Annotated in this window: 36 protein-coding genes (2 of these 36 cut by a window edge); 25 read left to right on the plus strand and 11 right to left on the minus strand. The window is 43.3% G+C overall.

Going from position 1 to position 57,671, the window contains the following annotated elements; all coding sequences use genetic code 11:
• A protein-coding gene (locus tag NBH01_RS01915) for a DUF5000 domain-containing lipoprotein (protein WP_217719654.1) crosses the window boundary here: on the plus strand, positions 1-642 show its 3' portion. Its footprint begins 567 nt before the window's first position; the window shows 642 of its 1,209 coding nt (coding positions 568-1,209); its start codon lies off the left edge, out of view; the stop codon is at positions 640-642.
• 20 nt (positions 643-662) lie between these two features.
• Positions 663-1,955, plus strand: coding sequence for a DUF4998 domain-containing protein (locus NBH01_RS01920; protein WP_062695862.1), 1,293 nt, complete (start codon positions 663-665; stop codon positions 1,953-1,955).
• 144 nt (positions 1,956-2,099) lie between these two features.
• Here the strand turns inward: NBH01_RS01920 and NBH01_RS01925 are convergent, their stop codons facing one another.
• Positions 2,100-3,827: a right-handed parallel beta-helix repeat-containing protein gene (locus NBH01_RS01925; protein WP_225678775.1), complete on the minus strand. Its 1,728-nt coding sequence runs from the start codon at positions 3,825-3,827 to the stop codon at positions 2,100-2,102.
• A gap of 199 nt (positions 3,828-4,026) precedes the next feature.
• On the opposite strand from NBH01_RS01925, the gene NBH01_RS01930 reads away from it, so the two are divergent.
• The 3 genes from NBH01_RS01930 to NBH01_RS01940 are packed head-to-tail and all read left to right on the plus strand — an operon-like array spanning position 4,027 to position 7,698.
• The gene (locus NBH01_RS01930; RefSeq protein WP_055219082.1) at positions 4,027-4,698 is read left to right on the plus strand and encodes an SGNH/GDSL hydrolase family protein; all 672 of its coding nucleotides are present in this window, start codon (positions 4,027-4,029) and stop codon (positions 4,696-4,698) included.
• Positions 4,699-4,729: 31 nt separating this feature from the next.
• The gene (locus tag NBH01_RS01935) at positions 4,730-5,635 is read left to right on the plus strand and encodes a glycerophosphodiester phosphodiesterase family protein (protein ID WP_113748006.1); all 906 of its coding nucleotides are present in this window, start codon (positions 4,730-4,732) and stop codon (positions 5,633-5,635) included.
• Positions 5,636-5,673: 38 nt separating this feature from the next.
• Positions 5,674-7,698 carry a glycoside hydrolase family 97 protein gene (locus NBH01_RS01940; RefSeq protein WP_225678776.1) on the plus strand — a complete coding sequence of 675 codons (2,025 nt, stop codon included), beginning with the start codon at positions 5,674-5,676 and terminating at the stop codon, positions 7,696-7,698.
• A 133-nt stretch (positions 7,699-7,831) separates the two neighbouring features.
• Here the strand turns inward: NBH01_RS01940 and nadA are convergent, their stop codons facing one another.
• The gene (nadA, locus tag NBH01_RS01945) at positions 7,832-8,770 is read right to left on the minus strand and encodes a quinolinate synthase NadA (protein ID WP_118337355.1); all 939 of its coding nucleotides are present in this window, start codon (positions 8,768-8,770) and stop codon (positions 7,832-7,834) included.
• Between the two features lie 490 nt (positions 8,771-9,260).
• On the opposite strand from nadA, the gene NBH01_RS01950 reads away from it, so the two are divergent.
• Entirely contained in the window at positions 9,261-9,788 is a 528-nt protein-coding gene (locus NBH01_RS01950; RefSeq protein ID WP_008762785.1) for an RNA methyltransferase, read from the plus strand.
• 340 nt (positions 9,789-10,128) lie between these two features.
• Here the strand turns inward: NBH01_RS01950 and NBH01_RS01955 are convergent, their stop codons facing one another.
• Positions 10,129-10,704, minus strand: a complete 576-nt coding sequence (locus NBH01_RS01955) for a DUF4294 domain-containing protein (RefSeq protein ID WP_032841330.1) — start codon at positions 10,702-10,704, stop codon at positions 10,129-10,131.
• Between the two features lie 145 nt (positions 10,705-10,849).
• On the opposite strand from NBH01_RS01955, the gene NBH01_RS01960 reads away from it, so the two are divergent.
• From NBH01_RS01960 to NBH01_RS01975, 4 genes are all read left to right on the plus strand, one after another.
• Positions 10,850-12,898, plus strand: a complete 2,049-nt coding sequence (locus NBH01_RS01960) for a helix-hairpin-helix domain-containing protein (RefSeq protein WP_225678777.1) — start codon at positions 10,850-10,852, stop codon at positions 12,896-12,898.
• Positions 12,899-13,011: 113 nt separating this feature from the next.
• On the plus strand, positions 13,012-13,785 hold the full coding sequence (locus NBH01_RS01965; RefSeq protein ID WP_225678779.1) for a radical SAM protein: 774 nt from the start codon (positions 13,012-13,014) through the stop codon (positions 13,783-13,785).
• 43 nt (positions 13,786-13,828) lie between these two features.
• On the plus strand, positions 13,829-15,379 hold the full coding sequence (locus NBH01_RS01970; protein ID WP_373151184.1) for a sulfatase-like hydrolase/transferase: 1,551 nt from the start codon (positions 13,829-13,831) through the stop codon (positions 15,377-15,379).
• A 210-nt stretch (positions 15,380-15,589) separates the two neighbouring features.
• Positions 15,590-19,474, plus strand: a complete 3,885-nt coding sequence (locus NBH01_RS01975; protein ID WP_250699952.1) for a TIM-barrel domain-containing protein — start codon at positions 15,590-15,592, stop codon at positions 19,472-19,474.
• Between the two features lie 381 nt (positions 19,475-19,855).
• Here the strand turns inward: NBH01_RS01975 and NBH01_RS01980 are convergent, their stop codons facing one another.
• The 3 genes from NBH01_RS01980 to NBH01_RS01990 all read right to left on the minus strand — a co-directional run bounded on the left by NBH01_RS01980 (position 19,856) and on the right by NBH01_RS01990 (position 27,976).
• Complete coding sequence (locus tag NBH01_RS01980; protein WP_011108686.1) at positions 19,856-21,289, minus strand: sialate O-acetylesterase; 1,434 nt, start codon at positions 21,287-21,289, stop codon at positions 19,856-19,858.
• 182 nt (positions 21,290-21,471) lie between these two features.
• Positions 21,472-25,404, minus strand: a complete 3,933-nt coding sequence (locus tag NBH01_RS01985; protein WP_011108687.1) for a hybrid sensor histidine kinase/response regulator transcription factor — start codon at positions 25,402-25,404, stop codon at positions 21,472-21,474.
• Positions 25,405-25,528: 124 nt separating this feature from the next.
• Positions 25,529-27,976 (minus strand): glycoside hydrolase family 95 protein, encoded by a 2,448-nt coding sequence (locus NBH01_RS01990; protein WP_225678782.1) that lies wholly within the window; start codon positions 27,974-27,976, stop codon positions 25,529-25,531.
• Between the two features lie 674 nt (positions 27,977-28,650).
• Here NBH01_RS01990 and NBH01_RS01995 point away from each other — a divergent pair.
• From NBH01_RS01995 to NBH01_RS02025, 7 genes are all read left to right on the plus strand, one after another.
• Positions 28,651-31,971: a SusC/RagA family TonB-linked outer membrane protein gene (locus tag NBH01_RS01995; protein ID WP_061473344.1), complete on the plus strand. Its 3,321-nt coding sequence runs from the start codon at positions 28,651-28,653 to the stop codon at positions 31,969-31,971.
• A 16-nt stretch (positions 31,972-31,987) separates the two neighbouring features.
• The gene (locus NBH01_RS02000) at positions 31,988-33,853 is read left to right on the plus strand and encodes a RagB/SusD family nutrient uptake outer membrane protein (protein WP_011108690.1); all 1,866 of its coding nucleotides are present in this window, start codon (positions 31,988-31,990) and stop codon (positions 33,851-33,853) included.
• A gap of 27 nt (positions 33,854-33,880) precedes the next feature.
• A complete protein-coding gene (locus NBH01_RS02005; protein ID WP_011108691.1) occupies positions 33,881-35,752 on the plus strand; it encodes a DUF5006 domain-containing protein in 1,872 nt (623 codons plus the stop codon).
• An 82-nt stretch (positions 35,753-35,834) separates the two neighbouring features.
• Positions 35,835-37,403, plus strand: a complete 1,569-nt coding sequence (locus NBH01_RS02010; RefSeq protein WP_221647055.1) for a sulfatase family protein — start codon at positions 35,835-35,837, stop codon at positions 37,401-37,403.
• A 17-nt stretch (positions 37,404-37,420) separates the two neighbouring features.
• Positions 37,421-39,745: a glycoside hydrolase family 20 protein gene (locus tag NBH01_RS02015; RefSeq protein WP_011108693.1), complete on the plus strand. Its 2,325-nt coding sequence runs from the start codon at positions 37,421-37,423 to the stop codon at positions 39,743-39,745.
• Between the two features lie 5 nt (positions 39,746-39,750).
• Entirely contained in the window at positions 39,751-42,816 is a 3,066-nt protein-coding gene (locus tag NBH01_RS02020; RefSeq protein WP_048694946.1) for a glycoside hydrolase family 2 TIM barrel-domain containing protein, read from the plus strand.
• A 34-nt stretch (positions 42,817-42,850) separates the two neighbouring features.
• Positions 42,851-43,981 (plus strand): acyltransferase family protein, encoded by a 1,131-nt coding sequence (locus tag NBH01_RS02025; protein ID WP_250699953.1) that lies wholly within the window; start codon positions 42,851-42,853, stop codon positions 43,979-43,981.
• 93 nt (positions 43,982-44,074) lie between these two features.
• Here the strand turns inward: NBH01_RS02025 and NBH01_RS02030 are convergent, their stop codons facing one another.
• A complete protein-coding gene (locus NBH01_RS02030; protein WP_225678784.1) occupies positions 44,075-45,754 on the minus strand; it encodes a SulP family inorganic anion transporter in 1,680 nt (559 codons plus the stop codon).
• Between the two features lie 244 nt (positions 45,755-45,998).
• Here NBH01_RS02030 and rbr point away from each other — a divergent pair, with 244 nt between their 5' ends.
• Positions 45,999-46,577 carry a rubrerythrin gene (rbr, locus tag NBH01_RS02035; RefSeq protein WP_008762794.1) on the plus strand — a complete coding sequence of 193 codons (579 nt, stop codon included), beginning with the start codon at positions 45,999-46,001 and terminating at the stop codon, positions 46,575-46,577.
• An 81-nt stretch (positions 46,578-46,658) separates the two neighbouring features.
• Here rbr and NBH01_RS02040 read toward each other — a convergent pair whose 3' ends face one another.
• Both NBH01_RS02040 and nadB read right to left on the minus strand, forming a co-directional pair.
• The gene (locus tag NBH01_RS02040; RefSeq protein WP_008767421.1) at positions 46,659-46,931 is read right to left on the minus strand and encodes a DUF4884 domain-containing protein; all 273 of its coding nucleotides are present in this window, start codon (positions 46,929-46,931) and stop codon (positions 46,659-46,661) included.
• A 2-nt stretch (positions 46,932-46,933) separates the two neighbouring features.
• Positions 46,934-48,505, minus strand: a complete 1,572-nt coding sequence (gene nadB, locus NBH01_RS02045; RefSeq protein WP_011108697.1) for an L-aspartate oxidase — start codon at positions 48,503-48,505, stop codon at positions 46,934-46,936.
• Positions 48,506-48,612: 107 nt separating this feature from the next.
• Between nadB and NBH01_RS02050 the strand changes: the two genes are divergently transcribed.
• The 7 genes from NBH01_RS02050 to NBH01_RS02080 all read left to right on the plus strand — a co-directional run bounded on the left by NBH01_RS02050 (position 48,613) and on the right by NBH01_RS02080 (position 55,732).
• Complete coding sequence (locus NBH01_RS02050) at positions 48,613-49,008, plus strand: PH domain-containing protein (protein ID WP_008762797.1); 396 nt, start codon at positions 48,613-48,615, stop codon at positions 49,006-49,008.
• A gap of 11 nt (positions 49,009-49,019) precedes the next feature.
• The gene (lpdA, locus tag NBH01_RS02055; RefSeq protein WP_225678785.1) at positions 49,020-50,363 is read left to right on the plus strand and encodes a dihydrolipoyl dehydrogenase; all 1,344 of its coding nucleotides are present in this window, start codon (positions 49,020-49,022) and stop codon (positions 50,361-50,363) included.
• A gap of 89 nt (positions 50,364-50,452) precedes the next feature.
• On the plus strand, positions 50,453-51,859 hold the full coding sequence (gene dacB / locus NBH01_RS02060) for a D-alanyl-D-alanine carboxypeptidase/D-alanyl-D-alanine endopeptidase (protein WP_225678786.1): 1,407 nt from the start codon (positions 50,453-50,455) through the stop codon (positions 51,857-51,859).
• 146 nt (positions 51,860-52,005) lie between these two features.
• Positions 52,006-53,187 (plus strand): hypothetical protein, encoded by a 1,182-nt coding sequence (locus NBH01_RS02065; RefSeq protein ID WP_225678787.1) that lies wholly within the window; start codon positions 52,006-52,008, stop codon positions 53,185-53,187.
• A 20-nt stretch (positions 53,188-53,207) separates the two neighbouring features.
• Positions 53,208-54,500 carry a hypothetical protein gene (locus NBH01_RS02070; RefSeq protein WP_225678788.1) on the plus strand — a complete coding sequence of 431 codons (1,293 nt, stop codon included), beginning with the start codon at positions 53,208-53,210 and terminating at the stop codon, positions 54,498-54,500.
• On the plus strand, positions 54,497-55,087 hold the full coding sequence (locus tag NBH01_RS02075) for an RNA polymerase sigma factor (RefSeq protein WP_225678789.1): 591 nt from the start codon (positions 54,497-54,499) through the stop codon (positions 55,085-55,087). The genes NBH01_RS02070 and NBH01_RS02075 overlap by 4 nt, the downstream gene beginning before the upstream one ends.
• Entirely contained in the window at positions 55,088-55,732 is a 645-nt protein-coding gene (locus NBH01_RS02080; protein ID WP_225018347.1) for a hypothetical protein, read from the plus strand. It abuts the gene before it with no gap.
• Between the two features lie 24 nt (positions 55,733-55,756).
• Here NBH01_RS02080 and NBH01_RS02085 read toward each other — a convergent pair whose 3' ends face one another.
• Together NBH01_RS02085 and NBH01_RS02090 are read right to left on the minus strand one after the other, a co-directional pair.
• Positions 55,757-56,506, minus strand: a complete 750-nt coding sequence (locus tag NBH01_RS02085; RefSeq protein WP_008767430.1) for a TonB family protein — start codon at positions 56,504-56,506, stop codon at positions 55,757-55,759.
• A gap of 3 nt (positions 56,507-56,509) precedes the next feature.
• On the minus strand, positions 56,510-57,671 hold the 3' portion of the coding sequence (locus NBH01_RS02090) for a butyryl-CoA:acetate CoA transferase (RefSeq protein ID WP_225678790.1). 338 nt of this gene lie beyond the right edge of the window; 1,162 of the gene's 1,500 nt are visible here — the last part of the coding sequence; the start codon falls outside the window, past its right edge; it ends in the stop codon at positions 56,510-56,512.

A 57,671-nucleotide genomic window follows, 5' to 3' on the forward strand; every position in this document is an offset into this window, starting at 1 on the left:
GGGTTCTCTGCCGAACCACATGATTTTAAAGTCCGTGTCCGCGATCTATATGATAACCAGTCAGAGGAATACTTAACAACCTTGACACCACTATATGAAGAAAAATTGGATTTGACCAAATTCAAAACTTTCTATCTAGCCAATGATATAAAGATGGACAACGCAGGTCATACTTTGGAGTCTTTATTCAATGGAGATCATGGATTAAACAGTTGGAATTATGCTCACGGTTATGACTTTAATCCTTCCGAGTTTCCTGTATGGTTTACATTCGATATGGGTCAAACCGCTCAATTAAGCCGCTTCACCTCATGGCAACGCTCCATGGGAGGTAGTTATTACTATCGTGCAGGTGCTATCAAAGAATGGGAAGTATGGGGACGTTCTGATTTACCATCTTCGGACGGAAGTTGGGACGGATGGACCAAACTGGCAGATTGTGAAAGTATAAAACCTTCCGGATGGCCCGCCGGTTCAAATTCAGAAGAAGATATAACATATGCTAGTAAAGGAGAAGAATTTGAATTTCCGGCAGATATTCCTCCAGTAAGATACATTCGATTTAAAATACTTTCTACTCATGACGGTGCCGGATTGGTAGTTATGCAGCAACTTTGGTTCTACGGAACCCCGATACAATAACCTTTTAACAAAGCAAAAGTATGAAAAAAATAAATATATTGATTCTCTGTAGTATCCTGTGCTTTTTCTATTCGTGTAATGGCATGCTGGATGGTATTCAGCCTTATCTAGACGAGGGAGAAAAAATCTATGTAGGAAAACTTGATTCACTCAAAGCTTTTACTGGAAAAAATAGAATCAAAATAGAAGGGAAAATGATGTACGGTGTAAATCAGGTAAAATGTGTTATTAGTTACAAAGATCCTATTACATTGGAAGAAAAGTTTAAAGAGTTTCCAATAGAACGTACGGAACCACGAGAAACCTTCGAATTTATGTTAGAGAATTTAACAGAAGGACAATATGACTTCTCGATAGTCACCTATGATCCCAAAAACAACACATCTATCCCGACAGAGGTATCTGCTTATGCATATGGCGAACTATACCAACAAGCATTAACCAACCGGATTTTACATAGTATCTCTCCTGAACAAAAAGAAATTGTAAATGAAAGTGGACAATCAGAAAGAATATGGGCAGCCAAACTGAATTGGAATATATCAAGAGGAGACGGTTTAGTAGGCTGTAACCTTGAATATGAACGTCAGGACGGAACTTTAGGCTCGAAATATATTTCAGTTGACGAGACTACAACAGAACTCGACAATTTTAAAGCTGATGGAATACTCCGGTACAATAGTATATATAAACCGACAACAACTTCCTTGGACGAATTTGTTACAGAATATAAAGAAGTTACATTGCCTTCCCAAAGTTACATTGGCATTACAAAAGACCTAACCAGTCTTTATATTAAGAATGCCGGATATCCATTTAGAGGATATGATGTAAGCAATAAATGGGGAAAACCTTACGATTGGAAATGGAATGAAGTTATGGAAACTAAAAATGCCAATGGAGGTGCCGGCTTCACAGAATATAACGATGGAACAATTCAGTTCGAAACAACACAATGGAGTCAGGGATATTATGACAACGGAAAGATCTGGCAAACATTTACTTTACCAGAAGGAAAGTATGAAATGCGTATCGAAGTAAAAAACGCCGCAAATATAGGTTCTGGCAGTACCAATATCCATTTTGCTGTAGCTCAAGGCGAATCACTACCTGACAATGAAGAATTGGAAAAGTCAGACATTATCCTCTCTTACCTCAAATTTGAGTCAGAACATACTAATAAAACATCTGCCTTACCTATATTTGAACTAACAGAAGAAAAAACTATTACCGTAGGCTGGGTAGTATCTTTCTCAGATATCTGTAGAAATATAGAATTTAAGTCAGTAAGATTGTGGAGTGTAGCTGAATAAAGTTCTCCATTTTATTAAACTATTCATCAAATGTTATTCTTATAAAAATAAACCCTGGAAGTTTGTATTATAAATTTCCAGGGTTTACTATAATCAAATCTTTTACTATATATTTATCTATTTCTTTTAAAATTGAAATAGAATTCATTTAAATAGGTGGTGCAACTGTACCCGATTTTCTTTTATTGTAACTTCATTACAATTATACATCTGAATAAAATCAGACTCTTTATTTTTTTCAGTATCTAGAGAATAAATCAAATTATGACGTATCATCAAGCCATCAACAGCTTTCGCTCGAATGGCACATGAGCTATTTTTTCTCATATAAAAATAATTTTCTTCAATAGTAATATTTTTATGAACCGCCCCTTTATATTCTCTATTCTCCGGATCAATGCTAATAATCGGTTCTCCACAGTTTAAAAACGTATTTTGACGAATAGTCAAGTCGTGTACCGGTCCTGACTCATACCAACTTAATCCATCATTGGCTACAAATATTCCACTCATCTGCATGCCGTAGAATGTATTTCCTTCTATCAGAGACTTACGTCGTGTTGTGATAAGAATCCCTCTGGTTGGTACTCTTGCAAAGTAATTGTTTGTAATCCGCACTTCCGGTGTCCACGTCACGTTCTCAACAACCAGGTCTTTCTGTTGCATTACCTCCGAAGAGAATGGACTTGACAGAGTGAGTTCCATTTCTCTTGGTGTTACTAATTTTGCCTCTTTTACTTTACATTTCCCTACTACCAACAAAGAACGTGAATCAACAAGTTCTATATCGTCTCCTTTAAAAAAGGCTTCAAATCCAAAAGTCTGATCATGCATAAAACGAAGTTTTAAACGATTGTCCGACAAAAATTCTATTACTCGCAAATGTGTACCATGTATATTGATAGGATCATCGTGTGCACCTACAAAACGGGAATTCTTAATATCAATCATACCACGGCAACCAGAAACCTGAATAAAATCAGCAAATCCCGCATTAGTACGTCCTGAACCTGGACGAGGAGCAAAGTTACAACGATCAACAGTAATATTCTCACTGTATTGACAGACTACCCCGAAATTTCCTAAATAATAGAAGTTGATATTCTCCAACAGTATTCCCTTACTCCTGTTTACAAATCCACTCACTTCGTCACGGAAAGAGTCGCGCATCTGAAAAATAGTATGTAGTCCTACTTGTGGTTTTGCTTTATATTGCAGATATAACACATTTGGACGAAGTTCTACTGTACGAAGCAAATTCTCCATCGGACTCCACGAACGCCAAGTCATTTCACTTATACGGTCATACGACTGCGCTATTCCGTTCTTAAAAGACCAACCATCACCATACCACTCCAACTGTGCGTCTACAATCCGATATTGGGATGTGGGATGTACCTGAACAATCAAATAATCATTCCCCTCTTCCAATACTTCAACCTCCGTTTGAGTAGGATGTTTATAATCTATATTAAAATTTTTCAAAACAATACCTTCACATTTATCAAGTACGAAACTTGTCATTTCACCATTCATCAATAAAGTTGACCCACAACCATCAATAGTGATATTCTTTAATGTATTAAGATACAATCCGATATGTTTAGTCGGATCAGGATCATCCAACTCAGAAGTCGTATTTGATATATAATATAACATTTGTGATGATTTCGCACGGTCTAACTGATAAATTCCCGGTGAAAACTTTACAGTAACTGGCCTCCCTTTACAGTCAGCAGCTTTTTTTAAAGCTAACGCTATATTTTCAATATCTTTTCCCTGCTCCGGAAAAACCTCTATTATCCTAGACTGGGCAAAAATAGCCAACTGGATGAACCAAACGCTCATCATAAACAAAATGTACTTTTTCATGATATTGATCTTTAAATTTTACTTTTTTCACAAAGATAGAAATTATCTATACCTTATTATAAACATAAAGCAATCAAAAAATAGAATGTTTGCTGCAAATATTTCATTTTTTGATTGCTTTGTACACATATAATCTTTCTGCTATTACCTAATTTTGTATCCGAACCTATATAACATAACCCATTAAAAAAAGAAAATAATGAAACACACTTTTATTACATTTATTCTACTGTCACTTTGTATTTTCACTTATGCACAGAAAAAGATTGCACGTGAATATATCGAATGGTCTGATATTTGGATTCCCGGAGCTAATAAAACAGATCTTCCACATGTATTGCTCATCGGTAATTCCATCACACGCGGATATTATGGAAAAGTAGAAGCAGCATTGAAAGAAAAAGCATATGTAGGGCGACTCTCTAATTCGAAAAGTGTAGGTGATCCGGCTTTAATCGAAGAATTGACTGTAGTACTCAAAAATACTAAGTTCGACGTTATCCATTTCAATAATGGTTTGCACGGATTCGATTATACAGAAGAAGAGTATGATAAAAGTTTCACAAAATTAATCAAAATCATTCGTAAATACGCCCCTAAAGCCAAGTTGATTTGGGCAACCACCACTCCCGTCCGTACCGGAGAAGGAATGAAAGAGTTTGCCCCTATCACCGAACGGTTGAAAATACGTAATCAGATTGCCTTGAAACATATCAATTATGCTGGCATAGAAGTGAACGACTTATGGAAAGTAGTCATCGACCATCCCGAATATTATGCAGGCGGAGACGGGACACATCCGATCGACGCAGGGTATTCAGCTTTAGCAAATCAAGTGATCAAAGTTATAAAGAATGTATTAGTACATTAAACCTTATTCATTCTATTTTAATATGGCAATAATGAAAAATCAAAAATCAACTCTATTATTAATTATCTGTTGTTTATCAACCTGCATAGTAACGGCACAACAACACGTAGAAACAATTAAAAATACTTTCTTAAATCCAAAATCAAACAAAGTGTTAGTTGTTGCTCATCGGGGAAATTGGCGTAGCGCACCGGAAAATTCAACTGCTGCTATTGACAGCGCCATTGCTATGAAAGTAGATATTGTAGAAATTGACATTCAAAAAACAAAAGATGGACAACTGATTCTAATGCATGATAATACACTAGATCGTACTACCACTGGAAAAGGAGAAATTAAAAACTGGACTCTGGCAGATATAAAAAAGTTAAAATTGAAAGATAAGGATGGAAAAGTAACAAATTATGTTGTGCCCACTTTAGAAGAAGCTTTGTTAACAGCAAAAGGAAAAATCATGGTTAATTTGGACAAAGCATATGACATTTTTGACGATGTATATGCTATATTGGAAAAAACCGAAACCCAAAATCAAGTAATCATGAAAGGAGGACAGCCTATAGAAACTGTCAAACGAGAATTTGGTTCTTATTTGGATAAAGTTTTATATATGCCAGTAATAGATTTAGGTAACAAAGAAGCTGAGAAAATAATCACAGACTATTTGAAAGAATTACGTCCTGCTGCTTTCGAAATTATTTATTCAGACCCCAAAAATCCGCTTCCTCCAAAAATAAAACAATTCCTTTTTAAGAAAAGTTTGATTTGGTATAACACATTATGGGGATCACTTGCAGGAAATCATGATGATAATCTTGCACTGACCGATCCGGAAAAAAGCTACGGTTATCTGATCGAACAGCTAGGAGCCCGGATTTTACAAACAGATCAACCTGCTTATTTGCTCGATTATTTAAGAAAAAAAGGTTGGCACAATTAAATTAATAACATCTTTAATTCTCAATAAACCCCAATTATATGGATAAGAAAAAAATCAGTTATTTAATACTCCTTTGTTTATTCTCTTTAAGCTGCACGCTACAGGCAGAGAAATATGAAACGGTTTCTCCTAACGGAAAACTGAAGATTAAACTGAAAATAGACAAAGGTACCCAATACGAAGTATGGTACGATAATACACAACTTATACTTCCTTCTCCCATCGGATTACATCTGGCGGACGGCAAAGTAATCGGCAACGGAAGTGTAAAGTCGGCAAAGAAAAGAAAGGTGAATCAGACTATCGACGTCCTTGTTGGTAAAAACAAAGAATTACAGGATGCTTATAATGAACTCACCGTTTCTTTCAACGACAGCTGCGACCTTGTAGTACGTGCTTATGATGAAGGAGTGGCCTATCATTTCGTCACCCGTCTCAACGGAGAAATTACAATCATCAGTGAAGATGCTATTTTCAACTTTGCTTCCACCCCAACCATCTATTATCCGGAATGCGATGCTAATTATTCCGGCGAAACGGATCAATCCGGACGTACTCATCAGGTGCATCAAGGATATAGAAACTTTGAAAGACTCTATAAAGTCTACAAAGGTCCGTTGGAAATTCCTTACGAACGTTTTGCCGTTTCTCCGGTATTATACGAATATCCTGATTCTCCCTATAAAGTGGTCGTAACGGAATCAAATACCTATGATTATCCGGCTCTGTATATGGAATCCAACGGCTACAACTCCATGCGCGGAAAATGGGCTAATTACCCGAAAGAAACAATAGACTCCGATCCGTCCAATCCTTACTACTGGTATTCCAATCATTTGGTTGTTACCAGAGAGAATTACATCGCAAAGACTGATGGAAAGCGTAGTTTTCCGTGGCGTGTCATCATCGTTTCGGAAGATGATAAATCATTATTGAACAACGAACTGGTATACAAACTGGCCGATCCTTGCCGTCTGACCGATACTTCCTGGATCCAACCGGGAAAGAGTGCATGGGAATGGTGGCACAAAGCCGTTTTGGAAGGTGTTGACTTCCCCAGTGGAAACAAGCAGCTTTCTCTCCAGTTATATAAATACTACGTAGACTGGGCTTCAAAAAATCATATCGAATATATGACCTTGGATGCCGGATGGTCCGAAGATTACATTAAAGAACTATGCTCATACGCCAAAGAAAGGAATGTGAAGATTATCGTCTGGACATGGGCTAGTTGTGCCAGAGAGAATCCAAGTGACTGGATCGCTAAAATGCACAGCTATGGTGTATCCGGAGCAAAGATCGACTTTTTCGAACGGAATGACCAGATAGCCATGCGATGGGGAAAAGAATTTGCAGAACGTCTGGCCGAAAAGCAAATGGTAGCTATTTTCCACGGTTGCCCGGTTCCTACCGGATTGCATCGCACGTACCCTAATATACTGAACTATGAAGCAGTAAGAGGAGCGGAATGTAACTTCTGGGAAAAGACGTTAACTCCCGAATATCACACTCGTTTTCCTTTCATCCGCCTGTTGGCAGGACCGGCAGATTATACTCCGGGATCCATGAGAAGTGTCACTCAGGATGAATTCAGACCGATGGATATAGATAATACTCCGCCTATGAGCATGGGAACACGTTCGCATGAATTGTCCATGTTTGTCATTTACGACCAATGGATGGCTTATTTATGTGACTCACCCACCGAATACAATAAATATCCGGATGTACTCGACTTCCTTTCCAAAGTTCCCGCAGTATGGGATAAGACCTTGCCATTAGAAGCAAAGTTAAGCGAATATATCGTAACAGCGAAACAAAAAGGCAATGACTGGTATGTGGGCGGAATGACCAACTGGAATGCCCGTTCTACAGAAGTGAACCTCAGCTTCCTGAAAGACAATGTCTCCTATCAGGCAACTATCTTTAAAGACGCTCCGAATTCCTACGAGCAACCTAAAGAATACATGGTAGAGAAAAGAACAGTGGATAATAAAACTATATTGAATATAGATATGGCAAAAGGCGGTGGATTCGTTATCCATCTGGAAGCAGAAAACTAATATCGCTATGAATGAAATTTAAATGAGATAATTACATCTCAAAGAACGGTACCATCTGACGCACGGAATGGTACCTTCCAATACATTAAACGGTACCATCCAGTATGTTGGAAGGTACCGTTTGTATATCCTATCATAATCCCAGCTTCGCCGAAATCTCCAGCATCCGCTGAATAGGCCTCACTGCCTTCTCCGCTATTTCGGGATCTACGGTAATCTCCGGTGACTCATTCTTCAGACACTCATAGAGCTTCTCTAACGTATTCAACCGCATAAAGCTACACTCGTTACATCCACAGGTACTATCGTTCGGAGGAGCAGGGATAAACGTTGTCTGCGGACACTTCTTCTGCATCTCATGCAAGATACCCGATTCGGTAGCCACAATGTACGTATTCTCCGGGTGGTTCACCGCATACTTCAGTAGTGCAGCTGTAGACCCTACCACATCTGCCAGTTTCAGCACCGTGCTTTTGCATTCGGGATGTGCCAGCACCAGTGCTTCCGGATGCTGCGCTTTCAGCTCCACGATCTTTTCCACCGAGAACTGTTCGTGCACATGGCAGGCTCCGTCCCAAAGCAGCATATTCCTGTTCGTAACTGAGTTGATATAATTTCCCAGATTCCGGTCCGGACCAAAGATTATTTTCTCATCTTTGGGAAAACTTTCCACGATCTGCCGGGCATTGGTGGAAGTCACCACCACATCCGTTACTGCCTTCACGGCAGCTGTCGTGTTCACGTACGAAATAACGGTGTGCCCCGGATGCTCTTTGACAAACTGCGCAAACTGATCCGCCGGACAACTGTCCGCCAGTGAACAACCCGCTTCCATGTCGGGCACCAGCACTTTCTTATCCGGACAAAGCACCTTCGCCGTCTCACCCATAAAATGAACGCCGCACATCACAATGATATCCGCCTCCGTTTTGGCAGCCAGTTGAGCCAACGCCAGACTGTCGCCAACATAATCGGCGATATCTTGTATTTCACCCTTCTGGTAGTAGTGGCCCAGAATGATTGCATTCTTTTCTTTCTTCAGCTCGTTAATAGCCTTTATGAGATTATTCATAATAATATTCTTTTATTTCTTCCTTTTAAAAAAAAACTTTGTTAGTGATGATAGCCTGTTAATAGTGTTAGCAAATAAATACGATTTTTCTTGCCGGATAAGTTATTAGTCCATACTTCTGCTTTATGAGTCCGTTATGAACGGAAGGAAAGGTGGAAGATTGACTATTTATTATCTTCATTATCAATGCAAGCCCTATCAAATGGGAGAATACTATTAACTCCCTGTTGATAAAGTGCAAAGTTAAAAACTTTATGGATATAAACAGGCAGATAAGTGCTGAAAAATATGTTGATGTCTGCATAGAAAGTTTCGTCTTTGTTTTTTGGAATGTTCATAATGAAGGCCCCTTATACCTTCTTTTGAATAATGCAAGAATTATTTTTCAAATTCTTTCCCGATTGTTTTGACAGGTTTTAAACCGTTATCAACACCTCTGTTAACAGAAAAGAACTACCTTTGCAACCGAAACGTAATAAATGAACAACGTATGCGAAAACTGAAAATAACAGAGCTGAACCGTATCAGTGCCGAAGAGTTTAAACAGGCAGAAAAACTACCTTTGGTGGTAGTGCTGGATGATATTCGTAGCCTGCATAATATAGGTTCGGTATTCCGCACATCGGATGCTTTCCGTATCGAGTGTATCTATCTGTGTGGAATAACGGCTACCCCTCCCCACCCTGAAATGCATAAGACAGCTTTGGGCGCAGAGTTCACTGTTGACTGGAAGTATGTTAATAACGCTGTTGATGCTGTTGATAACCTCCGCAAAGAAGGATATATTGTTTATTCGATAGAACAGGCGGAAGGCAGCATTATGCTGGATCGACTCGAACTGGACAAGACGAAGAAGTACGCTATCGTAATGGGAAATGAAGTGAAAGGGGTGCAACAGGAAGTGATTGATCATTCGGATGGTTGTATCGAGATTCCCCAATATGGTACCAAGCATTCTCTGAACGTGTCTGTAACAACGGGCATTGTCATCTGGGATTTGTTCAAAAAGCTACGTTGACGGTGTAAAATCAGTCGGTTAATAATTAGTTAATAAGTGGTTGATATCATAGTTAACTTGCTATTAATCAATATTCTTTTTCTGTTCATAATTGTGTGGGATAATAAGAGAGTATTGTAGCAATTTACTCTTGGATGAGTCTGATTGATTCAGTGTTTATTAACCATCCTGTTTCAAGCTGTTATCAGATGGCATCACAGCTATTAATAGCTGACTTCTCAACTGTTAATACCCTAGAAGTCAGATAAAGCGGGGGAATTTTCCTATGGTGATTGTGGAATTAGATTTAATAGAAATATGATGGTTAATAACGACGTTGATAACCTTATGACAAGGTGAATCAGATTTGTCCGTTCTCCACCAGCAGCACGACTCTTTCCGTTAGTTTATCTTCTCCCAACGGATCATATTCCTTTTTCAGACTGGCACCGAACAGTGCGGCAAATGTCTGATAGAATCCTGCTTTAAAAGGTCCCATAAAAGCTTTCACTAGTTCATAACTGGTGGAATTACTTTGGCGGTCTATCAATTTAATCAAGAGTTTGCCTTGTGTAAAAGAGAGTTTCTTCATCCGTGCGGTATATTGTTCCTTCAGTCCTTTTTCCACCCGTTTGAGATGTTTTTGGCGAGCCTTCTCGTTGGGTAATGTTTGAAGATACTCGTAAGTTTCGATAATAGCCTGGTTAATTTCTTTGGAGATAGGATATACCTTTTTTACGTTACGTACCAGCCGGTAGTATTCCAGCCGTTCTTTTTCGTTTTTGAATTTTAGCGGGCGGAAGATATAAACAGTCCTTAACTGGACACATGGAATGGTATCTCCGTTGTAGATACACATCGGAACCAAGTATCCGTTGATGCTTTGCTTGTCCTGTGCCTGCATCTTCAATGAACAGACCATAGCAAACGCCATCATTATTACTATGTTAAGCCTCCTTTTCACGTTACAAAAATAGAATTAAAATTTTATTATTCAGACATTTCTTTTAGACGTTAACCTATTTAAAGTATCTTTGCGGCCTTGTCTGTAAAAACGCAAGGTGCAAACAAATAATTTATTGATGAAAACTACTCAACTATTTCGGTTGATAAGTATTATAAACAGCCTGTTCATTATTCCTGCTTGTAGTGCTCAAAACCCTTCTCAAAGTCTTATAGAAGATATTTTTGAAGATTTATCTGTTAATAATAGTGTTGATAATGCTGTTAATGAACCCAACTGGGAGAATGAACTGGAAGAATTGTCCGTTCGTCTTCACGAACCTGTAGATTTAAACCGGGCTACCCGTCAACAACTGGAACAATTTCCTTTTCTCAGTGATATTCAGATTGAACATCTGCTGGCCTATATATACGTGCATGGGCAGATGGAAACACTTTATGAACTTCAGTTAATAGAGGATATGGACAGGCAGACTATTCAGTATCTATTGCCTTTCGTATGTATCAAAGCTATTAACAATGAGTCGTCTTTTCGGTGGAAAACTATGTTGAAAAGCGCTATGAAGTATGGAAAGAATGAAGTGCTAACTCGCATAGATATACCGCTTTACAAGCGGAAAGGTTATGAACATACCTATTTGGGACCTTCTGTTTATAACTCTGTTAAATACGCTTTCCGTTATCGCGATCAGCTCTATGCAGGTCTCGTTGCGGAGAAGGATGCCGGTGAACCCTTCCTTGCTCTGCACAATCGTCAAGGGTATGATTATTATTCTTTTTATCTCTTACTCAAAGATTGTGGGCGATTAAAAACATTGGCTGTTGGTAACTATCGGTTAAGTTTCGGACAGGGGCTGGTGATCAGCACGGATTACATACTGGGAAAGACCGTATATGCTTCTTCTTTCAACACCCGCAGCGGAGGAATCAGGAAACATTCTTCTACTGACGAGACTAATTATTTTCGGGGAGTGGCGGCAACTGTAAGCATTACAAAACAATGGAGTATGTCCGGCTTTTACTCACACCGTTCGCTGGACGGTGTGCTGACCGATGGAGAAATAACTTCTATCTACAAAACCGGACTACACCGCAGTCAGAAAGAAGCCGATAAAAAGAACCTGTTCACCATGCAACTGACTGGTGGAAACATGAGTTATCAACAGAACCGTATCCGGCTGGGTGTCACCGGTATTTACTATGTTTTCAACCGACCTTATGAACCGCAATTAACAGGTTATTCTCAATACAACATTCATGGAAATCAGTTCTACAATTTAGGAATAGACTATGCCTACCGCTGGCATCGTTTTTCTTTCCAAGGAGAGACAGCTATGGGAAAACAAGGCAGTGCTACTTTGAACCGCTTCCAATATTCACCGGTAGAAGGAACTCAGTTGATGATCGTACAACGATACTATTCATATAATTATTGGGCCATGTTCGCCCATTCTTTTGGAGAAGGAAGTGCGGTTCAAAACGAACAGGGATATTATCTGGGGGTGGAAACTTCCCCTTTCCGCCATTGGCACATCCTTGCTTCTTTCGATCTGTTTTCTTTCCCGTGGAAGAAATACCGGATCAGCAAACCTTCCCGAGGTATGGACGGATTGCTTCAGGCTACGTTTACTCCGCACAATAATCTGACAATGTACTTGAAATATCGTTATAAACAGAAAGAGCGTGACTTGACAGGTAGCAAAGAAAACCTAACGCTTCCTATTTTTCATCACCAACTTCGATATCGTTTGAACTATTTTTATGGAGATGTGTTTAGCTGTCGTACAACTTTAGATTACAACCATTTTCATTCTCAAGACAGGGCTGCTAGTAAAGGATATCAAGTTACACAAATGATGTCCTCCCAACTGCCTTGGACCAGGCTGTTTGCTGACGTTCAAGGCAGTTATTTTTCTACAGACGATTATGATTCGCGGGTATATGTATCAGAGAAGGGATTGCTTTATACATTTTACACTCCCTCCTTTCAAGGTCGTGGATTTCGCTGTGCCGTTCGTCTGAGATATGAACCGAATGAACATTGGATGTTTATAACTAAGTTCGGAGAAACCGTTTATCTCGACCGGAATGAAATAGGTTCCGGCAATGATTTAATCTTTGGAAATAAAAAAGCTGACGTACAAATGCAACTCCGTATTAAGTTTTAAAGTATCTTTGCCTCTGGATATTATGAAATAGTAAATGATAAAATAATGTGAGCTTGATGTGATAAACGTCCGTATTGATATATTGAACTCACATTAAAACAATTAATAAAAAGATGACTATTATTTTTCCTTCACCCATCTTCGGCCCTGTTCATTCCCGCCGCTTGGGTGTATCTTTGGGAATCAACCTATTGCCGGAAGACGGAAAAGTCTGCTCGTTCGACTGCATTTATTGTGAATGCGGCTTCAATGCCGACCATCGTCCGAAGAAGCATCTGCCCACTCGTGAAGAAGTGCGCATCGCCCTGGAAGAAAAGCTGAAAGATATGCAGAAGAACGGTCCCGCCCCCGATGTACTCACATTTGCCGGAAACGGTGAACCGACTGCCCACCCTCATTTTCCGGAAATTATAGAAGATACACTGGCACTTCGTGACCACTATTTCCCGAATGCAAAAGTAAGTGTATTGAGCAATTCTACCTTCATCGACCGCCCTGCGGTATCCGATGCATTGAACAAGATAGATAATAATATCCTCAAACTGGATACGGTGAACGAAGAATACATTCATCTCCTGGATCGTCCCAACGGGAAATATTCCGTAAGGAAGATCATCGAAAAGATGAAAGAATTCAAAGGAAATTGTATTATTCAGACTATGTTTCTGAAAGGTAGCTACCTTGGGAAAGATATGGATAATACATCCGATGAGTTTGTGCTCCCCTGGCTGGAAGCAGTCAAGGAGATAGCTCCCAGTCAGGTAATGATCTATACGATTGACAGGGAGACTCCCGATCATGATTTGCAGAAAGCCACTCATGAAGAACTGGACCGGATTGTAGAATTGATAAAGCGAACGGGAATTCCGGCAACAGCATCCTATTGATCGCTTACCTGAGATCATTTTAAACACATAAAACCCCCATATTATGAAAAACACGAATTTAGCCTTTTATGCTTTGGCAGGCATTTCTTCAATGCCTGCTACGCTGACAGCCGGACAAGCTCATCCGAAGGAACGACCGGCTGACAAGCAGCAACCGAATGTAATCCTGATCGTCGCCGATGATTTGGGATACGGTGACTTGAGTTGCTATGGTGCTCATCGTATTTCTACACCGGGCATGGACCGTGTGGCGAATGAAGGAATCCGTTTCACACAAGGTTTTTGCACAGCGGCAACCTCTACTCCAAGCCGCTATTCCGTAATGACCGGTCTTTATCCCTGGACAAATACCGATGCAAAAATTCTGCCCGGTAATGCGGCATTAATCATCGACACCCAGAAGATTACTTTACCCAAGTTGATGAAACAAGCCGGATATGCTACCGGTTCTGTAGGTAAATGGCATATCGGATTGGGAGACGGCAAAGTAGACTGGAATAAAGAGGTTCATCCGGGAGCTGCCGAAATAGGATACGATTATTCCTTTATTCAGGCAGCAACGAACGACCGTGTCCCATGTGTATTTCTCGAAAACGGACGTGTAGTGGGGCTAGACCCCAATGATCCGTTGTATGTGGATTACCGGCAGAATTTTCCGGGAGAACCTACCGGAAAGAATAATCCCGAACTGCTCCGGATGCACCCGAGTGTGGGACATGCCGGTTCGATAGTCAACGGGGTGCCCCGTATCGGATTTCAGAAAGGTGGTAAGGCGGCACAATGGAAAGACGAGGAAATGGCAGAATTGTTTTTGAACAAGGCGAAGCAATTTGTCAATGACCATAAAGATGCCCCTTTCTTTCTCTACTACGGGTTGCATCAGCCACACGTACCCCGTGTTCCCAACGAACGTTTTGTAGGTCAGTCGGGGATGGGATCCCGTGGGGATGTTATCTTGGAAGCCGACTGGTGTGTATCCGAATTTCTGAAAGAACTGGATAAACTGGGATTGGCTGAAAATACAATCGTCGTGCTGACCAGTGATAATGGTCCGGTACTGGATGACGGATACAAAGACGATGCAGTGGAGCTGGTAGGAGATCATAAGATAGCCGGTCCGCTTCGTGGAGGAAAGACAAGTATGTTCGATGGTGGTACACGTATACCTTTTATGCTTCGCTGGCCGGCAGCAGTTAAACCACAGGTTTCCGATGCATTCGTCTGCCAGATGGATTTGCTGGCATCCTTTGCAGCCTTGTTAGGGCAGTCTTATCCGGACAAGCTGGACAGTGAAAATACCTTGGACACCTTTTTGGGCAAGAGCAAGAAAGGACGTGAAGAACTTGTCATTGAAGGAATGTTCAATTACGCCTACCGTCAGGGTGACTGGGCACTGATTCCTCCTTATTATAATCCGTATAGCAAGGAAGACGGAGACTTTATCGGTTTGGGATATGGATATAAGCTCTATAATCTGAAAAAAGATATCGGGCAGCAGGAAAATGTAGCAACCAAATACCCGAAGAAGCTGGGCGAATTGATCAACCGCTTTGAGTATCTGAAAGCGACTACGAATAAGGTGACACACTATTGACCTCCGCTTATCCCTATGGGATTTGTGAATAAATAATAATAAAACAGCTTCTGATTTAGGGTAACCCAAAGATGAAGTGTATTTATTACCAAACGAGTAATTTTACAATCTGACACTAATAATCTTATAGTATGTCATCTGAATTAGTTAATATCATTTTTAAAAGAATATACAAAGGCACTTAATGTCTAATACTAAATAAATAAAAACATGAAAAAAGAAACCCCCATCTCTTTACGACATCTCAGGCGTATTACCGCCATTTTATTCTTATGTCCGATTTCCCTTTCTTCCATACAGGCATCCGCAGCATCGGATCAGAGTGACGTTTCTTCGGCATCCGTCTGCCAGGAACAGACTTCGGGAATCCTTCGTGCAGAAAAAATAAACCCGACGACGGTTGATGTATTGTTCACGAACCAGCAACGGATGACTATCGACTTTTACGGAGAGAATATTTTCCGTGTCTTTCAGGACAATTCCGGAGGTATCATCCGTGACCCCGAAGCGAAACCTGAAGCGCAGATACTTGTAGACCAGCCCCGACGCAAGGTTTCCGGACTGTCGGTGGATGAGAAAGATGGATATATCACCCTCACCACTGCCCAAGTACGGATTGAACTGAATAAGCAGACCGGACTGATGAAAGTCTTTAATCCATTGACCGGCAAATGTGTGATCGAAGAAGTCGCTCCGGTGGTATTCGGTCCTAAAGAAGTGATTGTAACCTTAAAGGAGAATCCCGAAGAATACTTCTACGGAGGCGGTGTGCAAAACGGACGTTTCTCTCATAAAGGCAAGGTTATTGCCATCGAAAATCAGAATAGCTGGACGGATGGCGGAGTAGCCTCCCCTGCTCCTTTCTACTGGTCTACCAATGGTTACGGAATGATGTGGTACACTTTCCGGAAAGGTGAATACGACTTTGGAGCAACAGAGAAAAACATAGTGAAACTGTCTCACAATTCTTCTTACCTTGATATTTTCTATATGGTCAACGACGGAGTCGTTTCCCTGTTGAATGATTTTTATCAGTTGACGGGAAACCCCGTTTTGTTGCCCAAATTCGGTTTTTACGAAGGACATCTCAATGCCTACAACCGTGACTACTGGAAGGAAGACGAGAAAGGAATCCTCTTTGAAGACGGAAAGCGTTATAAAGAAAGCCAGAAAGACAATGGCGGCATCAAGGAGTCTCTGAATGGTGAAAAGAACAATTATCAGTTCTCGGCACGTGCCGTTATCGACCGTTACAAGAATCATGATATGCCTCTCGGATGGTTACTTCCGAACGACGGTTACGGAGCCGGATACGGACAGACGGAAACACTGGACGGCAACATCGCCAATCTGAAAAGCCTGGGAGACTACGCCCGTAAGAACGGAGTGGAAATAGGCCTCTGGACACAGTCGGACCTGCACCCGAAGGAAGGTATAAGCGCCTTGTTGCAACGTGACATCGTGAAAGAAGTCCGTGATGCCGGTGTGCGTGTACTCAAAACCGACGTGGCATGGGTAGGAGCCGGCTATTCCTTCGGATTGAACGGAGTGGCGGACGTAGGACATATTATGCCTTATTATGGCAATGATGCCCGTCCCTTTATCATTTCACTGGACGGCTGGGCAGGCACACAGCGTTATGCCGGCATCTGGTCGGGCGACCAGACCGGAGGCGAATGGGAATATATCCGTTTTCACATCCCTACTTATATAGGTTCCGGTCTGTCCGGCCAGCCGAATATCTGCTCGGATATGGACGGTATCTTCGGTGGAAAAAATGCGGCAGTCAATATACGTGATTTCCAATGGAAAACATTTACCCCCATGCAGTTGAATATGGATGGCTGGGGCGCCAACGAAAAGTACCCCCATGCTTTAGGCGAACCAGCTACATCCATTAACCGTATGTATCTCAAACTGAAATCGGAACTGATGCCTTACACGTATAGCTTTGCCCGTGAAGCGGTGGATGGTATGCCTCTCATCCGTGCCATGTTCCTCGACTATCCGAATGAATATACCTACGGAACGGCTACCCGCTACCAATATATGTATGGTACCGACTTTCTCGTAGCCCCTGTCTATCAGAATACGAAAGCTGATAAAGAAGGCAATGATATCCGCAATGGAATTTATCTGCCCGAAGGCACTTGGATAGATTATTTCAGCGGAGAGAAATACGAAGGCAACCGTATTCTCAGCAACTTCGATACTCCGGTCTGGAAGTTACCCGTATTCGTAAAGAACGGCGCTATTATTCCGATGACACAACCTAACAATAATGTCAGCGAAATAGACCCCTCACTTCGCATCTATGAATTTTATCCGAACCGCCATACTGCAACCGTAGAATATGACGATGACGGTGTGACGGAAGCCTACCGTCAGGAGAAATCGGTATCTACCCTGATCGAATCGAACGTAGACGCAAAGAACCGTGTGACTATCACCATTCATCCCACAGCCGGAAGTTTCGACGGTTTTGTAAAAGATAAAAAGACGGAACTGCGCATCAACGTCACGGAGAAACCGAAGAAACTGACTGCAAGAATCAACAACAAGAAAGTAAAACTGACGGAAGTAAGCACGGCAGCGGAACTTCTGAATGGAGAAAACGTATTCTGGTACGAAGAAACCCCCAATCTGAATAAGTTTGCAACCAAAGGAAGTGAATTTGAGAAAGTGGTTATCACAAAGAATCCGCTGTTGCACATCAAACTGGGCAGCACCGACATCACCGCCAATCGTATCGAGCTGGACGTGGAAGGTTTCCGCTTTGAGCCGGCCGACCGGAACTTGGTAAGCAACGGAACCCTGTCTGCACCGCAAAACGCTCAGGTAAGCGAGCAGAACAGAGAAGCATATACCCTGCAACCGACTTGGGACAAAGTACCCAATGCCGATTACTATGAGATTGAATTTGACGGAATGCTTTATACGACTATCCGGGATACTCACTTACTGTTTGAAGATCTGAAAGCGGATACTCCTTACGCATTCAAAGTGCGTGCTGTCAACAAAGACGGTGTGTCCGAATGGGCAGAGATTCAGGTGAAAACGAAGACTAATCCGCTGGAATTTGCTATTCGTGGCATTGAAGGCGAATCGACTGCCGCATCGCAGGGAGGATTCGGTGTAGACCGATTGTTCAACTTCTCCGAATCGGGAGATACATGGCACACGAAGTATAACGTTAACTCCATACCATTAGATTTGATTATCGACCTCAAAACAGTTAACCAACTGGATAAGTTCCATTATCTACCCCGTGCGGATGTCGGCAACGGTACACTGCTGAAAGGAACAGTATCCTACAGTATGGACAAAGAAAACTGGACGGAAGCCGGAGCATTCGAATGGCAGCGGGACGGTGATGTAAAAGTATTCACTTTCACAGAGCGTCCAAATGCACGTTACATCAAACTGAACGTTACGGCAGGTGTAGGAAACTATGGTTCAGGTCGTGAAATCTACGTATTCAAAGTACCGGGAACGGCAAGTTACCTGCAAGGCGACATCAACAATGATGGCAAGATCGACCGCAATGACCTGACTTCTTATATGAACTATACCGGATTGCGTCGTGGTGATTCAGACTTTGAAGGTTATATCAGCAAAGGCGATATCAACATGAATGACTTGATAGATGCTTATGATATTTCTGTCGTAGCCACTCAGCTCGACGGCGGTGTCGACAGGAAAGCTACGGAGAAAGTATCCGGCTCTCTGTCTATCAGCACTCCGAAGAAGCAGTACCAGAAGGACGAAATCGTTGAAATCCGTGTGAAAGGTAATGATCTGCGTTCGGTTAATGCACTTAGCTTTGCTTTGCCTTATGATCAGAGCGACTATGAATTTGTAGGTGTGGAACCGCTGAATATGAAAGCAATGGAAAATCTGACTTATGACCGCCTGCATACGAATGGTGTGAAATCTCTCTATCCTACTTTCGTCAATATGGGAAAACAGGAGGCTTTGGAAGGTTCGGAAGAACTCTTTATTCTGAAATTGAAAGCGAAACGTAAAGTGAAGTTTGATCTGAATCTGAAAGACGGAATATTGGTTGATAAGCAACTGAGGATGCATTCATTCTAGAATGTGTTTCGTGTAAATCATTGATATATAATAAAAGAGGATGCCTGTGGGGAACTATTGGCATCCTCTTTGGGAGACAGACGGGAAGGATTACTTTCACAAGCAGTCCTTCAGTCTGCTACCTCCATATTTAATCTGGTTAGGGATTTCTTCATTTGAATACTCTTTTTATGAAGTGAGAATCATTCTATTAGATAGTAATCTTTATTCTATTAGTTCAAAACTGTGCAGGAATGAATAAAATATAGTGTATTGAAAAAGGACTATTATTCAATATACAGGAGCTATATGCCCAACATATTGGATATATAGCTCCTGCGCGTTGGATATATAGCTCCTGTACACAGGGCATATATACCCTGCACAGAGGCTAATCAGCTCTTACTTTACATCATCCCATGTATCTGTCCGGAACGGGAAAGCAGCAATCCCTAATGTATTGCGTAAAGTGATGTTTCCTACATAATTACGGAAAGCATACCGTACGGCTACCGGTTGGGCGACCTGATCGCTCCATACTTCCACATTTCTTGTGCGACCTGCAATCCGTGCTTTTGCCGGATAGAACTTCTTGTCGGCTCCTGCTATTTCGAAACCTTCCAATTCACAGTTGCCCGGTGCCAGTCCGGAAGGGGCATTGTCGAGTGTGACGATCGCTTTGTTCTTTGAATATTCCACCTTTGTCATCATCGGTCCGGTAGATGGGAATTTATGGAGACCGTATGTTTTAGTCAGTGCGAGATTGGCCAGCCGGAGTCCTACTACATTTTTCTGAGGGGGATGAATGCAGAACTCGTCGCCGACATCTATCGTAGGAATCATTCCGGAGTTGGGGATTGTCTGTAATGCTTTCATTTGTGCTTCCTGCAATAAGGCGGAATTTATATTCCGGCTGTTTCCGTATTTGTGCGGAGCAATCTGGACATAATAAAAAGGCATATCCGGTGTTTCCCATACATTTCTCCAGAGCTGCACCATCGCAGTCATCATCGGAGCATAGATCTGATAGTTGAATAGATTCGACTCTCCCTGATACCATAGAAATCCGCGTGCCGTATAGTTTTTCACAGGCAGTAACATGATATTATACAGACATTGCAGCCGGCTGTTCGTATCTAACTTTGGATTTTTGGCGGCTTCTATATTTGCGCCTTTCACGGAGGCGAGCGTTTCTTCTGTCATCCATGCCTCGATTCGTGAACCTCCCCAACTGTTGATGACCAGTCCTACGGGGAGATGAAGCGTTTCCGTCAGTTGTCGGGCAAAGAAGTAACCTGCGGCACTGCAATCCATAGTGGTTTCGGGCGAAGAAACTTCCCATTTCGCTCCTTCAAAGTCTGTCCGTTCTTTCACTCCTTTGGTTCGGGGGACAGTGATAAAACGGATACGGTCGCGGTAGTTGCCTGCGTTCAGAAGAGTTTCCAGCGAATGGTCGATGGGTTGTCCCATGTTTCCTTTCATGGTCATTTCCATGTTAGACTGACCGGAGCATATCCATACCTCTCCTATTAATATATCCGATAGCGTGACCCGGATCCCGTCACTGATGGTAATAGAATAAGGAGTAAAACTCCCGGCAGGAGTATCCACTTTGACCAGCCAGGCTCCCTCATCGTCTGTCGATACCTTATAAGTACGGTTATTCCAAGAGGTGGTGACAGTCACCTTTTTGCCGTCTGCCCATCCCCACAGCTTAACGGAACTGTTTTGTTGGAGTACCATATGATCTCCCATCATGGCAGGGAGCTTTACTTTGCCTTGTGCAAGCGAGAAAAATAGAAGCGAGATTGTAAAAATCAGAAAATGTTTTTTCATACTATTGTTTTATTAATTAGGATTTGACAAATACTTCACTTAGGTATAGGGCAAAATTACAACCTAATTTAAATATGGAATAATACTATTTAGTCATTCTCTGACAGATTTTGGTCGATTTACTCTAACTTCGCTTTCTCCTTTTGTTTTTTGATAAATATTGTCTTCAGATTATGATGATATTATATTTTACTTGTTTTTTCTTTGTATTGAGTCGGTGTCTCCCCTGTGTACTGCTTGAAAGCAGTGCTGAAATAACTGGGAGATGTAAATCCGACCTCTTCTGAAATTTCCGTAAATGTCATTTCGGTATTGGCAATTAACGTAAGTGCTTTTTCTATTCGGAATTTATTGATGTAATCATTTGCTCCTATCCCGGTAAGTGCTTTCAGTTTAGTGTAAAGCGAAGTACGGCTTAAACCTATTTCCTTGCAAATGAACTGAATGTCCAGATTGGTATTACTCAGATTCTCCTGGATTGTTTTGTTCACTTTAAGTAAGAAGCTCTCGTCTACCTGGCTGAAAGTGGTCTCTTTCGGGACAGGTATTATGCCCGTATGCAAATACCTTTTCTTAATGTATTCCCTGTTTTTCAGACGGTTACTGATTATCTCCATCAGCATTTCTACTTCAAAAGGTTTTGTCAGGTAGGCATCTGCTCCATTCTTATAACCGCTGATGAGACTTTGTTTATCATCTCGTGCCGTGAGCAAGATAATGGGAATATGGCTGATCGTAATATCTTCTTTGATGTTTATGCACAGCTCGTATCCGTTCATCCGCGGCATCATCACATCGCTGACAATGATATCCGGAATGTGACTTTTGATAAGCTGGAGAGCCTCCACCCCATCAGCGGCAATGATTACCCGTTTGAAAGACTCTTCCAGTGTCTTTTTTAGAAAGTCTGTCATATCCGGATTGTCATCCACCACCAGGATGGTGTATGGAGTTGTATCGAAAGTTTCTTTATCGGTTGCCTGCTTCAGATTATCACTAAGTATCAGTTCGTTCAGATACGCTTTCGGCTGGCAGATAATCTCTTCTGATTCTTGCTTCAACGGTAGCTCGAAAAAGAAGATAGCCCCCGCTTCGGGGTTATCTTGTGCACCGATAGAGCCGCCATGCTGTTCGACCAGAATTTTTGAGTAAGACAATCCGATTCCGGTTCCACTTTGTTCTCCTGTTCCCTGATAGAAGCGGGTAAAGAGTTTATGTGTATCTACCTGTTTCAATCCGCATCCCTGATCGATGATGGAGATACGTACTCTTCCTGTTTCGGGAAGCAATTCCGAGGCAATGGTTATTTCCGTATCCTGAGGACTATGTTTGAGCGCATTGATCAGCAGATTGCTTAAGATGATTTCGCATTTGTCCTTATCGAAACTTACTGTTTCAATCTGCGGATCGAGCTGGTAACGGATGCGTACGTTCTTTGCTTCTCCTTCACTGATGAAATCTTGTGATACGTGCTCAATCCAGTGGTTGAGGGGATGCGGTTGAATAAGCAGTTTGCTCTCACCGACCTCCATTTTGCGTACGTCGAGCACCATGTTTATCAGGTTCTTCATTCGTTGGGCCTGACGATAAATAGCTTTTAGCGGCAGATATTGGGGATCTTCGGAAGACAAAGATTTCAGTATCCGGTTGAGCGGCGCATGAATAAGTGTCAACGGAGTGCGGAGTTCATGGCTGATATTGATAAGGAAACGTACTTTTTCTTCATACGTTTGTTTCTCGTGTTCCTTCATTGCCCATTTCAATTTCTCTTCGTTGCGCTTCACCGTTCTTCGGAAAGTTTCGATGATTGCTATAGAAACGAGTACGGCACAAGTCAGGCTAAACCACCATGTCCGGTACCAGGGCGGAAGTACGGTTAGTTCCAGTACTTGTTGGTCGGGAATCCAGCTACCGTCTTTTGCAGTGCACGAAGCCATGATTCTATAACTTCCCGGAAGCAGTGATCGGATCACCAGTTCCGGATTGTATGATTCGGTATATTCGTTGTTCAATCCTTCTATCTGATACCTGTAAATCTTTTGCCGGAAGATGTCTTCTTCCCTCGACATGATGCGGATGGATATATTGCTGTTCCAGGGTACCGAGATTTTTGCCGGATGGTTGTACCATTCATGATTCGCCGATTCGCCATTGATGGTAATATCCAGCAATTGAAGTTCCGGCATTTCCGATGTGTTCAGAAGAAGTTGCCCGTCGATGCGCAGCATACCCTTCACACCGCCTATGTAGGCATCCCCTTGTTCGTTCACCAACCGTGCATTGGGGAGATATTCGTTTTGTATGGCTCCGTTCGATTCTCCGAAAAGTACAAACTTCTGTTCTTTGATGAAGTAGGCGAAAAGCATATTGTCAACGCCTATCCATACTTTGCCTTTCTGGTCGCACAGTACCATATTAATTTCGGTGAACAGATTGGTAGGGACAAGAGTCCGGCTTTTTAAGACAGGGTCGTAGTGGATAAGTCCGAAATTGCTTCCGATCCAGAAATGTCCCTGTTCATCATGGGATACGGAACTGATCACTGTATCCGTGTAGCATTCGAAAACGGTTTTCAGCCGGGAGGTCTGGTCGTCCAGTTCATAGATATGTTTGATATCATTGATATAGGTCAGGTTCTCTTGATGATCGAACGGGACAAGGGTACCCACAATATCTTTCCCTTCCTCTTCGGTGATGGTGCTGAATTTCTTCTCTTTGAGGTGATACTGGTAGATGTGGTCTCCCAGGAATAACACGGTGTTGGGCGTATTTTGATATAAGTTGACGGACTTTCCACGGTTGCAGAGCCGTGTAGTCGTTTCTTTGTCGATGATGGTGAAAGGTTGCTTCTCTCCTGTGGCGGGGTTGAAGACAAAGACTCCTTTGGAGAAAAGCGAGATCAGTAGTTTTCCGGGTGTAAAGCCACTGATGAATGCCACCTTATCTCCCCAAGTAGACGAATAATGGGTAAACTTTTCGGTGTGCGGGCTGAAAAGGTTGATGCCTCCCCCATCGGTGCCAATCCAGATGCTATCCGGCGATTGCCGGTAAAGGCTCCGTACAGTGCCGTTGCTCAATCCGCGGTCGTTGCCCGGCACTACGTCCGTATAGGTTTTCATTGATACTTCCCGGATGCTGATCAATCCGTTGCAGGTGCTTCCTGCCCATACATTGTTGTTGTAATCGTTGTGAAGGCAGAGAATGGAGTTGGCAGGCAGAGAATAGTTCTCACGGCCCGGAATATACTCCAGTTGGGAGATTTCTCCGGTTTCGGGATGGAGGATATTGATGCCTCCCCCGTCTGTTCCTATCCACAGTTGTTCTTCTCTTTCGGCGAGGCTCAATACGATGTCGTTGCTGAGTGAGGAGTTATGGGTAGTGTACGAAGCCGATAGTTTGCCGTCGCGTGAGTAGCAGCGCAGTCCACCGCTGTAGGGGGCAATCCAGATTCTATTTTTAGAATCGGTTATCATACTTGTGATTTCCGGTCCGCAGTCAAAGGGCGGGCGTCTGTGCTCTCCGGTTTGCAGGTCCACGAGATATAAGCCGGTCCATCGGCTGCAACAGAGCAGCGTCTTTGAGTCCCATACACTGAGAGCGGTGATTTTAAAAGAGTTGGCATTGAAATATTGAAGGAGTCTCAGCGAAGAGTCCTTATAGCTGTACTTATAGATTCTGTCTTTGCCACCGAACAGGATTCCATCCGGAACGAGGCAGAAGGAATAGGCAGTAATGTAATTCCCTTCTTCGTCCGTAGGGAAAGTGAAGTTGTTGCTCTGTTGCTGATAGCGTGCAATTCCTTTTTCGGTCAGTATCCAGATGTTATGTTGTTTGTCTTCCGCTATTTGGTAGATCAGGTTGTGAAGAAGCGAGTGCGGATCATTTGCCTGGTGTTTGTATCTCTTCAGCTGATGTCCGTCGAACTTTCCCAGTCCTGCTTTGGTGCCTATCCAGATGAAACCCTGTTCGTCTCTGAGGATGCAGCGTACATTGGACGGCAGTCCTTCTTTGAGGGAGATTTGCTTATAGTAGTAATGTTCTGCGCGGAGAGGGAGGGTAGTTATCAATAGTATAATAGCTATAATCCCTGGTAAAGTAAGCAATCTTGTTTTCATGTAAAAGTAGGTTAGCGGATCGTCTGAGATTGGCACATTGATCCTTGGTTTGGTTTACCAAAGATAATACTTTCATCATATATTCAGCCGGTTTTTGCTGAATATATGATGAAATAGGTGCCGTTTACAGCAGTTTTAACAGACTTCCTACTAAAGTGATCTCATATTTCTTCCCTTTCACGGTGCTGAATGAGAGAGTTTTATCTCCGTATCTTACATTGCAGGGAGTTCCTGACCCGGAAAGAATGGTTGCTTTGTCCAGTTGCCCTTCTTTCCATGAAATGGAAATTTCGAAATTGCCTTTGGCACAGATGCCGGTTATCGAACCGTTCTTCCAGGCATCCGGCAAGGCTGGCAACAATTGGATAAATCCCATGTGGCTTTGCAACAGCATTTCGGTTATTCCTGCCGTACCTCCAAAGTTTCCGTCAATCTGGAAAGGCGCGTGGGTATCCCATAAATTGTCCAGTGTTCCGTTTTTCAACAGATTGCCGTATAACTTATAAGCATGGTTTCCGTCCTGAAGGCGTGCCCACTGGTTAAGTTTCCATCCCATGCTCCATCCGGTGGCTCCGTCTCCGCGGTGTTCCAATACCACTTTTGCGGCTTCTGCAAGTTTGGGAGTCGTGATGGGCGAAATGGTATGTCCCGGGTGCAATCCGAAGAGATGGTTCACATGGCGGTGTTCGTCTTCAGGGTCGTCTATGTCGGTCGACCATTCCATTAACTGCCCGTAACGTCCGATGCGGTAGGGAACTAATTTATCCAGTACCTTTTCCCATTGTTTGCGTTCTTTGGAGTCGATCCCCAGTTCTTTGCTGGCTTGGATAGCGTCCAATAGTATTTCACGCACTACGGCATGTGCAAAGGTTACTCCCTCGTCTATCGGTCCGTGTTCGGGAGAGGTGGAAGGAGCAGCGGTATAAGTGCCGTCGGGTTTATGCCATAAATGGTCCACTGCAAATTGTGCACTGCTTTTGATAAGGTCATACCCGATCTCTTTCAGGAATTTCTTATCGCGGGTATAGTCATAATATTCCCAGATGTGTGTGGCAAGCCACGGGCCTGCGGTGGGATTCAGGTTCCATGACATCATATTGCTGGATAAAGGCGCTGTAAATCCGAAGATATTGGCAGAGATGGATGCCGTCCATCCGCGTGCGTTGAAGTAGGCTTGTGCCGTTTGTTCACCGGGTTTCACCAGGCTGCGTATAAAGTCTATCAAAGGCCATGTGCATTCCGAAAGGTTGGCGGAGCAGGCAGGCCAGTAGTTCATCTGGATATTAATGTTATTGTGATAATCCACTCTCCAGGGACCGTCCAGATTGTTGTGCCACATACCTTGCAGATTGGCGGGCATATTGCCGGGGCGCGAACTGGCTATCAGCAGGTAACGCCCGAATTGATAGTACAACTGTTCCAGTTGATAATCCGGGGTTCCTTTTTTATAATTAGCCAGACGTTGGTAGGTGGGGAGGTTGGGAGTGCTTATATCCGGATTGAGTTGCAGCCGTACCCGGTTGAATAGCGCCGTATAGTCGGCTTCATGATTACGGTACAGTTCATCATATCCTTTTTGTACGGCTTGGTCCATCATGATTCGGGTGGTTTGTTCCGGATCGTTGCCTACATACGTTTTCGGGTCTTTGAAATCGGGATTGAAGTTCATTTTATAATCGGTGTCCGCTGTGAGCAGAAATACCACTTCGTCAGCGCCTTTTACGATAAGGCGGTCGTTTTCAGCTTCCAGAGTTCCTCCTTTGTGGATAGCTTTGATTCGGAAGGCAAACTTCATACCGTTGTTATCGAGTACTCCGGTATATACCAGTCCGTCTTTTCCGTCTGCCCTGAGGTTACTTTTTGCTTCGCTGTTGGGGCAATAGCTCAATATAAGGTTCTGTTTTCCGGATTGGTTGGCGGTGAACTTCATTACCATAGCACTGTCCGGATAGGAAATGAAATATTTCCGTTGATATTGCACTCCATCTTTATCGAACTGCACCACAACCATGGCAGAATCTAATGACAAGATACGGCGATAGTTACTCATTCTGAGTTCATTGAGTCCGGTTTCCACATAAAGTTCTCCCATCGTGGTGAACGAACCGAAACGGAATGGAGTTTCATCTTTCTCTTCGTAAGCTGCTAAACCATTGAAGTTGTTCCGGGTGAGTTGGGCGGCTTTTTCTTTGTCTTCATCCAGAAATGCCTGGCGGATTTCTTTTAATACTCCTGCCGATTGTTTGTTTACGTCCCAGTAATATTCCGCTCCTTTCGAAGTATTCGGTCCTCCTTTCCAGAGAGTTTTCTCATTGAGAGTGATGCGTTCGGCAGCCACCGACCCTAAGATGTTCGCTCCCAGACTACCGTTTCCGATAGGAAGTGAACGACTTTCCCACGTTTTGTCAGGATTGGCTCCTGAACCGGAAGCACGTAGCCAGATAGCTTGCCCGTCGAGATTGTTGGGAGTATCGAACCAGACAGAGAGTCCTTTGGTATAATCAACAGTTCCTATTGATGATGCGGAAAGGGAGAAAAGTGTGCAGATAAAAAAAGAATAAAGTTTCTTCATAATAAATTAATTTAAAGGAGTACGTGCAAAAGTACTCCTTTTCTTCCTTATCCATGTTCTGACTCTTTTTCAATTTTGTTCAATAGGCTTTCAAAAATCGATAAAAATGCCTTGTTAGCTCCTTCTTGACTCGGAAATGAATAAAATTGTGTAGTAAATGAGTAGTTGACCATTAGCAGGTTAGTACAGACACTTCGATTCTCACCGAAATGAGAAAAAATTCTCACTGCAATGAGAAAATATTCTCATAGGCATGAGTATTTTTTCTCACTGTGGTGAGAATTTTTTCTCATCACGATGAGAATACTTTGAGAATATAGTAACCTGTATTGTGCTGTCTATTAACTTGATAATGATTGATAACGTTCTGTCTTATGCCTGCAATTGATTGGCTGCAAAACGTCCTGTTTCTAAAAAATGCGGGTTTTTGCCTAAAAAACAGTTTGTTTGTCACTGCACGGGAAGTGAATCACCATCTATTGGCATTTGTTTTTGATCACTTCTCTATCAATAATGATCATTTAGCGGATTGCACAGGGTTCTTTTGATCATTATTGAATTTTAATTGATGATTTTTGAATGTTTCCTTTTATGCTGTGGTTGTATTTTTGTCGAAGATTGAAACTTATTGTTAGCTAGTGAAAGTATGAATCTTTATTATTAAATGTAGTATTATGAAAAAAAGGAAACAGATGAAAAAACAAAGTTGTTTTGTTAGTCTTCTGATGCTCCTCCTATTATTCCCTTTAGGAGCGTTTGCACAGCAACAAATGATTAAAGGACAAGTGGTGGATGATAGTGGTGAATCTATTATCGGAGCCACAATCATGGTGAAAGGGGCCAAAGAAGGGACTTTGACCGATTTTGACGGAAATTTCTCTCTGAAAGGTAAAGTCGGCACGACATTGTCCATTTCTTATGTAGGTTATTCTCCTCTTGAAGTGAAAGTGAAGAAACTTGAAGGTAACCGTTTCGTATTAAGAGAAGATGCAAAGGTGCTCGATGAGGTAGTGGTTGTAGGTATGGACAAGCAGAAGCGCAGCACTATTACGGCTGCCGTTGCTACGGTAAGTTCGGAAGCAATCGCCAGTCGTCCGGTAACGGACTTGACCAGTGCCCTTCAGGGTAATGTCGCAGGCTTGAATTTTTCAACAGATGCAGTCGCTGATGGTGTCGGCGGTGAAATGGGTGCTGAAATCAAGTTCAATATTCGTGGTACGGGTTCTATTAATAAAGGAGAACCTTATGTGCTGATCGACGGAGTTGAGCAGAGCCTTCAGAATGTGAATCCTAACGATATTGAAACGATCAGTATATTGAAAGATGCTTCTGCAGCTGCTGTTTATGGTGCCCGTGCTGCCTATGGTGTGATTATTGTTACTACCAAAAGCGGTGGAAAGGATAAAACACGTGTCTCTTACAATGGAACAGTCGGCTTCAGTTCACCTATCAATATGCCCAAAATGATGAACTCTCTGGAGTTTGCTCATTATATAAACGAACGCAATGATAATGATGGCAAGAAACACGAGATTTCTGACGCACTCATAGAAAAGATGGAAGGGTTTATGAAGAATCCTTATTCCACGGAATTTCCGGGTATCGAACCTAATCAGAATAAGACCAACTGGGCATCATCAAAGGATGCGGTATATGCCAATACCGACTGGTTTGATTATTATTTTAAGGATGCTTCCATTCGTCATTCCCACAATCTGAGTATATCCGGCGGTTCTGATAAGGTCAGCTATTATGTAGGTTTAGGCTATATTTATCAGGAAGGTCTGATGGATAAGGTAGATGATAACCTGAGTAAATACAATGTGAATACGAAATTTCAGATTAATGCTAATAAATGGTTGAAGTTCAACTTCAACAACAACCTGACATTGAATATTCTGAAGCGTCCGATGGCGAACCAAACCATCTTTTATGGAACCATTGGTCAGACTATACCGAATGCTCCGACTCATTATCCCATTGAGTCGAAATATAATGATGCTTCAGAGTTCCGTTATCTGAAAGAATCACATTATGTAGAAAACCGTATTTCCGATGCTATGTCTTTCTCCGCTACCATCACTCCGCTCCAAGGATGGGATATTGTAGGAGAAATGAAAGTCCGTTTCGATGTGGAAGATAATAGCTTCAAACGTGGTTATCCTACTTACGAAAAACCCGACGGAGAGTTATCGATAGATAAGTCGACCAAGCAGGGATACGTATATCCGGGTATGAACTGGAAAAATTCCCGCTGGGGATCTTACACCCGTGGGAATGCCTTCGACTATTATCTTTCTCCGAATATACTCTCTTCTTATATTTTTGGCTGGGGCGACCATACCTTTAGGGCAATGGCAGGTTTTCAGATGGAACTGCAGGAAAACTCTGACGGTTATACCTATAAAGACGGTCTGCTGACCAGTGACATTTTCTCGTTTGCCAATGCCAATGGTAACCTTTCCGGCAATGAAGACCGTACTCACTGGGCCACGATGGGTATGTATGCCAAGTTGAACTGGAACTATCAGGAGGTATATTTCCTGGAATTTAGCGGACGCTATGACGGTTCTTCCCGTTTTGCTCCGGGACATCGTTGGGGATTCTTCCCTTCTTTCTCCGCCGGTTATGATATGGCACGTACCGATTATTTCAAGGGATGGAACCTTCCGTTCTCCCAGTTGAAGCTACGTGTGTCTTATGGACGTCTGGGTAATCAGAATGGTGCCGGATTGTATGACTATCTTGGATTTATGAATCTGGTTCCTGATTCTACCGACTCTTGGTTACTGCCGGGAGTAAGTGATACTCCGTCCAAAGGAGTACTTGCCAGAACACCTAAAATGATCAGTCCTTATATCACATGGGAGAAAGTGGATAATGCCAATCTTGGTATTGACCTGATGCTGTTCAGAAACCGACTTTCTGTAACTGCCGATATTTATCAGCGTACAACCCGCGATATGATCGGTCCGGCTGAGGCAATACCTTCTATCAGCGGTATTAATACTGAAGACCGTTCGAAAATAAATAATGCAACTTTGCGCAATCGTGGCTGGGAATTATCGGTCAACTGGCAGGATAGACTGAAATGTGGCTTTAGCTACGGTATCGGGTTCAATATTTCCGATTATAAGGCTGTAGTTACGAAATATAATAATCCCGAAGGCCTGCTTTACAATAATCATACCGGTCTGGCACGTAACAAAGGTTACTATGAGGGAATGGATATCGGCGAAATCTGGGGATTCCAGGCCGATGACCTCTTCCGAACCAACCGTGAAGTGGATGAATACCTCAAAACGGTAGACCTTAGTTTCTTTAAGCCGGGTGATAAGTGGCAACGAGGCGATGTGAAATATATAGATTCAAATCACGACGGAAAAGTCGATTCGGGCAAGGGTACACTGGCAGATCACGGTGACCTGAAAGTGATCGGTAACGCTACTCCCAAATATTCTTTTGGCTTCAACCTGAATGCAGGCTATAAAGGATTTGAAGTATCTGCTCTTTTCCAAGGGGTGGCCAAACGGCAATTCCCCATCTCCGGTGCGGCTTATTTCTTTGGTGGAAATAGCTATTTCAAGGAACATCTGGACCATTTCAATGCTCAGAATCCTGAAGGATATTTACCACGTCTGACGGATGATAAACAGACTCTGGCAGCCAATACAGGCTACAATACCACCCGTTACTTGCTGAATGCAGCTTATATGCGCCTAAAGAATCTGACGGTGTCTTATTCGTTCAAGCCTCAGCTGGTGCAACATATCGGACTGAGTAATTTGAGAGTATACGTCACTTGTGATAACCTGTTTACTGTTTCTAAATTGCCGAAACAGTTTGATCCGGAAACACTGAATCAGGTGAACGGATGGGTAGGCGGCAGTAATGACACTGCCCCGGCACTTACTTCACCATTGAATGCCAATGGTAACGGACGTGTATATCCTATGAACCGGAACTTTGTATTTGGAATTGATGTCACATTTTAATTAGAGAGGAACTATTATGAAAAAGAAGATAATTATTCTAACTGCTTTTATGGGACTGATGCTGTCTGCTTGTTCCGACTTTCTGGACCGGAAACCATTGACGCAGCCAGATAACACTACCTTCCTGTCAGGACGGGAACAGGTAGAGAACTATATCAATGCTTTATACCCGGCATTGCCCGCTCCGGCACAGTATGGAATGGGTGTCAGGGGAGAAGAGGTGAACAGCGACAATATTCTGGCGGAAAAGTATGATATGCGCCTGAATGGTGAAAATAATTTGTTCAGCGGCTCGTCCGACTGGAAGAAGGGGTATGAGAACCTGCGTGATGTCAACTATTTCTTCTACTATTATTGTGTTCCTGAAATAGAGGAAACAGCCGAGATACAATCTTTGCGAGGAGAAGCTTATTTCTTACGGGCTTACTGGCACTTTTATTTGCTAACCCGCTTTGGGGATATACCTATTATGGATGATTTTTGGGATGGGAATGCCACAGTTGCCGGTTTACAAATTCCGGCTACTAAGCGTTCGGATGTGGCACGGTTCATTCTGAGCGATCTGAAGGCTGCTATAGGCGAGCTTCCCGAAACTCGGGCAAGTCTGTTTTCCCGTAGTAAATATCAAGGATTGCGTATTAACAAGGAGGCGGCTATTATTCTCGCTATGCGGGTAGCGCTTTACGAAGGTTCATGGGAAAAATATCACAAAGGAACAGAGTTCGCCAAAGAGGATAATTCCGCAGAATTTTATCAGGAAGTATTGAACTGGGGTGATCAGCAACTTTTCCCTGCCGGTCTGACCTTGAATACAAAGGATTCTGATAAGGAAGCTATCAGTGCGGAAGACGCTTTTGCACATTTGTTTAATAAGAAAGATCTCTCTGGGATTCAAGAGGCTGTTTTCTGGAAAAAGTACTCTTTGAATGATGGTATCTTCAATGCTTTGGGAGGCCTACTTTCCAGTGGTGTGGTCAATACCGACGGCCCGGCAGGATTATCAAAATCTTTGGTTGATAATTATTTGTATACCGATGGTACTTTTATTGATCCTGCTGAACTGAAATTTAAGGATTTCAATCAAATGTTTAAAGATCGGGATGCGCGGCTTCTTGCTACAGTGATGCATACAGGCTGTAAATATCGCTCGAATGCAGGAGCTACTGCTTCTAAGCCAATGAACGTCAGAGCTTATGATCCTACAGGTACTAAGGAAGAAATAAAACTGAAGAATGATGATATCGTATCTCCGAGTTTGAATGGCAACGGGAACAGTAAAAACGTTACAGGATTTCATATTCGGATGGGCATCGATACAACTTATGTAGACGGTAACAGTGAAACAGCCATTATTATGTTCCGCTATGCGGAAGGATTGCTCTGCTATGCGGAAGCAGCAGCAGAACTCAATAAATATGATGATAATGTAGCCGCAAAAACGATAAAAGCGTTGCGTGAAAGAGCAGGTGTGAAATATATTACTCCGACAACCGATCCCAATTTCCCATTTACGGGAATTAGTCCTGTTATTCAGGAGATTCGCCGTGAGCGGCGTTCGGAACTGGCTCTTCAAGGGTTCCGTCTGGATGATTTGATGCGTTGGGCAGGTGCCGGAACTCTGAAAGGAATAGATGGCCGCGGCAGAGGTGCCTATCTGGGTAAAGAGGGGATTCTGTACCGGAGTTTTTCACCCGAGGGACAAGAGTCACTAAAGCTCGTATTGAAGGATAATGAGGGTTGGATGGACCCATTGCAGCAATACTTGCCTAATGGATACCTTTTCGATCTGAAACGGGACTATTTATTGCCGATTCCACAGGATGAACTACAATTAAATCGCCAGTTACGTCAAAATCCGGGTTGGGAGAATGTAAGTGAATAAATACCTCATTTTATAAACTATACTATTATGATAAAAAGAATATTATATACATTTTTACCCGTTTGCCTGCTTGCAACAGGATTTGCAGGTTGTGATGACGATGCGGTAGAACCATTGCCGGAGACTGTACCGTTGATTATAGAAGCAAGTGGAAAAAGCTTTGTGATGGGAGAAGAACTGACTCTTACCGTCAAAGTTAATGATGAAAAGAATCCGCAATTGACGACTAATGAAGATTTTGATGTGTATCTGACCGCTAAAGACGGGGAAATGGATGTATCGAAAATCGCATTTAAAGATTTTCCTTCGATGGTTACGGTCCCCAAAGGGGTGAGTAGCTTCGATATTAAATTGCCGATTGTGGAAAGTGGTCTTGAACCGAAACAGAAATTAACTGTGAACGTGACTGCCTTCGTGCGTGGCTATGCCATGACTAATCCTACTCAAACGGTGGTGGTCTCCGACCACTATTATACAGTAGTGTCACTGAAGAACAATTCGGATAATATAATTAATGAAGGTGATGAGTTTACTATTCAGGTGCAGACTCCTGTTCCGGTGAAAGACGATATGGATATTAACATCACTATTCCTGATGATCAAAAGAGTCTCTATGAAACGTTGCCTCCTGTTACATTGACAGTAAACGCAGGTGAAACTTTGGCAGAGGCAAAAGTGAAGACGAAACATAACCTCAGTCCTACACAGCACGAAACGTTGGTACTGAATTTTACAACTATTTCTGTTATGTATCCGCTGGATAATGATAAAATGGAAATCATCATGAAAGACCTCGAAGCAGGAAAGGGTAGTAAACTTCTTGACGAACGCTGGGTATATGATCATCCGGGGATCCCGTTTGCTTCCAGTGGAAGGCAGACGGCTGTGGTTGAGCAATATGGCGATGCTGTTTTAATGAAGGAGTTGGATGCGCATCCTAATGCGGACTTGGCTGCAGCAGGCTGGAAATTCTATAATGCGTGGGAATTCCATAGTGTGGGAAATTCGGGCGACATGTGGAACAATGGCAACTCTTTTGGTAATAAAGTACCTCTGTTCCTGGCGGCACGTAATACCGTGATCGTTCAGAACCATGCTGCTTGTATAAACGAACAGTTCTCAAAGATTACGGACGACGGCTATCTGCGAATGATAGAAATGAAAGTACCGTCAAATGCTACGGCTCCTGCATCAGGGCAAAGAGATTATGGTACAGCAGCTTTCTATGGTTGTGGAACGGGTTCTCCGTGGAAGTCCAACAGTCAGTTGATATCAGAAGGTTGCAGAATGGAAATCCGTGCCCGTCTTCGTGGGCAGAAGAATGGCTTTAATATGGGTATCTGGCTGGTTTCTGATGAATCTGCCGGTCAGAAATCTTATTCGGAAATAGATATTCTTGAAAATCCTGTCGGTCCTGTAACCGGAGACAGAGCACATCAGACATTCCATACCGGTCCTACTACAACTGATAATAAAACCAAAACTGCTAATAATACAATCAATATGACTGAATGGAATATTTATTGGGTAGAGTGGCGTTCGGATACGGAAGTTGCAATAGGTATCAACGGAGAAGAAACCGTAACCTTGAAGAAGAGCGAATGTACCGAAGAGGAGTGGACCTTTACGAATGCAAAGAATGAGAAGGGACTTAAGTTCATCCTCACTATGGGTGCACCTAATAAATGGGGACTTGGCGGTGGAACAGAAACAGGCGGAGTATGGTCTCCTGATGCCGGCTGGGATTCCGGATTCGCAAGTTACAATAATTATGAGCGAGATAAGGAAAACGACGCTATCCCTCGTCTGGAGATTGATTGGGTTCGTACATACATCAATAAAGCTACGGTAGCAGATTATGAACTGGGTAAAGCTAAAAATGGTACTAAGTTCTATTAATCAATAATCCGTATTATCAATCATCCGGGGAATCCCGCAAGTATTCTCCGGATGATTTCTTTTAAATCAATGAATAAATAAAATGAAGTATACTTATATAATTCCTGTCACCGGATTGGCTGCTGCAGCTTGTAGTTGTACTTCGGTAAAAAAAGAGGCTGCACAGAAGCCACTGAACATCGTCTATATCATGACCGATGATCATACAGCACAAATGATGAGTTGCTATGATACCCGATATATGGAAACTCCCAATCTTGACCGCATAGCGGAAGAAGGAGTACTCTTTACCAACAGCTTTGTGGCTAATTCTCTGAGCGGACCCAGCCGTGCCTGCATGATAACGGGCAAGCACAGTTGTGCCAACAAATTCTATGATAACACCACTTGTGTATTCGATAGTGCTCAACAGACATTCCCCAAATTGTTGCAAAAAGCCGGATATCAGACCGCATTGGTAGGCAAATGGCATCTTGAAAGCCTTCCTTCCGGATTTAACTACTGGGAAATAGTTCCCGGTCAGGGCGATTACTACAATCCGGATTTCATTACACAGAACAACGACACCATCCGGAAGCACGGATATATCACAAATCTGATTACCGATGATGCCATTGACTGGATGGAACACAAACGTGATCTTGATAAACCTTTTTGCCTGTTGATTCATCACAAAGCGATTCATCGCAACTGGTTGGCAGATACGTGTAATCTGGCTTTGTATGAAGATAAGACCTTCCCGTTACCGGATAATTTCTTCGACGATTATGAGGGACGTCCGGCTGCCGCCTCACAGGAAATGAGCATTGCCAAAGATATGGATATGATCTACGATCTTAAAATGCTGCGTCTTGATAAAGACTCCCGCCTGAAAGCCTTGTATGAAAAGTATATCGGACGGATGGACAAAGCACAGCGTGCCGCATGGGATAAGTTTTATGATCCGATCATAGCCGATTTCTACCGGCAGAACCTGCAGGGGAAAGAACTTGCCAACTGGAAATTCCAGCGTTATATGCGCGACTATATGAAGACGGTGAAATCATTGGATGACAATGTCGGTAGAGTATTCGACTATCTGAAAAAGAAGGGATTACTGGACAATACACTGGTAGTTTATACTTCCGATCAAGGCTTCTACATGGGTGAGCATGGTTGGTTTGACAAACGTTTCATGTACGAAGAGTCCATGCGTACTCCTCTTATCATGCGCCTGCCGAAAGGCTTTGACCGCAGGGGAAAGATCACGGAAATGGTGCAGAACATCGACTATGCCCCTACCTTCCTCGAACTTGCCGGAGCTCCTGTGCCCGAAGACATCCACGGAGTGTCACTTGTTCCGTTGCTGAAAGGCGAACATCCTCAGGACTGGCGGACAGCCTTATATTATCATTTCTATGAATATCCTGCCGAACACATGGTGAAACGCCATTACGGCATACGTACCGAACGCTATAAACTGATTCATTTTTATAATAACATCAACTGGTGGGAACTTTACGACCTGCAGGCTGATCCTACGGAGATGCACAACCTTTACGGTCAACCCGAATATGAATCCATCGCCGAAGAACTGAAAGTAGAAATGGAAAAACTGCAGGAACAGTATAATGATCCGGTCCGTTTCTCCCCTGAGAGAGACAAGGAATAATAATAAAACTGACTATCATGACGAAATACATCTTAATCATTCTCATGCTACTGGCACCTATAGCGGGGGCAAGCGCTGATAACTTAACACCATCCCCTATTTCAATAGTTCCTTGTCCGGTACGTGTAGTACCGGGCAAGGGTAACTTTACCTTTTCCGACAAGACAGTCTTTTCCGTAGAAAACCATGAACAGGCGGTTATCGCCCGTAACTTTATAGACTTATTTAAAAAAAGCTCAGGGATAATTCCTCAGTTGACAATGGGTAGCAGTGAGAAGAGTCATGTTCGTTTTACGACTGACTCTTCTCTAAAAAGTGAAGCATACCTGCTGGAAGTTACCCCGCAGCAGATTTTGGTGAAAGCTTCCGATACGAAAGGATTTTTCTACGCATTGCAGACGATCCGTTTACTGCTGCCACCTGCTATCGAAGGCAATCAACGGGCAAAGTGCCTTGACTGGAATATTCCCACAGTGACTATTCAGGATGAACCACGCTTTGGTTATCGGGCACTGATGTTGGATGTCGCCCGATTCTTTATTCCTAAAGAGAACGTTTTGCGTATCATCGATTGTATGGCGATGCTCAAAATCAATACTCTCCATTTTCATCTGACGGATGACAACGGCTGGAGGCTGGAAATCAAGAAATATCCCCGTCTGACGGAAACAGGAGCCTGGCGGGTCAACCGTATGGATGTTCCTTTCTATTTCCGGCGCAATCCGGAACCGGGAGAACCTACGCCTATCGGAGGATTCTATACACAGGAGGATGTAAAGGAGATGGTGGCTTACGCTGCCGAACGGCAGATAGAAATTATTCCCGAGATTGATATGCCTGCCCATAGTAATGCTGCATTGGCTGCTTATCCGGAATTGACCTGTCCGATAGTAAAGAGTTATATCGGGGTGATCCCGGGTTTGGGTGGAGGCAATTCAGGAGTGATCTACTGTGCGGGAAAAGATAGTGCCTTTACTTTTTTGCAGAATGTTCTGGATGAAGTGATGGCTTTGTTTCCTTCCCGCTATATCCATCTGGGAGGTGATGAAGCGCAAAAAGGATATTGGGAAAAGTGCCCGCTTTGTCAGGCACGGATGAAAAATGAACATCTGGACAATGAAGAAGACTTGCAAGGTTACTTTATGAAACGGATGAGTGACTACGTGTGCAGCAAAGGACGAAAAGTGATTGGCTGGGACGAACTGACCAACAGTAGTTTCCTGCCCGAAGGCGTTATCATCCAGGGATGGAGAGGACTGGGAACGGCTGCTCTGAAAGCAGCGGAGCAAGGGCATCCGTTCATCATGACACCCGCACGTATCATGTATCTGATTCGTTATCAGGGACCGCAATGGTTTGAACCTCAAACCTACTTTGGTAATAATACGTTGAAGGATATTTATGATTATGAACCGGTGCAGGCAGACTGGAAGCCGGAGTACGCTTCTTTACTCATGGGCGTGCAGGCATCCATGTGGACAGAGTTCTGCAATAAACCTGAAGACGTGGATTATTTAGTATTTCCCCGTCTGGCTGCATTGGCGGAGATAGCATGGACACAGCCGGAGAAAAAGGATTGGACTTCATTTCTGAAAGCAATGGATATTTATAATGAACATCTGACGGCAAAAGGAATTGTCTATGCCCGTTCGATGTATAATATTCAGCACACGGTGACTCCCGAAGATGGAGCACTGAAAGTGAAACTGGAATGTATCCGGCCGGATGCAGAAATACATTATACGACAGATGGCAGTGAACCTATAGCTACTTCACCTCTTTATAAAGAAAAATTGGCCGTAAAAGAGACATTGAATCTTAAAAGTGCTACTTTTGTGAAAGGCAGACAAATGGGAAAGACACTGACGCTTCCTGTTCGTTGGAATCTGGCAACCGCCAAACCTGTGTCGGGATGTAATCCGAATGAGAAACTTCTGACTAACGGGATACGTGGAAGCCTGAAGTATTCGGACTTTGAATGGTGTTCTTGGACGAATAATGATTCTATCTCTTTTACTATAGATATGGAGAAGATGGAGAAGGTGAATACCTTCACTATTGGTTGCATAACCAGTTATGGTATGGCTGTACATAAACCGCGCTTGATAGAGATTGCGGTATCCGGTGATAATAAAACTTTCGATAAGGCAGGAGAACGGACCTTTACTCCGGAAGAGATTTTCCGTGAAGGTAATTATATTGAGGATATATCGATAAGTTTGGGAGGCGTTGAAACCCGCTATATAAGGGTAACGGCAAAAGGGATAGGAAAATGTCCTGATAACCATGTCCGTCCCGGGCAGGAGGCAAGAGTGCATTTTGATGAAGTGATGATAGAATGATAAAAATGAATAATTTGTTGAAACCATTTTTCTTAATGATGCTGGCGGCGCCCGCTATCATTTCCACTACGGCACAACAGCAACAGCCTGAATGGCAGAGCCAGTATGCCGTAGGATTGAACAAGCTCGATCCTCATACTTATGTATGGCCTTATGCAGATGCTTCGGAGGTGGAGAAAGGCACATTCGAGCAGTCACCTTATTATATGAGTCTGAACGGGCAGTGGAAGTTCCATTGGGTGAAGAATCCGGACACTCGTCCAAAAGATTTTTATAAGCCGTCGTACTATACAGGTGGATGGGCAGATATAAAGGTGCCGGGAAACTGGGAACGTCAGGGATATGGTACGGCTATTTATGTGAATGAGACGTACGAGTTTGATGATAAGATGTTTAATTTCAAAAAGAATCCTCCTTTGGTACCTTACAAAGAGAACGAGGTCGGTTCTTATCGGCGGACTTTTAAAGTGCCTGCCGGATGGGAAGGACGTCGTGTGGTACTCTGCTGTGAAGGAGTGATATCGTTTTATTATGTATGGGTAAACGGTGAGTTTCTCGGATACAATCAAGGTTCCAAGACTGCTGCCGAATGGGATATCACGGACAAGCTCACCGACGGAGAAAATACGATTGCGCTTGAAGTATATCGCTGGAGTTCGGGAGCATATTTGGAATGTCAGGATATGTGGCGATTGAGTGGTATTGAACGGGATGTGTATCTTTACAGCACTCCCGAACAATATATTGCCGATTACAAGGTGACTTCCCTTCTCGAAAAAGAACATTACAAAGAGGGTATCTTCGAACTGGAGGTGGCAGTCGGAGGAACGGCTTCGGGAACGTCCTCCATTGCTTATACATTGAAAGATGCTTCGGACAAGACAGTGCTGGAAGGAAGCCGGAAGCTGGAATCACATGGATCGGGCAATCTGATCGTATTCGATGAACAGCGCCTTCCTGATGTGAGAAGATGGAATGCGGAGCATCCCGAACTTTATACCTTGTTGTTGGAGTTGAAAGATGCCGGAGGAAAGGTTACGGAAATAACCGGAACAAAAGTCGGGTTCAGAACTTCTGAGATAAAGAACGGACGTTTCTGTATAAACGGTGTGCCTGTATTGGTGAAAGGTGTTAACCGGCACGAACATTCGCAACTCGGACGTACAGTAAGCAAAGAACTGATGGAACAGGATATCAGGTTAATGAAACAGCATAACATCAATACGGTACGCAACTCGCATTATCCGGCACATCCCTACTGGTATCAGCTTTGCGACCGTTACGGACTTTATGTGATTGATGAGGCTAATATTGAATCGCACGGTATGGGTTATGGTCCTGCCTCTCTTGCAAAGGACAGTACGTGGCTTCCTGCCCATATAGACCGTACACGCCGTATGTATGAACGTTCGAAGAATCATCCCTCTGTTGTCATCTGGTCGCTCGGTAATGAAGCCGGCAACGGAATCAATTTCGAACGTACGTATGACTGGCTGAAATCGGTGGAGAAAAACCGTCCGGTACAATACGAACGTGCGGAAGAAAACTATAATACCGATATCTATTGCCGGATGTATCGCAGTGTGGATGTGATCAGAAATTATGTGGCACGCAAGGATATTTATCGTCCTTTCATTCTTTGCGAGTATTTGCATGCAATGGGCAATAGCTGCGGCGGAATGAAAGAATACTGGGAGGTCTTCGAAAATGAGCCGATGGCACAAGGAGGTTGTATCTGGGACTGGGTAGATCAGTCGTTCCGTGAAGTAGACAAGGATGGTAAATGGTATTGGACATACGGAGGAGATTACGGGCCGAAAGATGTGCCCAGCTTTGGAAACTTCTGTTGCAATGGGTTGGTAAATGCTGTCCGGGAACCTCATCCGCATTTGCTGGAAGTAAAGAAGATCTATCAGAATATAAAGAGCACACTGATTGATAAAAAGAATCTGACGGTTCGTGTGAAGAACTGGTTCGACTTCTCTGATTTGAATGAATATATCCTGCATTGGAAGGTGACGGGAGATGATGGTACTGTTTTGGCAGAAGGCAACAAGGAGGTGGCGTGTGAGCCGCATGCAACGGTGGAGCTTACTTTAGGGGCGGTGCAGCTTCCCAAGACTATCCGTGAAGCTTATCTTGATTTGGGCTGGACACGTAAAAAGTCCACTCCTTTAGTGGACACCGCTTGGGAAATTGCTTATGACCAGTTTGTGCTTCCTGCATCCGGAAAAGTATGGAATGGAAAACCTTCTGAAGCCGGAAAAACGACATTTGAAGTCGATGAAAACACAGGCGCTTTGAAGTCTCTTTGTCTGGACGGAGAAGAGTTGTTGGCTAGTCCGGTCACTATAAGCCTGTTCCGTCCGGCAACGGATAATGATAATCGGGACAGAATGGGTGCAAAACTATGGAGAAAAGCCGGATTGCATACATTGACCCAAAAGGTGGTTTCTCTGAAAGAAAGTAAGACATCCGCTACCGCACAGGTAAATATATTGAATGTGACTGGGAAGAAAGTAGGAGATGCCACATTGGAATATACGCTGAATCACAATGGATCTTTGAAAGTACAGACTACTTTTCAGCCGGACACGACATGGGTGAAATCAATAGCACGACTGGGATTAACGTTTGAAATGAACGATACCTATGGAAATGTGACTTATCTGGGACGTGGTGAACACGAAACATACATTGACAGAAACCAGTCTGGTAAAATAGGTATCTATACTACAACGCCCGAAAAGATGTTCCATTATTATGTTATCCCCCAGTCGACGGGAAACCGCACCGATGTACGTTGGGTGAAGCTGGCAGACGACAGCGGAAAAGGCTGCTGGATAGAGTCTGATTCTCCATTCCAGTTTAGTGCTCTCCCTTTCTCTGATTTATTATTGGAGAAGGCACTTCATATCAATGACTTGGAACGTAATGGCAGGATTACCGTACATTTGGATGCTAAGCAGGCAGGTGTAGGTACTGCTACATGCGGACCGGGGGTGTTGCCGCCGTATCTGGTTCCGTTGGGAAAGCAAACATTTACTTTCACCATTTATCCCGTGAAGTAAGGAAGAGTGATGAAAACTTAAATTTATAAATGCGATGAATAAATTATCTGAGAAAAACACAACCCGTTTGGCATCGTTGGATATCCTTCGTGGCTTTGACCTGTTTCTTCTTGTCTTCTTTCAGTCGGTGTTTGCGGCGTTGGTACGACAGTTGAACTTGCCGTTTCTCAATGATATCCTTTATCAGTTTGATCATGAAGTGTGGGAGGGATTCCGTTTTTGGGATCTTGTGATGCCGTTGTTCCTCTTTATGACAGGCGCTTCGATGCCGTTTTCACTGTCAAAGTACGTCGGTATGTCCGGCAGTTACTGGCCCGTCTATCGGAGGATTCTGAGGCGGGTGTTTCTGCTGTTTATTTTCGGAATGATTGTTCAGGGAAATCTGCTTGGACTGGACAGCAGACATATTTATCTCTATTCAAATACTTTGCAGTCTATTGCTGTCGGCTATTTCATTGCGGCAGTCATTCAGTTACATTTTTCATTCAGGTGGCAGATAGGAATTACTTTATTGTTGCTTTTCATATACTGGATTCCCATGACATTTTTGGGTGACTTCACACCGGCTGGAAATTTTGCCGAACAAGTGGACAGATGTGTCTTAGGTCGTTTCAGAGATGGTGTTTTCTGGAATGAGGACGGAACGTGGAGCTTTTCACCTTATTACAATTACACATGGATATGGAGCAGTCTGACATTCGGAGTGACTGTCATGCTCGGAGCTTTTGCCGGAAAGATTATGAAAGAAGGGAAAGCGAACCGTAAAAAGGTGGTACAGACTCTGTCGGTCATTGGTGTGCTTTTAGTAGGGCTGGCGATGCTTTGGAGTTTGCAGATGCCCATCATTAAGCGTTTGTGGACAGGTAGTATGACATTACTATCCGGTGGTTATTGCTTTCTGTTGATGGCATTATTTTATTATTGGATTGACTATAAAGGACACAGCCGCGGGTTGAACTGGCTGAAAGTGTATGGTATGAATTCCATCACGGCTTATCTGTTGGGCGAAGTGGTGAACTTCCGTTGCATTGCTGATTCAGTCAGTTACGGACTGAAACAATACATGGGAGATTATTATCCCGTATGGCTTACTTTTGCTAACTATCTTATTCTTTTCTTCCTGTTGAGAATGATGTATAAACGTGGCTTGTTTTTAAAAGTTTAGTGGAGTGGTAATCCCTCTCTTAAAATAAAAAAGAGCCATTTTATCTCCTGCTTTTCGGGATTAAAATGGCTCTTTCTTTATGTTGGAATCTCTTTATTTCATGACTTCTTCCGCTCTGTTCAGCGCTACCTTGAAGTTCGGGCAGATATTTTCTTTTCCCAGCAATTCATAGAATCCGGATTTCTCCAACACCTTATATACTTTCTCATTGACTCCGGAAAGAATGACGGTGATCTTTTCTTTCTGCGACATTTCGCAAAGTGTAGTCAGATTATGAATACCTGTGGAGTCGATGAACGGAACTTTACGCATACGGATGATGCGTACATTCGGACGGTCTCCCAGCTGCGCCATCGTTTCTTCGAACTTCGTAGCGATACCGAAGAAGTAAGGACCGTTGATCTCATATACTTCCACTCCTTTAGGGATCATGATGTTTTCTTCATTGACGGCGATATCCGATTCTTTATTCGGGTCGATCTCATCCGTAATGACGGAGATTTCAGTAGTTTCCATGACACGTTTCATGAAGAGTACGCAGGCGATGATCAGTCCTACTTCGATGGCAACTGTCAAGTCGAAGATAACAGTCAGGAAGAAAGTGATCAGCAGTACGGTGACATCGGACTTCGGATTCTTCAGTAAAGCCTTGAAGACGCGCCAGCCGCTCATATTATAAGATACGATGACCAGTACTCCGGCAAGGCAAGCCATCGGAATATACTGTGCAAGGGGCATCAGGAAAAGAAGAATCAGAAGAAGGATAATCGCATGGATAACACCTGCAATCGGTGTCTTACCTCCATTGTTGATATTCGTCATCGTACGGGCAATAGCTCCGGTAGCGGGGATACCTCCGAACAATGGCACTACGATATTTGCCGCACCCTGTGCGATTAGTTCCGTGTTGGAATCATGACGGTCGCCTATCACACCATCGGCTACGGTGGCAGACAAGAGTGATTCGATAGCTCCCAGCACTGCAATAGTGATAGCTACCGGAAACAGATTTTTGATAGCTTCCCAATCCAAAGCCGGTACAACGGCATCCGGCAATTCTGACTTAATGGTGAAACGGTCGCCGATGGTCGGAATGCAATCTATTCCGCCATAAGTCTTCATCAGATAGACGGCCACTGTCACTACAATAATGGCAATCAGCGATCCGGGAATTTTTTTAGAAAACCGGGGAGTGATTGCAATGATAATGATGCTGACAATACTTACAATGGTATTCCACCAATTCACGGTATCGAAATGACGGAAATAAATCATCCATTTCCCGACAAAGTCTCCCGGTACTTTTTCACCTCCGAAAGACAGGCCGAAGATATCGGCAATCTGCGTAGTAAAAATGGTAACGGCAATACCGCTGGTGAAACCGACGATAATGGGATACGGAATAAACTTGATAACGGCTCCGAGCTTGAACACTCCTAATAATATAAGGAGAACACCTGCCATAAGCGTCGCCACAATCAGTCCGGCTTCGCCATATTGCTGGATGATGCCGTAGATGATCACAATGAAAGCTCCTGTCGGTCCGCCGATCTGGACTTTGCTTCCTCCCAGCAGAGAGATGATGAATCCGGCAATAATAGCAGTGATAATACCTTTCTCGGGCGATACTCCCGAAGCAATACCGAAGGCGATGGCCAGTGGAAGTGCTACGATGCCGACAATGACGCCTGCCATCAGGTCCGCCATAAACGTTTCTTTCGAATAATTCTTTAAACAAGAAACCAATTTGGGTTTAAATTCAAATAACTTCATTTCTGTGAATTATTATATATAATTTGCTCTTTTGCAAAGTAGAGGTTGCAAAATTACGCAAAATAATCGAGATAAGTATGTTTAGCAACATGCTATTTGATTGTTGATAGGTTTTATCTATGAATCGATAGTTTTTATTCATCAAGAAAAGGGAGCTTATTACGAACAAATCGCTTATATTTGCGTTATAAATAGTACGACAAGTTACGTTTGGTAATAACCAATTTAAATATAGATTAGAATTATGACTAAAAGTATTAAAGGAACCCAGACAGAGAAGAATCTGCTGACTTCATTCGCAGGAGAATCACAGGCTAGAATGCGTTACACTTATTTTGCAAGTGTTGCAAAGAAGGAAGGTTACGAACAAATTTCAGCAATCTTCACAGAGACAGCTGATCAGGAAAAGGAACACGCTAAACGTATGTTCAAGTTCCTGGAAGGTGGTATGGTAGAAATTACTGCCAGCTATCCGGCTGGTGTGATCGGTAATACACTCGAAAATCTTCGCGCTGCCGCTGCCGGCGAACACGAAGAATGGTCACTGGATTATCCTCATTTCGCTGATGTGGCAGAACAGGAAGGTTTCCCGATGATTGCTGCTATGTACCGCAATATCTCAATCGCTGAGAAAGGCCACGAAGAAAGATACCTGGCTTTCATGAACAACATCGAAAATATGACTGTATTCGCTAAAGAAGGCGAAGTGGTATGGCAATGCCGTAACTGCGGTTATATCGAAATCGGTAAGGAAGCTCCTGAAGTTTGCCCGGCATGTTTGCATCCGCAGGCTTATTTCGAGGTGAAGAAAGAAAACTATTAATAATAAGAGGTGTTTATTAGATAATAAAAGTGCCGCTTGCATATGATTGCAAGCGGCACTTTTATTTATTAAGACATTTCATTATCTGACTGTATCATCTCTGTAGATCGTTACAGTCCTTTCTTTCGTAGAGTCATTTTTGATACTGGTCACATCTCCCTTTGTGGTAAAGTACACATAGTTTCCCATATCCATAAATCGATAGACTTTGACTCCGTCATGCTCGAACAAATAGCTGACTTCGTAAGTTCGGTTGTTTTCCGATTTGCCTTGTTTCAATGGGATACCTGTATAGCAGGAACTTACACCTGCCATAACGAATAAAAGAATAAATAGTCTAGTTAATGTTTTCATGATTATTTTTTAGCGTGTGGATAATCAATCGTATAATGCAATCCGCGGCTTTCTTTGCGTTCCATTGCCTGACGCATAATCAGATATCCTACGTTGACCATATTACGCAATTCGCAAATCTCTCTGGAGGCTACGCTGCGTTTGAACAGGCTTTCAGTTTCTTCGTAAATGATATCCAGTCGGTCCCAGGCACGTTTCAGACGAAGGTCGCTGCGGACAATACCTACATAAGTACTCATAATCTGGTTAACTTCCTTCATGCTTTGCGTGATCAGTACCATCTCTTCCGGTGAACGGGTTCCCTCGTCGTTCCATTCGGGGATGGCTTCGTTGTAGGCATACTGGTCTACAACTCTCAGGCTATGCTTGGCGGCAGCGTCGGCATATACGACAGCTTCGATCAGTGAGTTGGAAGCCAGACGGTTACCACCGTGGAGACCGGTGCAGGAGCACTCTCCCACTGCGTAGAGGCGTTCGATAGAAGACTGTCCGTTCAGGTCTACAAGGATACCGCCGCAAAGATAGTGGGCTGCCGGAGCTACCGGAATGTAATCTTTGGTGATGTCGATGCCCAAGCTGAGGCATTTCTCGTAAATATTGGGAAAGTGCTTCTTTGTCTCTTCCGGGTCTTTGTGGGTGACGTCAAGATAAACATGGTCATCACCCCGATTTTTCATTTCGTTGTCAATAGCACGGGCTACGATATCGCGCGGAGCGAGTGAAAGACGGGGATCGTATTTTTGCATGAACTCCTTGCCGTCCATTGTGCGGAGTACGCCACCGTAGCCACGCATCGCTTCCGTAATCAGGAACGAAGGGCGGTCGCCCGGATGGTACAGGGCGGTGGGGTGGAATTGCACAAACTCCATATCCTTCACTGTACCTTTGGCACGGTAGACCATGGCGATACCGTCTCCGGTAGCGACTAGCGGATTGGTGGTCGTTTTATAAACAGCTCCTACTCCACCGGTGGCCATAAGAGTCACTTTGGCGAGGTAGGTATCTACTTTTCCGGTTTTCGGGTCGAGGATGTAGGCACCGTAGCATTTGATGTCCGGTGTCTGGCGGGTAACAGTTACTCCCAGATGATGTTGGGTCAGTATTTCAACGGCAAACTGGTTTTCGATCACCTCGATGTTCGGATGCCTTTGCACGGCTTTGATCAGGCTGTCCTGAATCTCTGCTCCCGTATTATCTTTATGGTGAAGAATGCGGAACTCGGAGTGTCCTCCCTCGCGGTGCAAGTCAAATTCGCCTTTCTCGTTTTTGTCGAAGTCCACGCCCCATTTGATCAGTTCTTCAATTTGCGCAGGCGCTTCGCGCACTACTTTTTCTACTGCGCCACGGTCACTGATCCAGTCGCCGGCAATCATCGTGTCTTCAATGTGTTTGTCGAAATTATCCACCAGCAGGTTGGTGACGGACGCCACTCCTCCTTGTGCGAAGTACGTATTGGCTTCTTCCAGCCCGCTTTTACAGATAAGAGCAACTTTACCTTTGTGCGCCACTTTGAGCGCAAAACTCATACCGGCAATTCCGGAGCCGATAACGAGGAAATCGAATTTTCTTACCATAATTTTGTTTATTTCTCACCGCAAAGCTACAAAATAAGTCACTTCGTTGTTCTTTTCGTTGTCACTAATTCATAAATTTGCTACCTTGCACGCAAAAATCTGACAAAATGAATCGAATTTTTCATGCCCGCATCGCCTGGTACCAGTATTTTCTGCTGGTGGTGCTTACTGTAAATGCCGTGGGCGCTTTGTGGTGTAAATATATCTTGCCGGCAGTGCTACTAATGCTCCTGCTTATTGTAGTCATCGAACAGATTATTCATACGGTTTACACTGTATCTACTGATGGAGTTCTGGAGATATCCACTGGACGTTTTATGCGTAAAAAAGTAATTCCTATTGCCGAAATCACAGCTATCCGGAAGTATCATTCCATGAAATTCGGAAAGTTTTCGGTGACGAATTATGTCTTGATAGAGTATGGAAACGGAAAGTTTGCTTCGGTGATGCCTGTCAAGGAACGTGAATTTGTGGAGTTGATTAAAAAGAGAATGGAACAATAAATTTTATACCTATGAAATACCAAGTCATTATCATCGGTGGCGGTCCCGCAGGATATACAGCCGCCGAAGCTGCCGGCAAAGCCGGTTTGAGTGTACTCCTTATCGAGAAGAATAATTTGGGAGGTGTCTGCCTGAATGAAGGATGCATCCCGACGAAAACGCTGTTGTATTCGGCAAAGACTTACGACAGTGCACGTCATTCCTCGAAATATGCGGTGAATGTCTCCGAAGTCTCTTTTGACTTGCCGAAGATCATTGCCCGTAAAAGTAAAGTGGTGCGCAAACTGGTATTGGGTGTAAAGGCAAAGTTGACCTCCAATAATGTCGCGATGGTGACGGGAGAGGCGCAGATCATAGATAAAAATACGGTTCGCTGTGGCGAAGAGACATACAATGCGGAAAATCTGATCCTTTGTACAGGTTCCGAAACCTTCATCCCTCCTATTACCGGCGTGGAAACGGTGAATTACTGGACGCATCGGGATGCGCTGGACAGTAAGGAACTGCCTGCCTCCCTTGCCATTGTAGGCGGTGGCGTGATCGGTATGGAGTTTGCATCATTCTTTAATAGTCTCGGTGTGCAGGTAACGGTGATTGAGATGATGGATGAGATTTTGGGAGGAATGGATAAGGAACTGTCTGCATTGCTTCGTGCCGAATATGCGAAGCGGGGCATTAAATTCCTGCTCAGCACTAAAGTTGTCGCCTTATCACAGACGGAAGAGGGTGCGGTTGTTTCATACGAGAATGCAGAAGGAAAGGGCAGTGTTACAGCAGAAAAACTATTGATGAGCGTTGGACGCCGACCTGTGACGAAAGGTTTCGGACTCGAAAATCTGAATCTGGATAAAACCGGGCGTGGCGCTATCAAGGTCAATGAGAAGATGCAGACTTCGCTGTTCGGCGTTTATGTCTGCGGTGATCTGACAGGCTTTTCTTTGCTGGCTCATACGGCTGTCCGTGAGGCCGAGGTTGCCGTACATTCTATTTTGGGTAAGGAAGATGCAATGAGTTACCGGGCTATCCCCGGCGTTGTTTATACGAATCCGGAGATTGCAGGAGTCGGAGAAACGGAAGAATCGGCCTCAGCAAAAGGAATTACTTATAAGGTAGTGAAACTTCCGATGGCTTATTCCGGTCGTTTTGTGGCGGAGAATGAAGGCGTGAACGGAGTCTGCAAAGTACTGCTGGATGAACAGGAACGGATAATCGGGGCACACGTGCTGGGCAATCCTGCTTCGGAAATCATCACTCTTGCCGGTACTGCCATTGAGCTTGGATTGACTGCCGCCGCATGGAAGAAGATTGTTTTCCCTCATCCTACGGTAGGAGAGATTTTCCGGGAAGCATTATAAGATTGAGCATAAGCGGATAGCCGTGATATTCGAGATACGGAAGAAGCTGAAGTAGCATGAAAGTTAATGTAGGTTAATGTAGAAGGTTGATGAAGAAGTATTTGTTGTTTTTGGTTTTATCAGTTGCCCTGTTGCCCACATCCGTATGGGGGCAGGCAAATCTTTCTCAGATTGATTCACTAATCAAAAGAATGCTTCCCGAAGCATCCGAAGTCGGCATATCCGTGTATGACCTGACAGCGAAGAAGTCATTATATACTTATCGTGATACGAAACTCTCCCGCCCGGCTTCTACCATGAAGCTGCTCACGGCTATTACAGCCCTCTCCCGTCCCGATGCGGACAATCCTTTCCGTACGGAAGTATGGCACGACGGGGTGATAGAGCATGATACGCTGCAAGGCAACTTGTATGTTGTCGGTGGATTCGATCCGGAATTTGACAGTTTGATGATGGATTCATTGATCGAAGAAGTAATCACCTTCCCTTTTTCGGTGATCAACGGACAGGTGTATGGCGATGTTTCGATGAAAGATTCCCTTTATTGGGGGCACGGATGGGCATGGGATGATACTCCGGAGGCTTATCAGCCTTATATGTCTCCGTTGATGTTTTGTAAGGGTGCTGTGGAGGTGACGGTGGTTCCCGGCTCTCTGCAAGGAGATACGGCAAGCGTTTCCTGTAAGCCTGTGTCTTCTTATTATACCTTGACGAACCGGACAAAGACACGTACTCCTTCTGCCGGAAAGTATTCATTATCAAGAGATTGGTTGACCAATGGGAATAATCTGATCGTGACAGGCAATGTTCCTACGTTTAGAAAGGATTTGATAAACATCTATGATTCAGGGAGTTTCTTTATGCATACTTTTTTGGAACGCCTCCGTGCGAAAGGAATCGTGGTTCCCGAATCGTACGGTTTTACTGAATTACCGTCCGATGGAGCAGAGCAGATGGCTCGCTGGGAGACTCCGGTGCAGAAAGTCTTGAATCAGTTGATGAAGGAAAGTGATAATCTGAATGCGGAAGCAATGCTTTGCCGGATTGCGTCACAAGCTACAGGAAAGAAGCATGTGACGGCAGAAGATGGCATTGTTGAGATTATGAAACTGGTTCGTAACCTCGGGCACGATCCGAAAGACTATAAGATCGCGGATGGTTGCGGATTGTCTAATTATAATTACCTGTCTCCTGCCCTGTTGGTCGATTTTCTGAAATATGCCTATTCACAATCCGATGTTTTTCAGAAATTGTATAAGTCTCTTCCTGTTGCCGGAATAGACGGAACGCTGAAAAACAGAATGAAGAATACTCCCGCATTCAGAAATGTCCATGCAAAGACCGGTTCGTTTACGGCGATCAATGCCCTTGCCGGTTATCTGAAGATGAAGAACGGACATACCTTGGCTTTTGCCATTATGAATCAGAATGTGCTTTCGGCAGCCAAGGCGAGGGCGTTTCAGGATAAGGTTTGTGAGGTGATTATCGGACTTTGAAAGGAGCATTGAATAAGGTTGTTGATAGAAATGATAAATATTTGCTGAAAAAGTACTCTTTTATTTGAACGTTTGCTTTGCTCGCGTGTATGCTTTGTCAGAACGGTTCTAATTAAGCAATGTTGAATTTAATAAAAGAGTGAATAATGAAAACTATCAAATACTTGTTACTTGTCTTATTGTGCTATTGTACAGCACAAGTTTATTCTCAAAACAAGGCAAGCTGGGTCCCGGACTCTATTGCATCTCAGATTCCTGTAATTCAGAATCAGGCCCGGGAATGGAAACAGAAGATCTATGAAAACCCTAAAGATGAAAAAGCATGGATGTCCTATACACGAACGATTCAAACACTCAAATCGCTTACTCCCGGCGATGGTATAGAAAAGGAAATCAATGAAATGATGGACAAAATGAAAAAAGAGATACCCAATACTGCTACTTATGCCTTGATACAGAATATGATTTTACCTTTTGGGAAAAATGATATGACTTTTGATGAAATTATGGATAAGTGGCCTGATGCTGTGATGCATTATCCTGTTTATATGGGCTTGTCTTTTAGCAATAAGGATAGGCTGAAAGACATTTCTACCCGGTGGTATCAATCAGGTGCATATCCTGTTCAATCTTTAAATTATACCTATAATGAATTGGCTTCTGCCGAAAAGGACGCATTGATATTTACTGATGTTAATTGGACGCTGTTTGGAAGTTATCTGCTTCAATATGGGAAGGGATTGTTTGATGATAAGAAAGTAATCCTTTCAGGTTTAATCCTTCCTTCATTTTCTATGAACAGGCTTACGGAGGAATTAGGCATACCGGAGTTCAAAGATACTGACCCTGAATTTTATAAAAGTAAAACTCCTACGGCAACATTTGCAAATGAAATCAAAAAACGTATAGAGCATATTGCCAAATATACCAACCGTCCCATTTATATCTCTGTCTCAACCAACGAAGCTGTGAAAGATCTGCTGAAAGACCATTTATATACTGAAGGTCTGTTAATGAGATATTCTGCCAAACCTTATGATAATCTGGCGGTCATGCGTCGCAATTATGAGAATACTTATCTGTTAGATTACTTATACGAGTCTTTTTATCCTGAGACGTTGACGAATGTTTGTCTTGATTTGAAAGGAGTAAAAATGCTTAGCATATATTATGTACCGGCTTTCAAGTCTCTTCTCCAGTTTTATAAGGAATCAGGTGATGTGACTCATTATGATAAGCTTCATGCTTTATTGGAATCTATCATTAAGAAAGCGGATTATTACAATGAGGAAGTACGTGAACGGTATCTTAAAAGTATTAATTTCTAATCGTTCTTCTCATAAAGACTATGAAAAGACTTATATATATATTATTCCTCTTGATAGGTTTTGAGCAGGCTTTGTTTGCCCAGAAAATAGATACCTTGAGAACTGAACGTCTTGAGCTACGTTTGGAACCCGATTTGGTAGGCTTTATTCCTTGTGGAAAAGAATGGTTTCAAGTTCAAAAAGATGCATGGAAGTTAGAAATCGATAAAGATGTGAGAAATGAAAAAGCGTGGGAGAATTACTATCTTGCGTGCAAAGGAATTTGGGATGAAGACACATTGCTATGGAAGAAAGAACAGCCTCGTTTACTTAAGAAAATGAAAAAGTACATTCCTGATACACGGGTGTATTATAAAGTATTGGATGATGAGGTTATGATTTCTGACAAGGAAAAAAGAGAGGCAATCAAGGAGAAGATTGTTTATTTGAGACGGAATTGTGAAAGGGATTACAGAGATGATATGTGGTATTACCAACGGCATGGGCAGATAGATAAGGTGAGGGAAATAGCACGCGAATGGTTTGATAGCGGATTATATTCACGAAGTATCCTGACTTATTATTATAATGAATTTGTAGGGCTGAAAAGGAATGCTATTCTTGCGGGAACCGGTCCCGAATGGGCCTACAGCGTATTGCTTCAGTATGGAGCAGGGTTGTTCAAGGATGTGGAAGTAGTAGATTTAAGTGAGTTAATGAATCCGGAGGAAGAGAGCGACTTTTGGAAGACAAAAGGAATAGATGTAAATATCTTTCCCGACCGGGAAAAGGTAAAATGTCCCGGTGCATGGTATTTTGCGGAGAAAGAGCAGCGTCCTGTATATATTTCTCAATATTCTGCAAGTAGACAAGACGTAGTGGAAATGAAAGACTTCCTCTACTCTGAAGGATTGGTATTCAGATATTCCTTAAAACCATATGATAATATGGCTATTTTAAGAAGAAATTATGAACAGGTTTATTTGCTTGATTATTTACAGTCCCCTATTATTACGGATATTTCACGTGGTGAAGATTCCTATGTTCTTTCTTTTCTTCCCCTTTTGCAATTCTATCATACGAGTGGAGACAAGAATCAATATTTGAGACTGAAGAAGTTATTATTAGATATTGTGGATCGTATGGATGATGGGTGTTTTGTAAATAAGTCTTGGGTAGATGCAAAGACTGCCGAACATTTGAAGTTGTTTAATAGAATTTTTGATCATGTAAGAGATATGGAAAAAAAAGGACCAACTTCTGTTATAGTTCGTTCATTTAAGGAAGAGCACCGAAAAGAATATCAACAATTAATAGAAATGGTAGAGCCATGATGCTATTCACTTCTTTCAGACACGACGAAACAGACGAACAGCTAATGGAACGCTTTGCATTCAGGAACAGTGAGAAAGCATTCGAAGAGCTTTACTGCCGTTATGCTCCCCGGTTTAAAGGTTTCTTTATGCGGATGCTGTCGGCAGACGGAGCGTTGGCGGATGATTTTCTGCAAGAGTTGTTTCTTCGTGTTTATGAGGCAAGAGGTAGTTATCAGCATGGAAAACAGTTCTCTACATGGGCGTTTGCGATGGCGTATAATCTTTGCAAAAATGAGTACCGCCATCGTGATATAGTAGACGAGTATCGTTTACAACAGTCATATACCAATGAAGAAGATAGCTATTCCTCGCTTGAGTTTGAGGTGGCACATGATCGTCAGGTTTTCGACCGGCAGTTGAAGAAAGTACTTGCAGGGTTGACAGATGAACAACGGGCAGCATATACGCTGCGTTATGAAGAAGAGCTTCCGGTACAGGAGATTGCGCAAATCCTGTGTTGTCCGGAAGGTACGGTAAAGTCTCGCTTATATTATACTTTGAAAGTATTGCAGCGTTCTTTATCAGATTATAACCCCCAAAAATAGATGAATATGAAAAGTGATGATTTAGAAAGACTGGAAGAGTCTCAGGAAATGCAACAGTTGATTCATGCTGCTAAAGAGCAATATGAGCAGGAAAAATCAGTTCACCCTCCTGTTGCTTATGCTGCTTTTGCACAGAATCTCAGAGAGAGACAGAAGGACGGAAAGATGAAAGCGAAGCAGGAACCGCCCGAAAGGGAAACTTTTGAAGTGAAAGGTGGAAAGCGCTCAGGAATTTCTCCCTGGTGGCTGGTGGCCGCGTGTTTGTTGGGTGGGATAATAGGCTATGGGATTTCGACCACTTCAGACAGGCAGGAAGCTGGTTTGGAGAGACTTGCTGTAGCAGATACGGTGATTGTCGTACGCGAGCGGGTGGATACTGTCTATCGGGAGGTGGAAGTTCCGTCTCAGCCTTTGGTAGCTTCACGGTCAACGGTAAAGTCCAAAAGTACGGGACTTACGAAGGAACATGTTAAGCAGAGTAGGAAAGCTGTGCAGAAAGCGGAACCTGCTTTTATCTCTATTGAGTTCTTGCAACAGCAACAAAATCTGCCGGACCCGAATAGTGAGTGTTATGCTGCAAACGGGATGACTGTTGCAGAAGGTAATTATCCGTTCCATTTATTGGCGACAGTTCCATGTAAGTAGCACTTTGTTGTTGCGGATGCCAGCTTACGTATTTGTTTTTACCTGTAACGAATCAATGACTTGGTAGTCTTGCTCAATGACAAAGTTTATAGGAACAGACATACGGACTGCTACAGGACGCCCCAGTTGCATACCTGATTTCCATCGTGGCATGGATTCGATGATGCGTAATGCTTCTTTATCCAAGCTGGCAGATACGCTTTTGGTAACTTTTGCATCGCTGACATATCCGTTTACGTCGATGGTGAACTCTACGGTGACTTGTCCCTCTTCTCCTGCCTGAAAAGCTTCTTCCGGGTATTGTATGTTTTTCTTGATAAATTCATCGAACCCGCTTAATCCTCCCGGGAAGTCGGGACCGTTGATTATAAAATTAATCATCGTTTGCTCAGGCATATCTTCGGGCTTAACCTTGATGATTTGCTTTTTCTGAATAAATATATTATTAATTTGAAAAGTATCCGGCTTCATTCGCACAAGAAGTTCCGATGGAAAATCTTTATCCAATTGTATCAGCACATCTTTCATACCTATATGTGAGAAACGGAGTGTCTCTTTATGTTTGGCCTCTACAGAAAAGTCTCCATTCATGTCCGAGGAAGTATATCTGCCGGTTCCCGGAATATAGATGCTTACAGCACGCACAGGCTCTCCCTGCAAATTGGTCACCTTGCCCTTGAACTGTTGCAGTTCCCTTTTTTGCGAAAAAACATCGTTTGTATTTGCAACGCAAATACAAACGATGAATGATAGTATGAACGACAGACGTTTCATGCCTTATCTGGCATATTCCGCCCAATTCGTATTCTTCATATCCCCGCTCTTGGCCAGTTCGGCGTGCATACCGAGTGCGGCCTGGATAGCGTGTGGAGTCTGCGCCCTGCCACCGGCCAGTTTGAGATAATCCCAGAGAAGCTGTTTGTAGTCGGGATGCGCACAGTTTTCGATGATGGCTTCTGCACGTTCCTTCGGGCTCTTGCCACGCAGGTCGGCTACACCTTGCTCGGTGATAATGATATTCACGGAGTGTTCGCTGTGGTCGAGGTGAGAAACCATCGGGACGATAGCACTGATCTTACCTTCTTTGGCAACAGACGGACAAGTGAAGATAGAGATATAAGCATTGCGGGTGAAGTCTCCCGAGCCACCGATACCGTTCATCATCTTCGTTCCACCGATATGAGTAGAGTTTACGTTACCGTACAAGTCCACTTCGATAGCTGTATTGATAGAGATAATACCCAGTCGGCGAACCACTTCCGGATTATTTGAGATTTCCGACGGGCGGAGAACCAGCTTGTCGCGGAAGAAATCCATATCGTTGTAAATACCTTCCAGACAGTCGTTGGTAACAGTCAGTGAGCAGGCGCTACCGAATTTGATACGTCCTTCACGGATCAATCCGATCACGGAATTCTGGATAACCTCTGTGTACATTTCGAATGCGGGAATCGTCTTGTCACGTCCCAGTGCACCGAGCACGGCGTTAGCGATATTTCCTACGCCCGATTGCAGCGGAAGGAAAGTAGACGGAATGATGCCACGCTTCATGTCGGCAGCGAGGAAGTCGGCAACGTTCTGACCGATTTTGTCAGTCAACGGATCGGCATCGGCAAATGAGCGTGCTTCGTCCGGCCAGTTGGTTTCTACTACGCCTACGATCTTTTTCGGGTCTACCTGAATATAAGGCAATCCGATGCGGTCACTCGGCTTGTAGATGGGGGTTTCGCGGCGGTAAGGCGGGTCGAGCGGTTCGTACACGTCGTGCAGACCCATGCAGGATTTGCTGTGTGCGGCGTTCAACTCAACGATGATCTGGTCCGCCAGGCGGCAGATAGTCGGAGAAATACCACCGGCAGCAGTCAGATAAATCTTTCCGTCCGGAGTCACTTCGCAGGCTTCGATGATGGCTACGTTCACTTTGCCCATGAAGCCATAG

The organism is Bacteroides sp. B1-V-101, assembly GCF_023656585.1.
In the GTDB taxonomy this organism is placed as follows: domain Bacteria; phylum Bacteroidota; class Bacteroidia; order Bacteroidales; family Bacteroidaceae; genus Bacteroides; species Bacteroides thetaiotaomicron.

Coding starts and splice junctions, on each gene's coding strand:
- NBH01_RS01950 (WP_008762785.1), top strand. CDS start 9,261: ATGCGAAAACTGAAAATAACAGAGCTGAACCGTATCAGTGCCGAAGAG.
- NBH01_RS01920 (WP_062695862.1), top strand. CDS start 663: ATGAAAAAAATAAATATATTGATTCTCTGTAGTATCCTGTGCTTTTTC.
- NBH01_RS02080 (WP_225018347.1), top strand. CDS start 55,088: ATGAATATGAAAAGTGATGATTTAGAAAGACTGGAAGAGTCTCAGGAA.
- NBH01_RS01985 (WP_011108687.1), bottom strand. CDS start 25,404: ATGAAAACAAGATTGCTTACTTTACCAGGGATTATAGCTATTATACTA.
- NBH01_RS02070 (WP_225678788.1), top strand. CDS start 53,208: ATGAAAAGACTTATATATATATTATTCCTCTTGATAGGTTTTGAGCAG.
- nadB (WP_011108697.1), bottom strand. CDS start 48,505: ATGGTAAGAAAATTCGATTTCCTCGTTATCGGCTCCGGAATTGCCGGT.
- NBH01_RS02015 (WP_011108693.1), top strand. CDS start 37,421: ATGACGAAATACATCTTAATCATTCTCATGCTACTGGCACCTATAGCG.
- NBH01_RS02085 (WP_008767430.1), bottom strand. CDS start 56,506: ATGAAACGTCTGTCGTTCATACTATCATTCATCGTTTGTATTTGCGTT.
- NBH01_RS01995 (WP_061473344.1), top strand. CDS start 28,651: ATGAAAAAAAGGAAACAGATGAAAAAACAAAGTTGTTTTGTTAGTCTT.
- NBH01_RS01990 (WP_225678782.1), bottom strand. CDS start 27,976: ATGAAGAAACTTTATTCTTTTTTTATCTGCACACTTTTCTCCCTTTCC.
- NBH01_RS01960 (WP_225678777.1), top strand. CDS start 10,850: ATGAAAACTACTCAACTATTTCGGTTGATAAGTATTATAAACAGCCTG.
- NBH01_RS01940 (WP_225678776.1), top strand. CDS start 5,674: ATGGATAAGAAAAAAATCAGTTATTTAATACTCCTTTGTTTATTCTCT.
- NBH01_RS01955 (WP_032841330.1), bottom strand. CDS start 10,704: ATGATGGCGTTTGCTATGGTCTGTTCATTGAAGATGCAGGCACAGGAC.
- NBH01_RS01935 (WP_113748006.1), top strand. CDS start 4,730: ATGAAAAATCAAAAATCAACTCTATTATTAATTATCTGTTGTTTATCA.
- NBH01_RS01980 (WP_011108686.1), bottom strand. CDS start 21,289: ATGAAAAAACATTTTCTGATTTTTACAATCTCGCTTCTATTTTTCTCG.
- NBH01_RS02030 (WP_225678784.1), bottom strand. CDS start 45,754: ATGAAGTTATTTGAATTTAAACCCAAATTGGTTTCTTGTTTAAAGAAT.
- NBH01_RS02065 (WP_225678787.1), top strand. CDS start 52,006: ATGAAAACTATCAAATACTTGTTACTTGTCTTATTGTGCTATTGTACA.
- NBH01_RS01930 (WP_055219082.1), top strand. CDS start 4,027: ATGAAACACACTTTTATTACATTTATTCTACTGTCACTTTGTATTTTC.
- NBH01_RS02010 (WP_221647055.1), top strand. CDS start 35,835: ATGAAGTATACTTATATAATTCCTGTCACCGGATTGGCTGCTGCAGCT.
- NBH01_RS01925 (WP_225678775.1), bottom strand. CDS start 3,827: ATGAAAAAGTACATTTTGTTTATGATGAGCGTTTGGTTCATCCAGTTG.
- NBH01_RS01975 (WP_250699952.1), top strand. CDS start 15,590: ATGAAAAAAGAAACCCCCATCTCTTTACGACATCTCAGGCGTATTACC.
- NBH01_RS02020 (WP_048694946.1), top strand. CDS start 39,751: ATGAATAATTTGTTGAAACCATTTTTCTTAATGATGCTGGCGGCGCCC.
- NBH01_RS02075 (WP_225678789.1), top strand. CDS start 54,497: ATGATGCTATTCACTTCTTTCAGACACGACGAAACAGACGAACAGCTA.
- NBH01_RS01965 (WP_225678779.1), top strand. CDS start 13,012: ATGACTATTATTTTTCCTTCACCCATCTTCGGCCCTGTTCATTCCCGC.
- NBH01_RS02040 (WP_008767421.1), bottom strand. CDS start 46,931: ATGAAAACATTAACTAGACTATTTATTCTTTTATTCGTTATGGCAGGT.
- lpdA (WP_225678785.1), top strand. CDS start 49,020: ATGAAATACCAAGTCATTATCATCGGTGGCGGTCCCGCAGGATATACA.
- rbr (WP_008762794.1), top strand. CDS start 45,999: ATGACTAAAAGTATTAAAGGAACCCAGACAGAGAAGAATCTGCTGACT.
- NBH01_RS01970 (WP_373151184.1), top strand. CDS start 13,829: ATGAAAAACACGAATTTAGCCTTTTATGCTTTGGCAGGCATTTCTTCA.
- NBH01_RS02000 (WP_011108690.1), top strand. CDS start 31,988: ATGAAAAAGAAGATAATTATTCTAACTGCTTTTATGGGACTGATGCTG.
- nadA (WP_118337355.1), bottom strand. CDS start 8,770: ATGAATAATCTCATAAAGGCTATTAACGAGCTGAAGAAAGAAAAGAAT.
- NBH01_RS02025 (WP_250699953.1), top strand. CDS start 42,851: ATGAATAAATTATCTGAGAAAAACACAACCCGTTTGGCATCGTTGGAT.
- NBH01_RS02005 (WP_011108691.1), top strand. CDS start 33,881: ATGATAAAAAGAATATTATATACATTTTTACCCGTTTGCCTGCTTGCA.
- dacB (WP_225678786.1), top strand. CDS start 50,453: ATGAAGAAGTATTTGTTGTTTTTGGTTTTATCAGTTGCCCTGTTGCCC.
- NBH01_RS02050 (WP_008762797.1), top strand. CDS start 48,613: ATGAATCGAATTTTTCATGCCCGCATCGCCTGGTACCAGTATTTTCTG.